The organism is Dysosmobacter segnis (assembly GCF_014297285.1).
Lineage (GTDB): Bacteria > Bacillota > Clostridia > Oscillospirales > Oscillospiraceae > Oscillibacter > Oscillibacter segnis.
Map to the genome: position 1 here is coordinate 1 of NZ_JACOQI010000007.1, position 57052 is coordinate 57052.

The 57052-nt window shown below is 51.2% G+C and carries 59 protein-coding genes, 1 tRNA gene and 3 pseudogenes; 42 read left to right on the plus strand and 21 right to left on the minus strand.

The annotated features are described in order from the left end of the window. Positions 1 to 272: 272 nt before the first annotated feature. The 13 genes and pseudogenes from H8Z83_RS08410 to H8Z83_RS08475 all read right to left on the minus strand — a co-directional run bounded on the left by H8Z83_RS08410 (position 273) and on the right by H8Z83_RS08475 (position 8618). Positions 273 to 647, minus strand: a complete 375-nt coding sequence (locus H8Z83_RS08410) for a hypothetical protein (RefSeq protein ID WP_072851246.1) — start codon at positions 645 to 647, stop codon at positions 273 to 275. 18 nt (positions 648 to 665) lie between these two features. Further along, positions 666 to 1571, minus strand: a complete 906-nt coding sequence (locus H8Z83_RS08415) for a hypothetical protein (RefSeq protein ID WP_178801768.1) — start codon at positions 1569 to 1571, stop codon at positions 666 to 668. Positions 1572 to 1631: 60 nt separating this feature from the next. Next, entirely contained in the window at positions 1632 to 2369 is a 738-nt protein-coding gene (gene erm(B) / locus H8Z83_RS08425) for a 23S rRNA (adenine(2058)-N(6))-methyltransferase Erm(B) (protein ID WP_001038795.1), read from the minus strand. 124 nt (positions 2370 to 2493) lie between these two features. Continuing rightward, positions 2494 to 2577, minus strand: coding sequence for a 23S rRNA methyltransferase attenuator leader peptide ErmL (locus H8Z83_RS08430; protein WP_057486050.1), 84 nt, complete (start codon positions 2575 to 2577; stop codon positions 2494 to 2496). 48 nt (positions 2578 to 2625) lie between these two features. After that, the gene (locus H8Z83_RS08435) at positions 2626 to 2865 is read right to left on the minus strand and encodes a peptide-binding protein (protein WP_000635249.1); all 240 of its coding nucleotides are present in this window, start codon (positions 2863 to 2865) and stop codon (positions 2626 to 2628) included. A gap of 133 nt (positions 2866 to 2998) precedes the next feature. Further along, positions 2999 to 3283, minus strand: a complete 285-nt coding sequence (locus tag H8Z83_RS08440; RefSeq protein ID WP_002326770.1) for a topoisomerase C-terminal repeat-containing protein — start codon at positions 3281 to 3283, stop codon at positions 2999 to 3001. 271 nt (positions 3284 to 3554) lie between these two features. Continuing rightward, positions 3555 to 4166, minus strand: coding sequence for a recombinase family protein (locus tag H8Z83_RS08445; protein WP_071143484.1), 612 nt, complete (start codon positions 4164 to 4166; stop codon positions 3555 to 3557). A gap of 70 nt (positions 4167 to 4236) precedes the next feature. After that, on the minus strand, positions 4237 to 4539 hold the full coding sequence (locus H8Z83_RS08450; RefSeq protein ID WP_071143485.1) for a hypothetical protein: 303 nt from the start codon (positions 4537 to 4539) through the stop codon (positions 4237 to 4239). Positions 4540 to 4693: 154 nt separating this feature from the next. After that, positions 4694 to 4888: a transposon-encoded TnpW family protein gene (locus tag H8Z83_RS08455; RefSeq protein ID WP_071143486.1), complete on the minus strand. Its 195-nt coding sequence runs from the start codon at positions 4886 to 4888 to the stop codon at positions 4694 to 4696. A gap of 79 nt (positions 4889 to 4967) precedes the next feature. After that, positions 4968 to 6815 (minus strand): recombinase family protein, encoded by a 1848-nt coding sequence (locus H8Z83_RS08460; RefSeq protein WP_207732025.1) that lies wholly within the window; start codon positions 6813 to 6815, stop codon positions 4968 to 4970. 49 nt (positions 6816 to 6864) lie between these two features. Next, positions 6865 to 7167 (minus strand): annotated as a pseudogene (locus tag H8Z83_RS08465) (hypothetical protein); the annotation flags it as partial. Then, positions 7164 to 7637 (minus strand): PcfB family protein, encoded by a 474-nt coding sequence (locus H8Z83_RS08470; RefSeq protein ID WP_002604484.1) that lies wholly within the window; start codon positions 7635 to 7637, stop codon positions 7164 to 7166. The pseudogene H8Z83_RS08465 and the gene H8Z83_RS08470, both read right to left, overlap by 4 nt. 36 nt (positions 7638 to 7673) lie before the next feature. Next, positions 7674 to 8618: a DUF6017 domain-containing protein gene (locus H8Z83_RS08475; RefSeq protein WP_002604485.1), complete on the minus strand. Its 945-nt coding sequence runs from the start codon at positions 8616 to 8618 to the stop codon at positions 7674 to 7676. Positions 8619 to 9144: 526 nt separating this feature from the next. Between H8Z83_RS08475 and H8Z83_RS08480 the strand changes: the two are divergent. The 4 genes and pseudogenes from H8Z83_RS08480 to H8Z83_RS08495 all read left to right on the plus strand — a co-directional run. Continuing rightward, positions 9145 to 10578 (plus strand): annotated as a pseudogene (locus H8Z83_RS08480) (recombinase family protein); the annotation flags it as partial. 191 nt (positions 10579 to 10769) lie between these two features. Further along, entirely contained in the window at positions 10770 to 11132 is a 363-nt protein-coding gene (locus H8Z83_RS08485; protein WP_005335920.1) for a helix-turn-helix domain-containing protein, read from the plus strand. Further along, positions 11092 to 11469 carry a TnpV protein gene (locus H8Z83_RS08490; RefSeq protein WP_005335912.1) on the plus strand — a complete coding sequence of 126 codons (378 nt, stop codon included), beginning with the start codon at positions 11092 to 11094 and terminating at the stop codon, positions 11467 to 11469. Before H8Z83_RS08485 ends, H8Z83_RS08490 begins: the two co-directional genes overlap by 41 nt. Before the next feature lie 29 nt (positions 11470 to 11498). After that, a complete protein-coding gene (locus H8Z83_RS08495) occupies positions 11499 to 12461 on the plus strand; it encodes a DUF3658 domain-containing protein (RefSeq protein WP_005335911.1) in 963 nt (320 codons plus the stop codon). A 61-nt stretch (positions 12462 to 12522) separates the two neighbouring features. On the opposite strand, the gene H8Z83_RS08500 is transcribed toward H8Z83_RS08495, so the two are convergent. Then, positions 12523 to 13329, minus strand: coding sequence for a helix-turn-helix domain-containing protein (locus H8Z83_RS08500; RefSeq protein ID WP_008372835.1), 807 nt, complete (start codon positions 13327 to 13329; stop codon positions 12523 to 12525). 482 nt (positions 13330 to 13811) lie between these two features. Between H8Z83_RS08500 and H8Z83_RS08505 the strand changes: the two genes are divergently transcribed. From H8Z83_RS08505 to H8Z83_RS08610, 22 genes and pseudogenes are all read left to right on the plus strand, one after another. Next, entirely contained in the window at positions 13812 to 14000 is a 189-nt protein-coding gene (locus H8Z83_RS08505) for a hypothetical protein (RefSeq protein ID WP_002304353.1), read from the plus strand. Next, on the plus strand, positions 13997 to 14338 hold the full coding sequence (locus H8Z83_RS08510) for a replication initiator protein A (protein ID WP_005335900.1): 342 nt from the start codon (positions 13997 to 13999) through the stop codon (positions 14336 to 14338). Before H8Z83_RS08505 ends, H8Z83_RS08510 begins: the two co-directional genes overlap by 4 nt. Further along, positions 14331 to 14627: a DUF3847 domain-containing protein gene (locus H8Z83_RS08515; protein WP_005335898.1), complete on the plus strand. Its 297-nt coding sequence runs from the start codon at positions 14331 to 14333 to the stop codon at positions 14625 to 14627. Before H8Z83_RS08510 ends, H8Z83_RS08515 begins: the two co-directional genes overlap by 8 nt. A 317-nt stretch (positions 14628 to 14944) precedes the next feature. Continuing rightward, complete coding sequence (locus H8Z83_RS08520) at positions 14945 to 15142, plus strand: helix-turn-helix transcriptional regulator (protein WP_002595107.1); 198 nt, start codon at positions 14945 to 14947, stop codon at positions 15140 to 15142. 2 nt (positions 15143 to 15144) lie between these two features. Continuing rightward, positions 15145 to 15561, plus strand: a complete 417-nt coding sequence (locus H8Z83_RS08525) for a hypothetical protein (protein ID WP_002595106.1) — start codon at positions 15145 to 15147, stop codon at positions 15559 to 15561. Between the two features lie 103 nt (positions 15562 to 15664). Further along, on the plus strand, positions 15665 to 17239 hold the full coding sequence (mobQ, locus tag H8Z83_RS08530; protein ID WP_002595105.1) for a MobQ family relaxase: 1575 nt from the start codon (positions 15665 to 15667) through the stop codon (positions 17237 to 17239). Between the two features lie 66 nt (positions 17240 to 17305). Then, positions 17306 to 17950, plus strand: a complete 645-nt coding sequence (locus H8Z83_RS08535) for a CHC2 zinc finger domain-containing protein (RefSeq protein ID WP_002595104.1) — start codon at positions 17306 to 17308, stop codon at positions 17948 to 17950. After that, positions 17919 to 19256 (plus strand): virulence-associated E family protein, encoded by a 1338-nt coding sequence (locus H8Z83_RS08540; RefSeq protein WP_117831474.1) that lies wholly within the window; start codon positions 17919 to 17921, stop codon positions 19254 to 19256. The genes H8Z83_RS08535 and H8Z83_RS08540 overlap by 32 nt, the downstream gene beginning before the upstream one ends. 241 nt (positions 19257 to 19497) lie before the next feature. Next, positions 19498 to 19695: a hypothetical protein gene (locus H8Z83_RS08545; RefSeq protein WP_002595102.1), complete on the plus strand. Its 198-nt coding sequence runs from the start codon at positions 19498 to 19500 to the stop codon at positions 19693 to 19695. Beyond that, positions 19696 to 21366, plus strand: coding sequence for a recombinase family protein (locus tag H8Z83_RS08550; protein WP_187014625.1), 1671 nt, complete (start codon positions 19696 to 19698; stop codon positions 21364 to 21366). A gap of 89 nt (positions 21367 to 21455) precedes the next feature. Beyond that, positions 21456 to 21545 (plus strand): annotated as a pseudogene (locus tag H8Z83_RS08555) (Maff2 family mobile element protein); the annotation flags it as partial. Between the two features lie 67 nt (positions 21546 to 21612). Next, complete coding sequence (locus tag H8Z83_RS08560) at positions 21613 to 22479, plus strand: VirB6/TrbL-like conjugal transfer protein, CD1112 family (protein WP_243184851.1); 867 nt, start codon at positions 21613 to 21615, stop codon at positions 22477 to 22479. A gap of 57 nt (positions 22480 to 22536) precedes the next feature. Then, entirely contained in the window at positions 22537 to 22950 is a 414-nt protein-coding gene (locus H8Z83_RS08565) for a DUF4160 domain-containing protein (RefSeq protein WP_187014626.1), read from the plus strand. A 46-nt stretch (positions 22951 to 22996) separates the two neighbouring features. Next, positions 22997 to 23383: a PrgI family protein gene (locus tag H8Z83_RS08570; protein WP_187014627.1), complete on the plus strand. Its 387-nt coding sequence runs from the start codon at positions 22997 to 22999 to the stop codon at positions 23381 to 23383. Then, entirely contained in the window at positions 23349 to 25736 is a 2388-nt protein-coding gene (locus H8Z83_RS08575) for a VirB4-like conjugal transfer ATPase, CD1110 family (RefSeq protein WP_187014628.1), read from the plus strand. Before H8Z83_RS08570 ends, H8Z83_RS08575 begins: the two co-directional genes overlap by 35 nt. 81 nt (positions 25737 to 25817) lie before the next feature. Next, a complete protein-coding gene (locus H8Z83_RS08580; RefSeq protein WP_187014629.1) occupies positions 25818 to 26615 on the plus strand; it encodes a hypothetical protein in 798 nt (265 codons plus the stop codon). A gap of 74 nt (positions 26616 to 26689) precedes the next feature. Beyond that, positions 26690 to 27013 (plus strand): hypothetical protein, encoded by a 324-nt coding sequence (locus H8Z83_RS08585; protein ID WP_187014630.1) that lies wholly within the window; start codon positions 26690 to 26692, stop codon positions 27011 to 27013. After that, a complete protein-coding gene (locus H8Z83_RS08590) occupies positions 27006 to 28031 on the plus strand; it encodes a DNA cytosine methyltransferase (protein ID WP_187014631.1) in 1026 nt (341 codons plus the stop codon). Before H8Z83_RS08585 ends, H8Z83_RS08590 begins: the two co-directional genes overlap by 8 nt. Further along, entirely contained in the window at positions 28028 to 29917 is a 1890-nt protein-coding gene (locus tag H8Z83_RS08595) for a C40 family peptidase (protein ID WP_243184853.1), read from the plus strand. Before H8Z83_RS08590 ends, H8Z83_RS08595 begins: the two co-directional genes overlap by 4 nt. A gap of 21 nt (positions 29918 to 29938) precedes the next feature. Then, positions 29939 to 30673, plus strand: a complete 735-nt coding sequence (locus tag H8Z83_RS08600) for an adenine nucleotide alpha hydrolase family protein (protein WP_187014632.1) — start codon at positions 29939 to 29941, stop codon at positions 30671 to 30673. Continuing rightward, entirely contained in the window at positions 30660 to 30950 is a 291-nt protein-coding gene (locus tag H8Z83_RS08605; RefSeq protein WP_187014633.1) for a DUF4315 family protein, read from the plus strand. The genes H8Z83_RS08600 and H8Z83_RS08605 overlap by 14 nt, the downstream gene beginning before the upstream one ends. Next, complete coding sequence (locus H8Z83_RS08610; RefSeq protein ID WP_187014634.1) at positions 30940 to 31653, plus strand: DUF4366 domain-containing protein; 714 nt, start codon at positions 30940 to 30942, stop codon at positions 31651 to 31653. Before H8Z83_RS08605 ends, H8Z83_RS08610 begins: the two co-directional genes overlap by 11 nt. A 69-nt stretch (positions 31654 to 31722) precedes the next feature. Here H8Z83_RS08610 and H8Z83_RS08615 read toward each other — a convergent pair whose 3' ends face one another. After that, positions 31723 to 32781, minus strand: a complete 1059-nt coding sequence (locus tag H8Z83_RS08615; protein ID WP_187014635.1) for an HNH endonuclease — start codon at positions 32779 to 32781, stop codon at positions 31723 to 31725. A 61-nt stretch (positions 32782 to 32842) separates the two neighbouring features. Here H8Z83_RS08615 and H8Z83_RS08620 point away from each other — a divergent pair, with 61 nt between their 5' ends. From H8Z83_RS08620 to H8Z83_RS08640, 5 genes are all read left to right on the plus strand, one after another. Continuing rightward, positions 32843 to 34942 (plus strand): DNA topoisomerase 3, encoded by a 2100-nt coding sequence (locus H8Z83_RS08620; protein WP_187014636.1) that lies wholly within the window; start codon positions 32843 to 32845, stop codon positions 34940 to 34942. Then, positions 34929 to 35465 carry a hypothetical protein gene (locus tag H8Z83_RS08625; protein WP_187014637.1) on the plus strand — a complete coding sequence of 179 codons (537 nt, stop codon included), beginning with the start codon at positions 34929 to 34931 and terminating at the stop codon, positions 35463 to 35465. Before H8Z83_RS08620 ends, H8Z83_RS08625 begins: the two co-directional genes overlap by 14 nt. A 12-nt stretch (positions 35466 to 35477) precedes the next feature. Continuing rightward, positions 35478 to 37337, plus strand: coding sequence for an antirestriction protein ArdA (locus tag H8Z83_RS08630; RefSeq protein ID WP_187014638.1), 1860 nt, complete (start codon positions 35478 to 35480; stop codon positions 37335 to 37337). A gap of 631 nt (positions 37338 to 37968) precedes the next feature. Continuing rightward, complete coding sequence (locus tag H8Z83_RS08635) at positions 37969 to 39054, plus strand: ComEC/Rec2 family competence protein (RefSeq protein ID WP_187014639.1); 1086 nt, start codon at positions 37969 to 37971, stop codon at positions 39052 to 39054. A gap of 77 nt (positions 39055 to 39131) precedes the next feature. Continuing rightward, on the plus strand, positions 39132 to 39812 hold the full coding sequence (locus H8Z83_RS08640) for a hypothetical protein (RefSeq protein WP_187014640.1): 681 nt from the start codon (positions 39132 to 39134) through the stop codon (positions 39810 to 39812). A 107-nt stretch (positions 39813 to 39919) separates the two neighbouring features. Here H8Z83_RS08640 and H8Z83_RS08645 read toward each other — a convergent pair whose 3' ends face one another. From H8Z83_RS08645 to H8Z83_RS08655, 3 genes are all read right to left on the minus strand, one after another. Beyond that, positions 39920 to 41260 carry a relaxase/mobilization nuclease domain-containing protein gene (locus H8Z83_RS08645; protein WP_187014641.1) on the minus strand — a complete coding sequence of 447 codons (1341 nt, stop codon included), beginning with the start codon at positions 41258 to 41260 and terminating at the stop codon, positions 39920 to 39922. Continuing rightward, a complete protein-coding gene (locus H8Z83_RS08650) occupies positions 41221 to 41550 on the minus strand; it encodes a plasmid mobilization protein (RefSeq protein WP_187014642.1) in 330 nt (109 codons plus the stop codon). The genes H8Z83_RS08645 and H8Z83_RS08650 overlap by 40 nt, the downstream gene beginning before the upstream one ends. A 243-nt stretch (positions 41551 to 41793) precedes the next feature. After that, entirely contained in the window at positions 41794 to 42162 is a 369-nt protein-coding gene (locus tag H8Z83_RS08655) for a helix-turn-helix transcriptional regulator (protein ID WP_187014643.1), read from the minus strand. Positions 42163 to 42345: 183 nt separating this feature from the next. Between H8Z83_RS08655 and H8Z83_RS08660 the strand changes: the two genes are divergently transcribed. The 9 genes from H8Z83_RS08660 to H8Z83_RS08700 all read left to right on the plus strand — a co-directional run bounded on the left by H8Z83_RS08660 (position 42346) and on the right by H8Z83_RS08700 (position 49375). After that, complete coding sequence (locus H8Z83_RS08660; RefSeq protein ID WP_187014644.1) at positions 42346 to 42993, plus strand: TetR/AcrR family transcriptional regulator; 648 nt, start codon at positions 42346 to 42348, stop codon at positions 42991 to 42993. A gap of 135 nt (positions 42994 to 43128) precedes the next feature. After that, positions 43129 to 43860 carry an ABC transporter ATP-binding protein gene (locus tag H8Z83_RS08665; RefSeq protein ID WP_187014645.1) on the plus strand — a complete coding sequence of 244 codons (732 nt, stop codon included), beginning with the start codon at positions 43129 to 43131 and terminating at the stop codon, positions 43858 to 43860. Then, positions 43853 to 44560: an ABC transporter permease gene (locus H8Z83_RS08670; protein WP_187014646.1), complete on the plus strand. Its 708-nt coding sequence runs from the start codon at positions 43853 to 43855 to the stop codon at positions 44558 to 44560. Before H8Z83_RS08665 ends, H8Z83_RS08670 begins: the two co-directional genes overlap by 8 nt. A 3-nt stretch (positions 44561 to 44563) precedes the next feature. Further along, positions 44564 to 44863 (plus strand): hypothetical protein, encoded by a 300-nt coding sequence (locus H8Z83_RS08675; RefSeq protein WP_187014647.1) that lies wholly within the window; start codon positions 44564 to 44566, stop codon positions 44861 to 44863. Then, a complete protein-coding gene (locus H8Z83_RS08680; protein WP_187014648.1) occupies positions 44860 to 46095 on the plus strand; it encodes an MFS transporter in 1236 nt (411 codons plus the stop codon). The genes H8Z83_RS08675 and H8Z83_RS08680 overlap by 4 nt, the downstream gene beginning before the upstream one ends. Positions 46096 to 46552: 457 nt before the next feature. Continuing rightward, on the plus strand, positions 46553 to 46984 hold the full coding sequence (locus H8Z83_RS08685; protein WP_187014649.1) for a sigma-70 family RNA polymerase sigma factor: 432 nt from the start codon (positions 46553 to 46555) through the stop codon (positions 46982 to 46984). A 5-nt stretch (positions 46985 to 46989) separates the two neighbouring features. Then, positions 46990 to 47223 (plus strand): helix-turn-helix domain-containing protein, encoded by a 234-nt coding sequence (locus tag H8Z83_RS08690; RefSeq protein WP_119345203.1) that lies wholly within the window; start codon positions 46990 to 46992, stop codon positions 47221 to 47223. Between the two features lie 529 nt (positions 47224 to 47752). Next, positions 47753 to 47959: a helix-turn-helix domain-containing protein gene (locus tag H8Z83_RS08695; RefSeq protein WP_112091840.1), complete on the plus strand. Its 207-nt coding sequence runs from the start codon at positions 47753 to 47755 to the stop codon at positions 47957 to 47959. 21 nt (positions 47960 to 47980) lie between these two features. Next, complete coding sequence (locus tag H8Z83_RS08700) at positions 47981 to 49375, plus strand: site-specific integrase (protein ID WP_187014650.1); 1395 nt, start codon at positions 47981 to 47983, stop codon at positions 49373 to 49375. 189 nt (positions 49376 to 49564) lie between these two features. Here the strand turns inward: H8Z83_RS08700 and H8Z83_RS08705 are convergent. Continuing rightward, positions 49565 to 49641, minus strand: a tRNA-Arg gene (locus H8Z83_RS08705). 237 nt (positions 49642 to 49878) lie between these two features. After that, complete coding sequence (nifJ, locus tag H8Z83_RS08710) at positions 49879 to 53445, minus strand: pyruvate:ferredoxin (flavodoxin) oxidoreductase (RefSeq protein ID WP_187014651.1); 3567 nt, start codon at positions 53443 to 53445, stop codon at positions 49879 to 49881. A gap of 296 nt (positions 53446 to 53741) precedes the next feature. On the opposite strand from nifJ, the gene H8Z83_RS08715 reads away from it, so the two are divergent. Together H8Z83_RS08715 and H8Z83_RS08720 are read left to right on the plus strand one after the other, a co-directional pair. Next, positions 53742 to 55259 (plus strand): YifB family Mg chelatase-like AAA ATPase, encoded by a 1518-nt coding sequence (locus H8Z83_RS08715; protein ID WP_187014652.1) that lies wholly within the window; start codon positions 53742 to 53744, stop codon positions 55257 to 55259. A gap of 375 nt (positions 55260 to 55634) precedes the next feature. Beyond that, positions 55635 to 56246 (plus strand): rubrerythrin family protein, encoded by a 612-nt coding sequence (locus tag H8Z83_RS08720; RefSeq protein WP_187014653.1) that lies wholly within the window; start codon positions 55635 to 55637, stop codon positions 56244 to 56246. A gap of 90 nt (positions 56247 to 56336) precedes the next feature. Here the strand turns inward: H8Z83_RS08720 and H8Z83_RS08725 are convergent, their stop codons facing one another. Further along, entirely contained in the window at positions 56337 to 56975 is a 639-nt protein-coding gene (locus H8Z83_RS08725; RefSeq protein WP_187014654.1) for a thiamine diphosphokinase, read from the minus strand. Positions 56976 to 57052: the final 77 nt, after the last annotated feature.

Here is a 57052-nt window from a genome sequence, read left to right on the forward strand (position 1 = left end):
AACAAGAAATACATGAACATGAAGCACTTGGAGGCGGCTTTGGACGACGCCTCTATTGCCGGCTGACTTCACTCAGCCGGAGCCTGCAAACAATTTTGCGCATAAATCTTGACGGAACCCATTTCGGCGTTACATTCCTCGATGGTGGTCGGTGGTTTTTTCTTCGACATGGTAGCCCTCCTTTTTGATTTTTAGTAAAAGAAAAGGGCGGCTACTTCGGTTTGGAAATAGTCGCCCTGTTGGGGAATTATGTTATTGTTATTTGAATAATATTATTCTGCCGCGTCTGTGTTACTTTTATCTGCTTTCTTCATTTTCAAGGAGCCCAAAATAAAGACAGCTCCGAAAATGAAACAAAGGACAGACCAGATAGCAAGGTCAGAGAAGCTACCGTAATTTACAATTCCCAGCAGTCCGCCCAACAGATAGAATACTCCGGCAACAATTCCGCCGCCTTTGCTCTTTCGGGTTGCTACTCCAACGATGCCTGCAATCAGCATACAGAAAGCAAGCAACATTCCTGATGTTCCGCTTACTTCGCCGTTATCTGCTAAAGCATTTCCTAATCCGGCAGCGCAAGATTGAAAAGCTACTAAAACAAATAAAACCATGCTGATAATTCCGATTACTAATTTTGCCGTTTTCATGTTGCACACCTCATCTCGTTACGGATTTAATGTAATTACCTCATTTGCAAAATCTTCGCCCATAAAATCATCAGCATCGTATGCTCTAAACAGGACTTCGATTTCTTCCACTTCGGTAATTCCGTTTTCCTCTAAAGTTGTATCAGACCATGCCATAGAACTAAATGCACATTTTCCGGCAGAAACAGAAGTTGCATAGAATGGGTCTGCCATAAAGCCGTTTACAGATGCGTCATCAACGCTGAACATTACCGTTTTGTCTGTCTTGTTCAGCAAGAACAGATTGGCAGTATAGCCCCATATCTCATCATCTTCATAGCCTGTTACGATAACAGTAACATAATCATTATCGATAATCACATTATCAGTAGCCTGTGCTTCTCTCACAAATGCAACAGCGTTTTCTTCTCCGTATGGATAGACATGGATTGTTTCCTTTCCAACAGGGTCAGCAGACCAATCATTGCTATCATACACCTTGAAAGTCAATTCAATATCTGTGTATTCAACAATACCATTTTCCTCAAGAGTATCGGTGCTAAAGTTGATTTCTTCGTTAGCCTTTTTGCCAGCAGCTACCTCGCTTGCAAACATTGGATCGCACTGAACACCATTGATGGAAGCACTCTCGACAGAGAACATATAGGTTTTCTCTGTGGACTTGTTTTCAAGCTGTGCTTTCAGAGTGTAGCCCCACATATTATCGGGGTCGATTTCGGTAATTTTTACCGCACACTCTGCGTTGTCAATGGCAACAACTTCCTCAAATACGATTTGATTTTCGGTGTTGTCGTTTTCGGTGCTTTCTTCATTTTGAGAAGAAGCGGGGGCATCGTCAGATGCGTCAGGTGTCGCTTCTCCGCCACAAGCTGCAAGAGATAGCACTAAAGCAAGCGAAAGAAGCAAGGTTACAAGTTTTTTCATTCCATTCCCTCCGTTATTAAAAAGTGTAACTTTCCAAATTTAAAAAAGCGACTCATAGAATTATTTCCTCCCGTTAAATAATAGATAACTATTAAAAATAGACAATACTTGCTCATAAGTAATGGTACTTAAATTGTTTACTTTGGCGTGTTTCATTGCTTGATGAAACTGATTTTTAGTAAACAGTTGACGATATTCTCGATTGACCCATTTTGAAACAAAGTACGTATATAGCTTCCAATATTTATCTGGAACATCTGTGGTATGGCGGGTAAGTTTTATTAAGACACTGTTTACTTTTGGTTTAGGATGAAAGCATTCCGCTGGCAGCTTAAGCAATTGCTGAATCGAGACTTGAGTGTGCAAGAGCAACCCTAGTGTTCGGTGAATATCCAAGGTACGCTTGTAGAATCCTTCTTCAACAATCAGATAGATGTCAGACGCACGGCTTTCAAAAACCACTTTTTTAATAATTTGTGTGCTTAAATGGTAAGGAATATTCCCAACAATTTTATACCTCTGTTTGTTAGGGAATTGAAACTGTAGAATATCTTGGTGAATTAAAGTGACACGAGTATTCAGTTTTAATTTTTCTGACGATAAGTTGAATAGATGACTGTCTAATTCAATAGACGTTACCTGTTTACTTATTTTAGCCAGTTTCGTCGTTAAATGCCCTTTACCTGTTCCAATTTCGTAAACGGTATCGGTTTCTTTTAAATTCAATTGTTTTATTATTTGGTTGAGTACTTTTTCACTCGTTAAAAAGTTTTGAGAATATTTTATATTTTTGTTCATGTAATCTCTCCTGAAGTGATTACATCTATAAACAAATACAGAAGTTAAACGATTTGTTTGTAATTTTAGTTATCTGTTTAAAAAGTCATAAGATTAGTCACTGGTAGGAATTAATCTAACGTATTTATTTATCTGCGTAATCACTGTTTTTAGTCTGTTTCAAAACAGTAGATGTTTTATCTACATTACTCATTTGGAATACCAACATGACGAATCCCTCCTTCTTAATTACAAATTTTTAGCATCTAATTTAACTTCAATTCCTATTATACAAAATTTTAAGATAATGCACTATCAACACACTCTTAAGTTTGCTTCTAAGTCTTATTTCCATAACTTCTTTTACGTTTCCGCCATTCTTTGCTGTTTCGATTTTTATGATATGGTGCAAGTCAGCACGAACACGAACCGTCTTATCTCCCATTATATCTTTTTTTGCACTGATTGGTGTATCATTTCGTTTTTCTTTTTGTGCGCCTAAATTTCCCACAATCACTCACTTCTTTCTATTTCTTCTTATTCTTATTTTATCATCAACAATCACAAATCACTTGTGATTTGTGATAAGTGATTTGTGATAAGTGATTTGTGATTAATATATAAAAGCCCTCTTTAAAGGGCTTTTATGTTTATTTTGAGAAAGATATAAAATCAATATATCCCTTTTCCCCAATTTTTACAACGGCATTGTAGGGCTTTTTCTCTTTGTTTTTGATTCCTTTTACCAGGGTTTCTTTTCCCTCCAGTAATTCTTTTACATTCGTTTTGGTTAGTTTTTTCTTTCTAAAATGTTCAGCTAAAGTAAACTTACATTCAGGATAATTTGAACAACCATAAAACGATTTTTTTAATACAATATTGTTGCCACACTTAGGACATTTTCCTACAAGGGGTCCCGAGCGCTTAGTGGGAATTTGTACCCCTTATCGATACAAATTCCCCGTAGGCGCTAGGGACCTCTTTAGCTTCTTGGAAGCTGTCAGTAGTATATCTAATAATTTATCTCCATTCCCTTTAGTAACGTGTACTTTCCTGTAAACGCATTTTATCGACAAATTAGCCGGGATATAAACGAATATTTACATTTCAAGACTTGAAAAACGCCGTCTGAAGAAGTATAATATTAAATACCTATAAGCAATAGGCGGTTTACAGGAAAGTACACCTTTCTGTAAAACCGCCTATTTACAATAATTTGGCTTTTTCGTAGATTTCTGCCCGGTAGCGAAAGGTCGCAAGGGGCATACCACACTCTTTTGCGGCTGCTGTGCCGGTAATTTTCCCGGCACGCCACCTCTGATAAACAGCATGAAAGTTATCCGGCAAGGGGCGTGGTGGTCGCCCAAAGCGCACACCCCGCGCCTTTGCTGCCGCGATACCCTCTGTTTGCCGCTGTCTGATATTGGTGCGCTCGTTTTCTGCCACAAAGGACAGCACTTGAAGCACAATATCCGAGAGAAATGTTCCCATAAGGTCTTTTCCCCGGCGCGTATCAAGCAGGGGCATATCCAAAACCACAATGTCAACGCCCTTGTCCTTTGTGATGATACGCCATTGCTGTAAGATTTCTTCATAGTTGCGTCCCAGACGATCTATGCTCTTGATATAGAGCAGGTCGTCTTTTTTCATTTTTCTAAGCAGCTTTTTGTACTGTGGACGCTCAAAATCTTTGCCGGATTGCTTATCCATAAAGATATTCTTATCTGAAACGCCTACCTCGCGTAAGGCGATAAGCTGCCTGTCCTCGTTTTGTTCTCTTGTGCTGACACGCACATAGCCGTAAATGCTTCCAGTCAATTTTTATCCTCCTGTTCGTTTTACATAGACATCAACCGTCCTTACCTAATAATTTTACTGTATCTTTGTGTCATGGCTTGCTTTTCCCGGCTGAAATACCATGCTTCTTTGCATAGTCGCTTGCCGCCTGTCTGCGTTCCTCGCTGTATGGTGCGGTCAGACGGAAAGAGAAGCGTCCCTTTGCAATCTCAAACTCCATACAGCCCGTTTCCGGGTCGCTGTCGGTCAGCTTACAGACAGAGGGGAAGCGGCGGCTGTACGCGGTCAGCCTGTTCTTCAAGTCGGTGTTGTGGGTGCGGATATGGATAAGGGGGTCTTTCTCGTCAAACCAAATATCGGTGGTCTTTTCCTGCTTTTTCAGTCCTGTTTTCATAAACTCTCCTTTCTGCGCCCCTGTTACGCAGTAGGGGCATTTTTCGGGTGTTTTCTTCGGCTCTTGACTTGGGAAAAACGGCGTTTTTTCAATAGAAAATGCTCTGGCGATACATTCCTCGTCCAGAGTGTTCCAATCGTCAAATATTCCGTTTTTACGGCTCTTGACCGTCAGACGCAGAAAAATGCGAATAGTCGGCAAGTATCGCTTTCAGCAGCTTGTCGCGGAATGTTTCTGCGCTTCTGTGATTGAAAAACAACTCCGCAACGATGGTCTGTCCGTTCCGCTGTGTTGTGATGATACCATCCGGCTGCTTCTGCGCGGTGGTTGTGGTTTTCTTTTCTGTCATTGGGTCACTCCTTCCTTTGGGTGCAAAAAAAGGATTTCCCATAGTTGGAAAATCCCTTTCTGCTGTCGGTTATTCTGTTTTACGATACGGGCAGCGCAGCGGCTTGCGCCTTTCGCTTTGCCCGATATTCCCGCGCCTTGATGCGTTCATACTCCCGGCGTTTTTCAAGGTTTTTCGCCCGGTATTCCTTTGAGTAGTTCCGATGATAAGCGCGGCTCTTTTCCTTTTGGGCTTCTTCGATTTTCTCCCGCATTTGCCGGATTTCTTCCTCTGTCGGCTCTGCAAGCTGTGTCAGTTCGTTTTCAAACTTGCCGATATAGCTGAAATATATCCCGATATGCTGAACAGCTTGTTTTGCCCTTTTCTTATCGCGCTCATGCACTTCAATTCTGCTGATAAATTCATTGAGAATGGCGGGGGTAAGGTCGGTAAAGGCGGCGTAGCGTTCTATCAGCTTCAAAAACTTATGCGCCCATCCTCCTGCGTCCTCAAACGCGGATAACTGTTCTTTGAGTTCTGCAAGTTCCGCTTTCAGCGTATAGTATTCCTCCGAATATTTCTGTGACATTTGCTCGTATCGGTCTTGTGGGATAGCACCGAGGGCGTTATCCTCGTAGAGTTTATTCAGCACCTTGTCAATCTGTTCAAGGCGTGTTGTAATTTGCGGAATACGCTTCTGCTGTTTTTTGCTCTTGTCCGTCTGCTGCATATCAAGGTTTTTTCGGACTAATGCTTCAAATTCCTCCCGGTTGCTTATGGAGTATTCTGCAACTTTTTTCAGAACATCCGCGATAGTCTGCATGACTAAATCAGCGTCTATGATGTGCGGGGAATTGCATTTGGGATTTTTGGCTTTGCCCTTGTGGTACTCGCTGCAAAAGGCAACATGACGCTTGCCGCCGTTCCTGTAATCTATGCGAATGTGCATTTTTGCGCCGCAGTCTTTACAGAACATCAAGCCCGACAAAGGGTGGATTTCTCCGTCCCCGTTAGGGCGTCTGACAGGCGCGTTTTCCAAAATCCGCTGTACGGTTTCAAAGTCGGCGCGGTCGATAATCGGCTCATGCACATTCTCGGTTATCTGCCATTCGCTTTTATCTACATAGTGGTTGCGCTTGTCCCGAAAATGCTTTGTGGTCTTGAAATTGACAACATCACCACAATACTCCTGCCTTGTGAGTATCTTGGTTAAGGTTGCTTTGTTCCATTTATAGCGATTTTCCTCGTTCAGCGGTCTGCTTTTCGCTGTCCCTCTGTCGTGCTGTTTGAGGTAGAACGTAGGCGTGAGGATTTGCTCGTTTTTGAGATATACGGCAATTTGGTTTCTGTTCTTCCCGCCGATAAACAGACGGAAAATCAAGCGTACCACTTCGGCGGCTTCCTCGTCGATTATCCAAAAATCCTTGTTGTTCGGGTCTTTCATATATCCGTATGGGGCTTCGGTGGCGATGGGTTTGCCGCTTGCACCCTTGGTCCTGATACCCGTTTTTACTTTCTTGCTGATGTCCTTTGCGTACCACTCCGACATGATATTGATAAAGGGCGCAAACTCCAATGTATCGGGATTGTCGCTGTCTATGCCGTTATTGACCGCGATAAAGCGGACATTGTTCCGTCTGAATACCTCCATTGCATTGCCGACTTGGAGATAATCACGCCCCCAGCGCGTCAGGTCTTTCATAATGCAGACGCCTATTTTTCCGTTTTCCACATCCTCCATCATGCGGGAATAGGCAGAGCGGTCAAAGAACCTGCCGCTTTCGTCATCGTCAATGTAGTGCCGGATATTGGTTAATCTCTGCTGTTGGGCGTACCGTTCCAGAAATGCCTTTTGGTTTACAATGCTGTTGCTCTCGCCGCCATCTCTGTCCTCGTCCCCGACGGAAAGGCGGGAGTAAAGGGCTGTAATTTTATTATATTCGTTCATGTGCATACCTCCTGCGTCCACATAGTTTTCCTTACAGTTAAGATTATGCACCACATCGGGCAGAGCCGTACTCCGCGCCCTTGCGGTATTTCTTCGCGTTTTTCCCTTTGACATAGACTATCAAGCGGATAATCACCGCACCGACAATGCCGACAAGCAAATCCAACGGGTAAACGCTCGGCAAGGCGTTTTCAAAGGCTGCGGAAAATCCTTGTGTGATATTCAGTATCTTTGCAGAAATATCCGCGCCGGGGGCAAGCCGCACCGCCTGTCCGACTTTATCAAAGAGATAGACAAAGAACACATAGGGGATATTCGGAAGTATCAGCTTTTTGTAGTTGATCTGCTTCATATCTCGCGCCCCCTGTCCATTTTCTTTACCTTGTCGCGGGCGGCGTTAAGCTGCTTCGCCTTGTCCTTTGCAGCGGCAAGGGCTTTGCGGATAGAGGGCTTTTTCTCCCGGTTCAGCTTCTTTGCGGAAAACTCTTGAAACGCTGCGGTCATAACGTCCGCGTCCCGGCCTTTGAAAAACACAAGGTAACGGGTCTGCTCGCCCTTAACCTTTTTTAGCGAAAAATCTATGTTGTATTTCTTCGCCGTACTCTCAAAGGCTTTAATATTGCTGTCGGTGATCTCGATGTTGGAAACACCCGCGTTCTGCTTCATAAGCTGCCGCATGGTCTGTTTCCCATGCGCGGGTTTGCTTTTCTGCTCCAAAAACTTTTGGATTGCTTTCTGTAACGCCTGTTCGGTAAGCCGCGCCGCGCCTTTTCCCACTTTGACGTATAGGGCAATCGTTTTTTGGGTTACTTCCTCCTGCAAGGTATCAACTCCTTTCCCGGTAAAGTGCGGCTATGCTCATTCGCCGCCGTATAAGTCGTGATTGACAAGGGCGGTATAGTAGCTGTCAATGGTACTCGGCGCGTTGAACAGCACCGCTTTTAGATACTGCTTGATGTTGCGCACTTTGGTTGTGTTCTCCCTCATGCAATCCAAAACAAACTCAATATGGCTGCTGTTCAGCTTCAAAAACTTGGATTTCACCAATTCGGCGGGGTAGTCGTCCCCGGCAATACGGATTGTCTTTCGGGCTGTGCAGACGGTTTCCAGCATAAGGTCAACAATCTCGTCCAAACGGTCTTTGTCAATTTTGCAGTTTTGAATGAGATGGTCGTATTCGATATTGTCCTTGATAATCTCCCTGTAAATCTCTACTGCGCTATTGCTTTTCGCTTCCGTTCTTTTCCTTTCCGGCGGCGTAGCCGCTTCGCCATGCGCAAAGGGCAAGGGGTTTAGGGAATGGAAAGGAATGGAATCGGTACTTGATAAATCAGTAATTGATTGTTCTTTACTTAATATATCTTTATTTAATTGCGTTGGATTTTCCAACGTAGGTTTTTCCTGCGTAGGTTTTTCCAACGTTGGATTATCCAATGTTGGATTTTCCAATGTAGGTAAATCCAATATAGGCGGCTGTCCGCCGCTGGTAGCTGCTTCCGGCTCTCGCGGCTGCGGCTGCTCGTATATGACGTAATCTGCGCCCCGCAAGCGTCCCTTTTCGTCGCGCTCCCGGCTGCGCACGATATATCCGGCTTTTTCGAGTTCCTTTACCGCTTCGCGGATTGCGTCGATCTTCTCCCGGTTGATATGGGATAAGCCCGCAAGGGTATAATCCCAATCTTCGGGCAGCGAAAGCATTTGCGACAACAAGCCCTTTGCCTTTAAGGACAATTCCTTGTTTCGCAAGTGGTGGTTGCTCATAACGGTATATCCCGTATTTCGCTCCACTCTGAAAACTGCCATATTTCCTCACTTCCTCTCTTGGTATGCGTGGACAATTAGAAAGCCGTTTTCGGCTGTTTTGGTATTGCAATATGCCCTTTGCCGTTTTCGCGTCTGCAAAGCCGCATGGCACAAGGGCTTTTGCCCGTCTATTTGTCCATGCTGGCGTGCGTTTTCCGCGTCCTTTTGCCGGGGCAATAGGGACACTCTTTGAAAACGCAAAACTCATATTTCCACCCGGGGCGGTAGAAACGGCAAGTGCCGCAATCTTCATCATCTCCGGCACAACCGGATTGATAGCGGTCAAATCCCGGCTTCTGCTGCATGAGCAATTCAAACGCCCGCTGCTTGCCCTTTGTGAAATACATTCCGGCTGCACCTCCTTTCCTGCGGGCATAAAAAAACGGCGTTACTTTCTCCCCCAAAGGGGTTAAGGTAACGCCGTTTGTGTGCGTATTCAGTTTTTAACACATTCCCTGTCTATCCGCTGTCCGCAAAACCATTGATTTTATTAGCTTTTTGCCGCTATCGCTATCACACCTCATTATTCCAGCGGCCCGGATTTCAAGCCATGCTTGCGGACATTGAAGCCGGGAAAGTGGGTACGGTCATCGTCAAGGACATGAGCCGGTTAGGGCGAAACTACTTGCAGGTAGGGTTTTACACGGAAATGCTGTTCCCTCAAAAGGGTGTGCGTTTTATCGCTGTCAACGATAATGTGGACAGTGCCAGCGAGGGCATGGACAACGATTTTACCCCGCTGCGAAATCTGTTCAATGAATGGCTGGTGAGAGATACGAGCAAGAAAATCAAGGCAGTGAAAAAGTCAAAAGGCATGAGCGGCAAGCCTGTTACCAGCAAGCCGGTTTACGGCTATGTGATGGACGAGGACGAGAATTTTATTATAGACGAGGAAGCCGCCCCGGTGGTGCAGCAGATTTACCAGCTTTGCCTTGCCGGGAACGGCCCGACCAAGATTGCCCGTATGCTGACGGAGCAGCAAATCCCCACGCCGGGGACGCTGGAATATCAGCGGACAGGCAGCACCCGCCGTTATCACCCAGGCTATGAGTGCAAATGGGCGACCAACACCGTCGTTCATATCCTCGAAAACCGAGAGTACACCGGATGTCTGGTGAACTTCAAAACGGAAAAGCCTTCTTATAAGGTCAAGCACAGCATAGAGAACCCCGTCGAGAAGCAGGCCATTTTCGAGAACCACCATGAGCCGATCATCGACAAGGAAACATGGGAACGGGTGCAGGAGTTACGCAAACAGCGCAAACGCCCGAACCGCTACGATGAAGTGGGGCTGTTCTCCGGGATTTTGTTCTGCGCCGACTGCGGCCATGTGCTGTATCAGCAGCGGTATCAGAACAAAGACCGCAAACAGGACTGCTACATCTGCGGCAGCTACAAGAAGCGCACCCGCAACTGTACGGCGCACTTTATCCGCACCGATCTGTTGACCGCTGGTGTCCTGGCAAATCTCCGGCAAGTGACCGAATACGCAGCCAAGCATGAGAGCCGGTTTGTGAAACTACTTGTCCAGCAGAACGAGATCGGCGGCAAGCGAAAGACCGCCGCAGCCATCAAGCAGCTTGAACAGGCGCAGGAACGCATTTCTGAAATCAGCCGCATTATCAAGCGGCTGTATGAGGACAATGTAAACGGCAAAATCAGCGATGAGCGTTTCATGGAACTGTCGGCTGACTACGAAGCCGAGCAAGCGGAGCTGAAAAAGAGAGCCGCCGCCCTGCAAGCCGAACTGGACAAGTCACAGGCAGCTACCGTCAACGCCGAGAAATTTATGGGCATTGTCCGCAAGCACCTTGCCTTTGAAGAACTGACCCCCACTCTCTTGCGGGAAATGATCGAGAAAATTGTGGTGCATGAGTGCAGCTATGATGAGAACGGCACCCGCAGGCAGGACATTGAGATTTATTACAGCTTTGTCGGCAAGATTGACTTGCCCGAATAACCGCCCGACCTATCCGACACAATGGCCAAGTGTCGGATAGGAACGGCAAAATTTTTTGCACTTCTATTGCTTCTTTATCACACATAAGCAAAAAGCCAGGGCATCAAGCAGTTCATGGCTAATTAAAGGGAACAAAAAGAAAGGGAATGCACAATCCAGACGGTATCAGCGGCAGGCTACAAGAATAAATTGTGATTTCACAAGATTGGTGTTATAATAAGAGAAAAGTTCCTGCCGGGGCAACCGCCCCGGTGGTATGGATAGAAAGGCAGGAAAACAATATGCACATCAGCTATAAACCACTCTGGCACACACTGTTAGAGCGTGATATGAGAAAAGAGGATTTAAGGCTTGCTGCTGGTATGACAACAAATATGATTGCCAACATGAGCAAAGAGGGAAAGCACATCAGCATGGATACATTAGCCCGTATCTGTGAAACTCTGAATTGTGAGATTACTGATGTGATTGAGTTAGTACCAGACGAGCCTGCTTCCACAGGAGGTAAGGAACATGAGCGAATTGAAACCAAGAATAACGGAAAACGGAATTGATTATATCCTTGTCGGAGATTACTACATTCCAGGCTTGAAACTGCCGGAGGAACACCGCCCTATCGGAAAGTACGGACGAATGCACCGGGAATATTTAAGAGAAGTCCACCCAGCCAGATTGAATACATTGATACTGACCGGAGAATTGTTGACATATCTTGCAGACCTGAATGAACAGGCACAAAAACGGTTAGACACTATCATGGAGCAGATGAAAGCTACCGAGGGCGTGACAGAGGAATTGAAGTGTACCCGACAAATGGAATGGGTGCAGCGTTGCAATAACATTCACAACAGGGCAGAAGAAATTGTTTTGTATGAGATGATTTATTCATAACGGGAGCAATTAAATCGGAGGTATATAAGATGATTGAAATTGTATTTGGTGAAAGTGCCTGTGGAAGTTTGAAAATTGCCCAAACTTACGGCAAGGGAAAGTATAGAGGAAGTGCTGTTTCAATATTTATGAGGCACGAAGACGGGAGTGTTCCATCTTCAGATGAAATGAAAAAGGCACAGCTTCAAGCACAGGAACAAGAACGCATTGCTTGGGAGAATGCTATTCCATTGGGAGGCAAGAGCAGTGATGTTTATTGTTTTGATATGGCTCTTAGTGTGGGAGATATTTCTGATAATGGAATTGGCGAACAGCGGAAAAATATTTTCAAGAAAATGCTGTCTGTCTGCTTTGTAGAGGATTTAGATTATCAGGTTGAAGAAAAAATACAGAAAATTAAAACTACATTGACCTCAGTGATTGAACGATATGTAGCTGGGGAAGAAATTCGCATTTGGTATAGCTATAATCCAGATGAGCTTTGTGGTATGTATTGGCTTATGAAACAACTTCAACCATTAAACTGCCAGACAACAATTTATTTGGTTAAGTTACCTACATGGGAATATGGAAAAGAAAATACTATGACATCCAAAATAGCATGGGGCGAGGTCTCTCCTGGCGAATGGGGAAACTATATAACTCTACAAGAGAAAGCTAATCCTGTATTTCTTTCAGCTTGTACTATGAAATGGAATCAACTTCAAAATGAAAATGCACCTTTGCGTGCAATGTTAAATGGTAAATTGCAAAGCGTTTCAGAAGATATATATGATAGTTTCATTCTTCGTGAAATTGCGGAACAGCCAGAGCAATTCAAAATGGCTATTGTCATAGGTAATGTTTTAGGAAAATATCAACTTGGAATTAGTGATGTATGGATTTCCAATCGCATTGATAAAATGCTTGAAGATGGTGTGTTGGAAATTATACAGGACGCACCAAAGGGAGAAACAAATTATCGCCGAATATTAAGAAAACGAATGAAATAATAACCACAGCACAAACCGCTGCTACATGGAATCCAACAAACCATGCAACAGCGGTTTTCCTTTACCGTTTTTTCCTCTGGCTGATAGGTGTTCCCATTTTCTTTGATTTTTTGAGAATACGAATGAACCAGCGAAATTCTTCTTCTGACAGGTTTTTATAGTTGATACCAAGCTGCTTGCAGTAAAGGATAACCAGTTTTTCATCTCGACTGCCCTTGAAATTTTCGACCGCTTCCAGATTTTCTTTCAGTTCATCGGCAACGGTAGTTTGGGGCGCACTCTCGCTGTCCTTTTTGTGGAATTCCCGAATATCCCGGATAATCAGGTTGAGGTCATCCAGAACCATGTGACTGAAATACTCATCATCACTGATATGTGCGGCTTGCAGCACCTTCAAATGCGGGTCATCTTCGCCGGGGCGATACCGTTCAATAATTTCATGCCGGACGGTATCAACAAGGGAGTTGAGATTTTGGATTTGCATGGTGGCAATCCCGTCCACATAAATCTCAATGTCCGCAAGAAACTTGATAAAGTCCTTATGGGTGGCAAGTTCGCAGAGCAGACGGTTGTTAATCCGACCGCTTTTCAGCAGTGCCACCATCTCATCGTTCAAATGCAGCTCCGTCAGTGGCGTGTTGATCTGCTCCCTGTTCTCTGTCCGGCACAGCAGATAATCGACGGAAACCCCATAGAAGTCTGCCAGCGTGATAAGGTTGCCATGATTGATTTCCTTATAATCCTCTTTTTCATAACTGCCAAGGGCTGATTTAGAAATGCCCGTCAGCTTTGATAGTTCTTCCAGATTTAAGCCTTTGTCTTTGCGGAGTTCCCAAAGGCGTTCCTGTATGCTTGTTGCAACTTTCATGGGCGCACGCTCCTTTCCGGTGGTTTTATTTCTGCCGTTTAACTGGATTATATCACACTTTCCGCAATCGTGGAAATTTCTGATTTTCCCCCTGATTCCTACTTTGTGGATATACGGCACAGGGCACAAAAATGTTCTATGATACAGGTAGTTCATCGATGGATTATTCCAATCGAATGACCAGCCTGTGTGGGATATGCTTCCCCGGCGATGTAGCGCCATGACTTTTGGCAGGGATATGGAGGAACCCTGACCGAAACGAGCGTACCAAAGGGAGCGATACGCCGCTGTGAGATTCAGGGGAGGAACGACACCGGGGAGAACTGGCGAACTGACACCGAAATGATACCGAAACACGACAATTTGATAGGGAGATAGTCTACCCTATCGCTGAGACTTCGGGAGATTTTAAGCGGCTCTATGGCTGTAATTTTGCCGAAAATCGCCCCGAAACCATACACGAAAACGGGAGGAAACGTAACATGCCGAGAATGAGCAAAAAGCGGAAGCATGAGCTTTCCTTTTACCTCAATGACCGGGGGCGTGTCACTTACAACGAATTATGCCGGAAATGCCAGCATGGGTGCAAGCAGAGCTTCCGGGCGGTTGTGATTGACTGCCCCCGTTATTTATCCAAACGAGCAAAGAAAAAGGAGGAACACACCGAATGAATTTTGAATTTATGACGATAGACACACCATTGCCGCCCTGTATGCCATTTCCCAGAGCGTTGACAGGATTTCCAGTCAGCAGCACCGCAAAGGTCATGTACTGCCGGATGTTGGACGCTATGCTTTTCAGAGGGCAGGCGGACGAGAACGGGATTCTTTTTGTCTGCTTCCCTATCACAGCCATTGCCGCAGTCCTGTCCCGCAGCCTCATGACGGTCAAGCGTTCTTTGAATGAACTGGAAACCGCCGGACTTATCATGCGGGTGCGTCAGGGCGTGGGAGAACCGAACAGGATTTATGTGCTGATACCGGGAAAGGAGGGCGCTACCCTTGCCTGATACCTCAAAGCTGGGAAAGCTCAACCGGGAGTTGGAGAAAAGCGAAAAGAAACTGCGGAAAGCCATCAATGATGAAAAGGCATTGCAGCACCAGTTGAAGCAGCTTACCCGAAAGGAACGGACGCACCGGCTCTGTACTCGTGGCGGTATGCTGGAAAGTTTTCTGCAAGAGCCGGAACGCCTGACGGACGATGATGTCATGCTGTTGCTGAAACTCATTTTTCACAGGCAGGACACGCAAGATATATTGAAAAAACTGCTGGAACGGGAGAAGCCGGAAACCCCTTAGTTTACTAAGGGCGCAATTATACACCACCCAGAGGTTGGTGCATTGCGTTCTCCGAAGGCTCCTTGCAGGAGGGCTGTGATTTTCCGCAGCCACGGTCTGCTCCAAATCAAACAGGGGACGCTACACTTCCCCTGCGCTGGCTGCCGCCAGCTACCCTTTTGTGGACTTGCCATCTGGGGACACCTTGCGTTGCAAGCTGTTCCCAGCCGATAAGTTTCATAAAATATAATGCAAATGGAAAGCTAACTTGACATAAAAGAACTATGTGATATAATGGAAGCATGGAAAGTTAACTTTCCATAAGAGAGGAGGATGACATGAAAAATCGCCTGGAAGAATTACGAAAGCAACGAGGCATAAAGCAAGAAGATTTAGCAAATGCATTGGAAGTATCACGACAGACCATCGGCTCTTTGGAAAACGGACGCTATAACCCATCTATTCAGTTGGCATTTAAGATTGCCAGATATTTCAACATGAGTATTGAAGAAATTTTTATTTACGAGGAGGATTGATTATGAAAAAAAGGTTGTTGATTTTAATGACAGTTACAGGAATGATTATTCTACTGGGAGGATTGCTAACATACGGTTTGGGAGTACATGAAATAATACCTGTGCCACGTCCCGACTTAATAGTAGTAGGTACATCTCTCATTGGAATTTTGCTGATTGTATCTGGTGTGTGCGACTTGTTCGTTAAGAAAACCAAAGAAATGGAAATAGAGGAAAATGACGAGAGAAATATTTCGCTTAGTAATGCTGCTATGGCAAGTGGCTTCAAGGTAATGAATGTTACGATTGCTGTTTCTATTTTTGCTTTGATTTTCACCGGATATATGACAGTAGTCCCATGTTTCACTATTATTGGGGCTTATGCTATTGGACAAATTGTATTTATTGTGCGACTTTGGTACTTGCACAAAACTATGTAAATGTATTACTAAATACCCGCCGCCCCCAGCGGCACAACAAGCAGGAAATCTGAAAAGGTATCCTGCTTTTTCTATGTCCAAAAACGGAAAGGAGGAACACAAAATGCCCTGTCCACACAACGAAATCTCTATTGTGCAGCGCAGCCACCGCCAGTCTGCGGTTGCCGCCGCTGCTTACCAGAGCGGCGAAAAGCTGTTCTGTGAATATGACCAGGAAGTAAAACACTACCCGGAAAAGCGTGGTATCGTCCACAATGAAATCCTGCTCCCGGCAAACGCTCCCCTGGAGTACACAGACCGCAACACCCTCTGGAACGCTGCCGAAGCTGTTGAGAAGCAATGGAACTCCCAGCTTGCAAGGCGGTGGGTGCTTTCCATTCCCAGAGAGATACCGCCCGACCAGTACGCCGCCCTTGTACGGGATTTCTGCCGCCAGCAGTTTGTTTCCAAAGGAATGTGCGTGGATTTTGCCATCCATGACAAAGGGGACGGAAACCCACACGCCCATGTCATGCTGACCATGCGGGCAATGGATGAGCGTGGGAAATGGCTTCCCAAGAGCCGCAAGGTCTATGAACTTGATAAGAACGGGGAACGAATCAAGCTCCCGTCCGGCAGGTGGAAAAGCCACAAGGAAGATACGGTTGACTGGAACGACCGCAAATATGGCGAAATCTGGCGGCATGAATGGGAGGTCATCCAAAACCGCTATCTGGAAGCCAACAACCGCCCGGAACGAGTAGATCTCCGTTCTTACGAAAGACAGGGGCTTGATATTATCCCTACCGTCCATGAAGGGGCTGCTGTCCGGCAGATGGAAAAGCGTGGGATTCAGACGAACATCGGCAACCTGAACCGAGAAATCAAAGCCGCCAATAGTTTGATGAAGTCCATCCGGCAGCTTATTAAAAATCTCAAAGGCTGGATTGCGGAGCTTAGCGAAAAGCGGAATGAACTGCTTGCCCAAAAAGCTGCGGAGGAAGCGGTCTTTCTTCCCAATCTGCTGATGAAGTATATGGAGATACGAAAGGCAGAACGGAGCAGCTGGACACGGGCGGGACAAAGCCGGGGGACTTCCAAAGACTTAAAGGCAGTCAGCGAAGCCCTGTCCTATCTCCAGAGAAAGGGACTTTCCACCGTGGAGGATTTGGAAAACTTTATAGAAACGTCCGGGAAATCTGCCGCCGACTACCGAAAGCAGATGAAGCCAAAGGAAACCCGCAGCAACGTGATTGACGCTATCCTTGCCGCCCGGACGGACTGTAAGGAATGTAAGCCCGTTTATGAGAAATACCAGAAGATATTTTTCAAGAAAACTAAGGAAAAATTCAAGCTGGAACACCCGGAGGTTGCCCGGTTTGAGAAAGCCAGTGCCTACCTTGCCAAGCACCCGGACGATAAGGACAGCACGAAAAAGGAGCTTTTGCAGGAACAGGCGAAGCTTGTGGACGAAATCGCAGACTTGAAAGTACCGTTGACCGAGGTGCAGGAAGATTTGAAGAAGCTGTGGGACATCCGCTACTGGGTACGGAAAGCCACACCCGGCACAGAGGAAAGCAAAGAGCCGCCCAAGAAGCAGCCCCTCAAAGAAGTCTTGCAGGATAAGGCTGACGAGAAGAGAGCACAGAAAAACGCCCCGGCGCAGACGAAACACAAACAACAGGATATGGAACTTTAACAGGCACTTGCCATTTTCAGATTGAGAATGATAAGTGCCTTTTCTTTTTTACAAGGAGGAATTGATTTGAATGTATTTGAAGCTGTGAAGCAGTCCGTTACGACAAGACAGGCTGCGGAGCATTACGGAATCCGGGTAAACAGAAACGGGATGGCTTGCTGCCCGTTCCACAACGATAAGACCCCCAGCATGAAGCTGGACAAGCGTTTCCACTGCTTCGGATGTGGTGCAGATGGGGATGTGATTGATTTTGTAGCTGCCCTGTACGGGCTGGGGAAAAAGGAAGCCGCCGCACAGTTGGCGAGTGACTTCGGGCTTGCCTATGAGGACTGGAAGCCACCGGGCAGGGCAAGGAAGCCCAAGCCCCGGCAGAAATCCCCGGAAGAACAGTTCCGGGAAGCAAAGGCACATTGCTTCCGTGTCCTTGCCGATTATCTACACCTCTTACGGGTATGGAAAACCGACTATGCCCCGCACTCCCCGGAGGAAGCGTTTCATCCCCGGTTCGTGGAAGCCTTGCAGAAGCAAGCCCATGTGGAATATCTGCTGGATGTGCTGCTGTTTGGGGATACGGAGGAAATCGCTTCACTGATTACGGAACATGGAAAGGATGTGATACAGCTTGAACAGCGAATGGCAGAGCTTGCCGCCGCAGACGCAGCAAGAACTAAAAAACACCATGAACGCCATGCAGCCGCCCCAGAGCGTTGAGGAAGTAAAGGCAACTCTGGAAACCACCGAGAAAGGCGGTGTCCGCCAGAGCATACGGAACTGCCTGACCGTATTCCAGCGTGACCCGGTGCTTGCCGGGGCAATCGCCTATAACATCCTGACCGACCGAAAGGACATCATAAAGCCCATCGGTTTTCACAGAGAAAGCACAGCCCTGACCGATACAGACATGAAGTATCTGCTTCTCTATCTGGAGGAAACCTACGGGCTGACCAGTGAGAAAAAGATTGAAACCGCCATCGGGATTGTGGCGAATGAGAATAAGTACCACCCCATCCGGGATTTTCTGAACAGCCTTGCATGGGACGGGACGGAGCGCATCCGCTTCTGTCTGCGGCACTTTCTGGGGGCGGATGTGGACGATTACACCTATGAAGCCCTAAAGCTGTTTCTTTTGGGGGCGATTACAAGGGCATTTAAGCCCGGAAGCAAGTTTGAAATCATGCTGTGTCTGGTAGGCGGTCAGGGGGCTGGCAAGTCCACCTTCTTCCGTCTGCTGGCAGTCCGGGACGAGTGGTTTTCCGATGATTTGCGGAAGCTGGACGATGATAACGTGTACCGCAAGCTGCAAGGTCACTGGATAATTGAAATGTCGGAAATGATGGCAACCGCCAATGCCAAGAGCATTGAGGAAATCAAGTCTTTTCTAAGCCGACAGAAAGAGGTTTATAAGATACCCTATGAAACCCACCCGGCAGACCGTCCCCGTCAGTGCGTGTTCGGCGGTACTTCCAACGCCCTTGACTTTCTCCCCCTTGACCGTTCCGGCAACCGCCGATTTATCCCGGTCATGGTGTACCCGGAGCAAGCCGAGGTTCACATTTTGGAGGACGAAGCCGCTTCCAGAGCCTATATCAGCCAGATGTGGGCGGAAGCAATGGAGATTTACCGAAGCGGCAGGTACAAGCTGTCATTCAGCCCAGCCATGCAGCGGTATCTCAAAGAACACCAGCGGGATTTTATGCCGGAGGACACCAAAGCCGGGATGATACAGGCTTACCTTGATAAGTACACCGGGGAAACGATCTGTTCCAAGCAGCTCTACAAGGAAGCCTTAAATCACACCTTTGACGAGCCGAAGCAATGGGAAATCCGGGAAATCAACGAGATAATGAACCAGTGCATTACCGGGTGGAACTACTTTTCCAATCCAAGAATGTTTGCGGAATATGGCAGACAAAAGGGCTGGGAGCGTGAAATCCCGGCAACGGACACCGACAACCCGCCCGAAAAATCTATGGACGGTTTTGTGGAGGTCACGGAGCAGATGGAGCTTCCATTCTGAAAATGACAGCCCGTTGCCGACTTCGTTGCTATCCCGTTGCCGAGCCGGTTGCCGGGGAAAAACCCATAACTGCGGGCTTTTCTCCCCTATGACAACCAAAACAACAGAAAAATAAAAGAAAAGTATAAATAGTAACCACCGCCAGATTGAGATTGTTTGCAAGGTCTTTTGAAGCCCGTTGCCGGACTTCGTTGCCGACACCCTCTGTCTGGCTATTTTCATGTATGGAGGATAACTGCCTATGGCAAAAAACAAAACAGAGATTCATGTGACCACTGTATTTGACGGGGAGCTGGACGCCACCGATGTGTTCGTCAGCCTGATTTCCCAGAAATACGGCAAGACAAATACAAAAGAATATCTTGCTAAAAAGAAAGAATTGAAGTATAATGAAGATGAGGTTCAAAAGAGCCGGATACCGTCTGGATTGTGTGGGTAAATGGCTATGATGAACGAAATGGAATACAGAACAATCGGTTCGGCACTTGCCGGGGGCTATCGTGCAGCGGTCTATTGCAGACTGTCAAAGGACGATGACCTGCAAGGCGAAAGTGCCAGTATCGCAAACCAGCGTGATATGCTGGAAAAATACTGCGAAAAGCAGGGATGGGAGGTTGTGGCAGTCTATCAGGACGATGGCTTCACAGGTCTTAATATGGAGCGTCCTGATTTACAGAGAATGTTGAGATCCATTGAGCGCAGGCAAATCAACCTTGTTATCACGAAAGACCTCAGCCGACTGAGGCGTAACTATCTGCAAACCGGGCATTTGATTGAGGACTTTTTCCCAAGAAACGGGGTGCGCTATATCGCCATGAATGACGGTATCGACACCTTACGGGATAACAACGACATTGCCCCGTTCAAGAATATCCTGAACGAGATGTACAGCAAGGATATTTCCAAGAAAGTCCATTCCTCTTATCTTCTGAAAGCGCAGAAAGGACAGTTTACCGGGTGTCTTGCCCCGTTTGGGTATCGGAAAGACCCGGAGGACAAAAACCATCTGCTCATTGACGAGGAAACCGCCCCGATTGTGCGGCTGATTTTCGGATATGCCCTAAACGGTCATGGTCCGAACTATATCCGCAGACGGCTGGAGGAAGAAAAAATCCCCTGCCCCACATGGTGGAACCGGGAACGGGGGCTTCGCAATACCCGCACCAAATGGGAAAAGAAAGACCCGGAAAACGGGCGGTATATGTGGGACTTCTCCGTTATCAAAGACCTTTTGATGAATCCCGTCTACACCGGGGCGATTGCTTCCCAGAAAAAAGACTACCGCTTCAAAATCGGCACGATTGGGGAAAAGAAACCGGAGGACTGGGTTGTGGTTGAGGGACAGCACGAACCGCTGATTGACCGCATGAGCTTTGATATTGTGCAGAACAAGCTGAAATCCCGCCAGCGTCCGGGGCAGACCAATGAAATCAGCCTGTTTGCCGGACTGATAAAATGCGGCGAGTGTGGGAAGTCGCTGACGATACGCTACACAAACGCAAAACATCCCCAGCGGATTTACTCCTGCAAGACCTACAATGCCTTTGGAAAGAACCACTGCACCCAGCACCGGATTGATTATGACACCCTTTACAGTCATGTGCTGCGGAAAATCCGGGAATGTGCCAGAGCTGCCCTGATGGACGGAGAAGCGGTTGCCGACCGCCTGACCAATACCTGTGAAGCCGAGCAGCGGGAACAGCGGGAAGCAATGGAACGCTCCCTTACAAGGGACGAGGAACGGATTGAGGTTCTGGACAAAATGGTAATGCGGCTTTATGAGGATATGATTGCAGGGCGTATCAGTGAGCAGAACTTCAACACCATGCTGGAAAAGACGCAGACCGAGCAGACGGAGCTTAAAACAAAAGTGTCCGAGGGCAGAAAGCGGCTGTCCGATGAAGTCCAGCTTGCCAATGATGCAAAACAATGGGTGGAAGCCATTCAGGAATACGCCAACATCACAGAGCTGGATGCAGCCACCCTTAACCGCTTAATCAAAGAAATCGTCGTGCATGAGCGCATTGACGAAGATAAAACAAGACACATTTCTATCGAAATTCATTTTAATCTCAAACCCATCCCGGAGGTGGAACAGGTCACTGCCTGACCTGTCCCGCCTGGATGGTTCTCTTAAAAACACCATATAGATTTTTGTACGCCGCCGCCCGCCATCGAGCAGAATTTTACACCTAATTGGGGATAAAACAGCTTATGGCGGGCGGCGGCGTTGCCCTCATCGGCATCACCCTGATCCCCCTGCTGTCCGGTCTGCTGTCCACCACCTGATGTTTCTCCAAACCCGGCGGGGGCTTTTGCTTCACAGCGGGAGCCCCCGCAAAGGAGGTAATCTCCCTTGATATTGGATATGATCCAGGAGTGGTTCAAGGAACTGCTCATTGACGGTATCATTTCAAACCTGACCGGGATGTTTGATACCCTGAACACAAAGGTGGGCGAGATCGCCGGGGAGGTCGGCATGACGCCCGCCGTCTGGAACAGCAGCATCTTCAACATGATCCGCAACCTCTCGGAGACGGTGATCGTCCCCATTGCAGGCATCATCCTCACCTTTGTCATGTGCTACGAGCTGATCCAGCTTATTATCGAGAAGAACAACCTCCACGACTTCGACACCTGGATTTTCTTCAAGTGGATTTTCAAAACCTTCTGCGCGGTGCTGATCGTCACGAACACCTGGAACATCGTCATGGCGGTGTTCGATGTGGCGCAGAATGTGGTCAGCCAGTCGGCGGGGGTTATCATCTCGGATGCGGGCATCGACATCTCCAGCGTGGTGGGCGATCTGAAGACCCAGCTTGCCGACTGGAGCGTGGGTGCCCTGTTGGGGCTGTGGTTCCAAAGCGTGTTCGTGGGGCTGTGTACGAAGATACTTTCCATCTGCATCTTCCTGGTGATCTACGGCAGAATGATTGAGGTATATTTGGTGACTTCCATTGGACCGATTCCCTTTGCCACAATGGTCAACCGGGAGTGGGGCTCCACGGGGCAGAACTATCTTCGCTCCCTGCTGGCCCTGGGCTTCCAAGCCTTCCTCATTATGATCTGTGTGGGCATCTATGCCGTGCTGGTGGAGGGCATTTCCACATCCGGCGACAACATATCTGCGGCCATTTGGGGCTGCATGGGCTATACGGTCCTGCTGTGCTACACCCTGTTCAAGACCGGCAGCCTTGCAAAATCCCTGTTCGGCGCGCATTAATAGGTGAAATATCAACACGCCCATGCTACAATATAACTACCAATGCGAGGTGATTTTGTGAAAAGGAAAATAATTAGGGTAAAAGTACGCAAGGAGCAAATGACCTTGTTAAAACTAAGGGCTGCCGTAGTTACTCTAAGTAATGATTTAGGCGGTAGAAATAAAAAGCCCTACAAAGTTTCCGTTCGCAAAATCCTTCCTGTTGAAACAGAACTTGTTACAGTTGGAACAATTAATAATAATATTAAGTTTGAGGTGAGAGAAAAGGAATCTCCTCACAATGAGGCGCATTTTCATATTACTATTAGGGGGGAAGGCAGTGGAAGCTACAGAATTAGTGATCTCTCCGTAATAGAGTCGAACATTTCCAGGAGAACAGAAAGAAAACTGTTGGAATGGGCACAAGAAAATCGCCAAATTTTAGTTGATACTTGGAATGAGTTTCATGGATTCAGAGTAACAGTTGCGTGATTTGAGGATGCTTTAGCATCCTCTTTTCTTTTGGAGGTGTAAAACATTGGCTTATGTAACGATCCCGAAGGACCTGAGCCGGATACAGAGCAAGGTCCTGTTCGGGCTGACCAAACGACAAGTGATCTGTTTCGGAGCGGCGGCGCTGGTAGGCGTGCCGCTTTTCTTTTTGGCAAAGGAGAGTCTGGGGACCACCACGGCGGCGCTGTGCATGATCCTGGTGATGCTGCCCTTTTTCCTGTTCGCCATGTACGAGAAGAACGGGCAGCCGCTGGAAGTGTTCCTGGGCCATCTGATCCAGAACAAATTTATTCGCCCGAAGGTGCGCATCTACCAGACCAACAATCTCTATTCCGCCCTGGTGCGGCAATCCCAACTGGAACAGGAGGTGAAACGGATTGCGAGAAAAGGCAGAAAGATCGGCAAAGCGTAAGCTCACCCGTAACCAGCGCAAGCAGATCGAGGCGGTGATCCGGCAGGCAAAGGGCGACGGGAAAGCCCATACGGTGCAGGACAGCATCCCATTTCAGAATATGTTCCCCGACGGCCTGTGCAGGCTGGAGGGCGGGACTTTCTCCAAGACCATCGCCTTTCAGGATGTGAATTACCGCCTGGCGAGGCCGGAGGACCAGCGGAGCATCTTTGAAAGCCTCTGCGACTTCTATAACGGCTACGACCCCTCCATCGGCGTCCAGGTTACTTTGGACAGCCGCAGCGGAGGCAGCGCCGCCGATGAAATGTTCGGTATTACCAGGCAGGGCAATGACCTGGACCCCATCCGGGACGAGGCGGTGGACATCCTGCGGATGCAGTACCGTCGGGGCAACAACGGCTATGTAAAAACCAAGTATGTTACCCTGACCATCGAGGCGGAGAACCTTCCCGCGGCTCGGGCGCGGTTTGCCCGCATCGAGACCGATACCCTCAACCGCTTTAAGGTCATGGGGGCAGCGGCTCATGTGCTGGACGGAAAGGAGCGGCTGGAGCTGCTTTACAACATCCTCCACCCGGAGGGTGGGCAGTTTGCCTTTGAATGGGACTGGCTCCCGGCCAGCGGCCTTTCGGTGAAGGACTTCATCGCTCCGTCCTCCTTCCACTTCGGGGAGACCCGCACCTTCCGCATCGGAAAGCGGTATGGGGCGGTGTCCTTCCTGCAAATCCTGGCGCCGGAGATGCACGACCGTATCCTCACCGACTTCATGGAGGCAGACGGGAATATCATGGTGACCATGCACATCCGGGGCATCAACCAAAACGAGGCCATCAAAATGGTCAAGCGGAAGATCACCGACCTGGACGCCATGAAGATACAGGAGCAAAAACGGGCTGTGCGCAGCGGCTACGATATGGACATACTCCCCAGCGATTTGTCTACTTATGGCGGCGCGGCGAAAGACCTGCTCACCGACCTGCAATCCCGCAACGAGAGAATGTTCAACATGACCTTTCTGATGCTGCACACGGCGGAGACCCGGCAAAAGCTGGAGATCGCCGTATCCCAGGCGGCCAGCGTCGCCCAGACCTACAACTGCCTTCTGACCCGACTGGACTTCCAGCAGGAGGACGGGCTTATGAGCAGCCTTCCCCTGGGGCTCAACCGCATCAAGATCGAACGGAGTCTGACCACTTCGGCCCTGGCGGTGTTCGTCCCCTTCGTCACCCAGGAGGTGTTCATGGGCGGCGACGCCATGTACTACGGTCTCAATGCACTCTCCAACAATATGATCCTGCTGGACCGCAAGCAATCCCGCTGTCCCAACGGTCTTGTGTTCGGCACCCCCGGCAGCGGCAAATCCATGAGCTGCAAGCGGGAGATTACCTTCATCATCCTGATGACCCAGGACAATGTCATCATCTGCGACCCGGAGGACGAGTATTCGCCCCTGGTGAAGCGGCTGGGTGGTCAGGTGATCCGGCTGTCCCCGTCCAGCACCGACTATGTGAACCCGCTGGACATCAACCTCAACTATTCCGAGGAAGAAAACCCGTTGGCTCTGAAATCCGACTTCGTGCTGTCCTTCTGCGAGCTCATCATGGGCAGCAAGACGGGCCTGGAGGCTATTGAGAAAACGGTCATCGACCGGGCGGTACAGATGATCTACCAGCCCTACTTTGCCGACCCACGACCTGAGAATATGCCGATTTTGGGCGACCTGATGAACGCCCTTCTGTCCCAGCACATCCCGGAGGCCGACCGGGTGGCCCAGGCATTGGACCTGTATGTGAACGGTTCGCTGAACTTCTTCAACCACCGCACCACAGTGGACATCTCCAATCGCCTTGTCTGCTTTGACATCAAGGGCCTGGGCAAGAACCTGAAAAAGCCCGGGATGCTCATTGTCCAGGACGCGGTGTGGAACACAGTTACCATCAACCGGGCGATTGGCCGGTCTACCTGGTACTTCGTGGACGAGTTCCACCTTCTGCTGAAGGAGGAACAGACTGCGGCGTACAGCGCCGAGATTTGGAAGCGGTTCAGAAAATGGGGCGGCATCCCCACCGGCGCGACCCAGAACCCCAAGGACCTGCTTTCCTCCCCGGAGATCGAAAACATCCTGGAAAACAGCGACTTCATCTATATGCTCAACCAGGCGGCGGGCGACCGGAAGATACTGGCGGAGCGGCTGAACATTTCATCTGAACAGCTTGCCTATGTGACCAATTCCGAGCCGGGTCACGGGCTGCTGTTCTTCAACAATGTCATCCTGCCCTTTGCGGATGACTTCCCGAAGGATACCGAGCTCTACAAATTGCTTACCACCAAGCCCAGCGAGGTGGAACATTAAACGGCACAATTAGCAAGATTAGCTAATAATAAACTTTTGTTGAAAGGAGATGTGTGATACAATTTTCTTGAGGTGAGCTTTATGGGGTTCGATGTAGAAACGGTAAAAAACGATTTAAATAGATTATTGAAACAAGGAAATCAGCTGTATATTGCTCTTGCATATAAATCAGAATCAGGAGCTAAAAAAGAAGAAGCCAGAAAATATTTAGAGAAAAATGGAATAGACGTCAAAAAACTTCCTGATTTTAAAACACGATATGAAGTTTGGTATTCTGAGGCGTTACAGTATATAAAAACTTTCCTTCCTGACAGGACAAATGACTTTGTTGCGTTATATAAGAATGAAAAACGCAAAGAAATTACTTTTGCCTCATACACTATTTCCGATGCAATCATAGGTCTATGTATGACTAGGGCTGGTAGAGTTGAAGTCGATGAGAGTGCAGCAGTACCTAAAATGCAGCAACAAGTTTCCATCTTAGAAAGTGCTTTAAAGCTCGTTGATAGTGTCATCTATTCTATTCAGTTCTCTGTCCGGGCGGAGCTGTTTGATTCTGAGCTGGGTGCAGCTAATGAATTGCTCAAAGCAGGCTTTTTGCGGGCATCAGGTGCAATGTGTGGTGTAATATTGGAAAAACATTTATCTGAAGTTTGCGCGAGACACAAGATTTCCTTGAGAAAAAAATCTCCGACTATTAACGATTACAATGAGGAACTGAAAAATGCTGGCGTAACTGATTTGCCCACCTGGAGGTATATTCAGCTTCTCGGTGATTTGCGAAATCTGTGCTGTCATGACAAGAAAAGCGAACCCACTAAAGATCAAGCAAAAGATCTGCTTGATGGAACAACCAAAATCTGTAAAACTGTATATTAACGGTTAGTACTCTACAAGCGTCACTGGAAACAGTGGCGCTTTTCTTATGCCCGATATTCAGAAAGGAGCATGAAATGGAACAGGAAAAGCTGTATGTCATTGAGGAAAAGACCTACGAGGCCCACATCGACGAGGAAGTCCATCTCTACGGGCTGCTGCACCAGCTGGCCTTTCTTGCCGGGAAGATCAAGGACCGCCGGGACATGGAGAACCTGATCGACACCGCCCGGCGGTACGGCGAAATCGCCGACCAGATGTTTGACCGCTGGAGCATCCCCGGCCGCTACCTGGTGTTCGGCGACAAGGCCGACCTTGCCCGGCTGAAGGCCCTGGAGCTGTGCGAACTGGACGCCTTCTATGTGGACTGCGAGGACGACGAGGATCAGCCCCATGCCTGACCGCCTCACCCATGTCAGCCTCTTTTCCGGCATCGGCGGGCTGGACCTTGCGGCAGAGGCGGCGGGCTTTGAAACGGTCTGCCAATGCGAGTGGGCGGATTATCCCTATTCCATCCTGCAAAAGCATTGGCCGGATGTGCCGAAGTTCCGGGACATCACCACATTCACGAAGGAGGCGTTTTTTGAGAAAACAGGACTTGAAACCATCACCATCCTTTCCGGCGGCTTCCCGTGTCAGCCCTTCTCCACCGCCGGAAAACGGAAGGGCTTTGCGGATGAACGCTACCTGTGGCCGGAAATGTGCCGCGTTATTACCGAGCTGCGGCCCCGTTGGGTGCTTGGGGAAAATGTTGCTGGCTTCATCAATATGGGGCTCGACAAAACGATCTTTGACCTGGCAAAAGCGGGATACGCTGTTCTCCCATTCGTATTTCCGGCTTGCGGCGTCGGCGCATGGCATGAGCGCCAGCGAACTTTTATCGTCGCGGCTGATGTTTCCCACGCCCCTTGCCTCCGACAAATCCACGGGGCAGGACGCTGCCAACCTGGATGTGTACCTGTCGGACAATGGGATATTCCGCAAGCGGAACAAGGACGGGACGATCTGGAGCCTGAGCCTGTCGGCGGCGGTGTTCTATCTGACCCCGGCAGCGTCGGAGGGCTACCGCTCCACGCTGAAACCAGCGGCGTTTCGCAACAGCGCCCCGTCTGCCAACCTGTCCTCCCAGGTGATCCAGCGGGAGCAGCCGCTATCCGAGACGGCAGCGCTGAACCCGGATTGGGTGGAATGGCTCATGGGCTTCCCCCGGAAATGGACGGACGTATCCTCTGGGCTGCCGAGCCGGAAGGAATCCCCCGTATCACCGAAAACACTGCGGACCGCGCCCTACGGCTGAAAACCCTGGGCAATGCGGTCTGCCCGCCCCAGGCCTATCCCATTTTCCAGTACATCGCCATGATCGAAACCGGGGCCTGTGTCAACATCTGCCCCTATGGAACAGGAGGTGACGCACCTTGAAAGAATGGAAAGCCCCCGAAAAGGAGGCGCAGAAGATGACCCGTGACGGGGCGGTATCCGTCAATCTGGTCACGGGCGAGACTACCTATCCCTCTGACCGCACGCCGGAGCAAGACCATTCTGCATCCGGCGAAACGGTGGGCGCCGCTGGAAAAGCGGTGGACCGTGCGGAACTGCACCGGGAACAGGCGGCAGCCAAAAAGAAGCGCCGGAAACAGCGCCGGGCCTATCGGGAGGGTGAGGCGGCGGCAAGCCGCCCATCCTCCCGATTGCAGTTTTCCGAAGCTGACCGGGCCAAGCCGGAGTTGCAAGGGACCATCCGCAAGTCGGATAAGGCGGCGGACCGGCTGGATGCCGCCAGGGACGCGATCCCCAATAAGAGTCCGGGAAAGCCCCATGCCAATCCGCTGTCCCGCCCCATCCAGGAGGCAGGCGCAGCGATCCACGGCAAGGTCCGGGAGGTGGAGCAGGAAAATTCCGGCGTCCAGTCGGGCCACCTGGGGGAACGCAGCTTTGAGAAGGCTGTGGGCTACGGAAACCGCCGTGTCCAGAACTGGCGGGCGGAACGCAAGCTGAAACCCTGGCGGGACGCAGCGAAAGCGGAACAGGCGGCGGTCAAGGCCAATGCGGATTTCTACTATCGGAAAGCCGTGGCGGAGAACCCCCAGCTTGCATCCAATCCCATCTCCCGCCTGTGGCAGAAACGGAAGCTGCAAAAGCAATATGCGGCGGCATACCGGGCGGCGGGCAAGACTGCCCAAGCCGGAAAAACAGCGGAGGCCACGGCAAAGGCGGCCAAGAAAACCGCCCAGGAGTCCAAGCGTACCGCCCTTTTCCTGAAACGGCATTGGAAGGGTGCGTTGATCGTGGGCGGCATCGGCCTTCTGCTGGTGATGCTGCTGGGCTCCCTGCAATCCTGTTCCTCCATGTTCGGCGGCGGGGTGTCCAATATCATGGCATCTTCCTATCTGTCCGAGGATGCCGACATGCTGGCGGCGGAAGAAGCCTACTGCGCCAAAGAGGATGAATTGCGGGAATACCTGGATACCTACGAGGCCACCCACAACTATGACGAGTATCACTTCGACCTGGACGAAATCGAGCATGACCCCTATGTGCTGGTTTCCATTTTGTCGGCACTCCATGAAGGGGTGTTCACCATCGACCAGGTACAGGGTGACCTTCAAACCCTCTTTGACAAGCAATATATCCTCACCGAAACCGTGACCACGGAGACCCGCTATCGGACGGAAACACGGACGGACAGCGAGGGCAACGAGTACGAGGTTGAGGTGCCGTACACTTGGTATATCTGCACCGTGACATTGGAGAACTTCGACCTCTCCCATGTGCCTGTCTACATGATGGGCGAGGAACAGCTTTCCTTGTATGCCACCTATATGTCCACCCTGGGTAACCGCCCCGACCTGTTCCCATCCTCCGGGTATGTGAACAAGTACATCGAGAACCCGCCCACCGCCTGGGAGATTCCCGCTGAATACCTGACGGACGAGCGGTTCAACACCCTCATTACCGAGGCGGAAAAATACCTGGGTTATCCCTATGTGTGGGGCGGCAGCAGTCCCAGCACCTCTTTTGATTGCAGCGGCTTTGTCAGTTATGTGCTGACCAACAGCGGCCTGTGCAATACCGGGCGGCTGGGTGCCCAGGGGCTCTACAACATTTCCACCCCGGTATCCGACCCCCAGCCTGGCGATCTGGTGTTCTTTGTGGGCACCTACGACACCAGCGGCGTGTCCCATGTGGGTATCTATGTGGGCGACGGGATGATGCTGCACTGCGGCGACCCCATCCAGTATTCCAACCTGAACACAAGTTACTGGCAGTCCCATTTCTACGCATACGGCAGACCGCCGTACAGCTGATGGAGGTGATGAAGTGTCAACATGGTTTCCTACGGGGGCGGCGCTAACAGCACCGCCCTTTTGATTGGGCTGCACCAGCACCGTATCCCGGTGGACCTGATCCTCTTTGCGGATACGGGGGCAGAGCATCCCCACACCTACGCCTATCTGGAGGTGATGGATGACTGGCTGAAGGACCACGGGATGCCGCCCATTACCAGAGTGTATAAGACCACCCGTGACGGGAAACGGCTGACGTTGGAGGATGAATGTCTGCAAAGTTGCAGCCTACCGTCCATCGCCTACGGCTTCAAACGGTGTTCCCTGAAACACAAGATCGGGCCGCAGGAAAAGTTCTGCAACCATTATCCGCCGTGTCAGAAGGTGTGGGCGGCGGGCAAACGGGTGGTCAAGTTCATCGGCTACGACGCAGGCGAGGGCTACCGCAGCGACAAGGTGCTGCTGGGAGACCTGGCCGACCGAAAATACAGCAAGTGGTATCCCCTGATGGAATGGGGATGGACACGGGACGATTGCATCCGGCAAATCGAGGCGGCGGGGCTGCCCCAGCCGGGAAAATCGTCCTGTTTTTTCTGCCCCAGCATGAAACCCGACGAGATAACCGCCCTGCGGGAGCAGCATCCCGATTTGTTCCGCCGCGCCCTGGCGCTGGAGGACAACGCCCGGCAAAACCTGAAAACGGTCAAGGGCCTGGGGCGGAACTATTCCTGGAGAGAACGATTTGGAAAGGAGTTTTGCACACATGGCAACGGTTGAGAAAATCCGCCGAGACATCGAAAAGACGAAGGAGAAGATCTCCGCCCAGCAGAAGCGCCTTCGGGAGCTGGAGGCGCAGCTCACCGAGGAAGAAAACCTGGAGATCGTCCGCATGGTCAAGGCGGTGCGCATGGACAACAAGGAGCTGACCGCCTTCCTGAAGGCCTACGCCAGCGGCCTCATCACCCTGCCCGACGGGATGATGGAGGCGGAGGCGGCGCCGGACCCCGACGACGAGGATATGGAAGGAATGAAGGACGGCGAAGATGAAGCGTAACAGAGTTTTCCGCCTTTTGGCGTCCCTGACGGTGGTGGTCCTGTGCATGACCGTCTTCTCCGTCACCGCCTTTGCGGGCGGTGGGGATGGCGACTACTACACGGGGGAGCCCGCCGAGACGACGCCGGAACCCACCGAGGAACCCGCCACCGGGGGCATGGAGCCGGAGGGCCAGCCCCTTACCCCGGAGGGCAACGCCACGCTGGTGGACGATTATTACGGCGATAAGCAGCTTATCACCGTGACCACAAAAGCGGGCAACTATTTTTACATCCTGATCGACCGGGCCAACGAGGACAAGGAGACCGCCGTTCACTTCTTGAACCAGGTGGATGAAGCCGACCTGATGGCGCTGCTGGAGGACGGGCAGGCGGAGGAAAAGCCCGCTGCTTGTACCTGCGCCGAGAAATGCCAGGCCGGTGCGGTGAATACCGCCTGTCCGGTCTGCGCGGTGAATATGAGCGAGTGTGCCGGTAAAGCGCCGGAGGTGGAGCCGGAGCCTGAACCGGAGCCGGAGAAGGAGTCCGGCAGCAGCGGCGCCCTGGTTCTGATCCTGCTGCTGGCGGCCCTGGGCGGCGGCGGAGCCTTCGCCTACATCAAGTTCATCAAGCCCAAGCAGGGCGCAAAGGTCAGCGCCGACCCGGACGACTATGAGTTCGAGGACGAGGAATACGAAAACGAGGATGTTCCTGAACAGGATTGAAATGACAGTAAATAAGTACATCAAAAAGGCCCGCCGCCCATGATGGGCGGCGGGAGTGCATTGAAAGAACTATTTTTTAAAATGATATTGGTCATCAGGCCTTCCACCATAAACGAAAACAGCAGATTCCTCTGATATGTTTTTTGTGTCATTATCAAAGTATGCCATCTTGGTAGGCGGCAAAACATTAAATCTCGTAATCGGAATATCGGTAACACCTAATTTGAAAATATATGTTAATTGGCCAAACCACGTTAGACAACCACACATATTCCAACATCCATTTTGGGGAAAGAACATATATCCGACACAATGGGAAGTGGGGGTAGGTAATTGAGCAGTCGAAACTGGCTCTTGAGAATATCTAAACCAAAGATTATTTGACCAAATACCATATCGGATATATTTTCTTAGCTCATCAAATTTTGACTGTAGGACATAGTCTGACCCTTCAGAAAAGCAAAGATAGTTAAAGACGGTTTTTGCACATACTCGCCTCATTATGGAGTCAATGGAAATCCTTATAGCTGTACTAAAATCCGTCTTTCCATACATTGAGGCGATCTCTGGTTCGCTATAGGTATAACTGTCACTCAAATACCCTTTATCTTTCAAAGCCTGTTCGACATCTTCTCGTTTGAGGTCTACTGAAATAATGCCGTGCGGTTTCTCCTTTAGGTGAGAAAGAGTCTCTTCTGTTGCTTGAGGTAGATTGTCTAAAGAATAATAATCATATTCATCTTGACTGCCAACTTTTGATATTCCAATACATGGTGAAATATCAAAATGGACGCGTTCTTGCTTACTACTATCTGAAACTACAGTAAATTTTAGTCCTTTAAAAATCCCCCCATTCCCCGTAAGAGCAATTCGCTTATTTTGCAAAATGCGTCCATCGCTCATGCGTTTGTTGCCGTATTGCATACGCAGGAAAGCTTCATGCGAATCAAGACCAATTTTATTTTCTAATTCCTTAGAAAAATAAGAATTACATTCTTCGCAGACTTGGTGATTGCCTAGTACAAACCCATTATTATAAGTTCCCATCATACGGGGAACGACGTGTTCTCGGTTAAACGCAGATTCGTCTTTCTCGGTTAAGCAGTATATGCATTTATATTTAGCCAATTTATCCCCCCCCTTTTTTCAAATTATATATTACTTTCAAATCAATTCCAAGGAGAAAATTATGATACTAATAATTACTGAAAAACCGAGTGTAGCAAAGAGTATCGCATCGGCCCTGGGTGTCACATCCAGGGCCGATGGCCATTTTGAAGGCGGCGGCTGGCTCATTTCCTGGTGCATCGGGCATCTGGTTGGGCTGGCGGATGCAGCCGCCTACGATGACCGCTATAAGAAGTGGCGGTATGAGGATCTTCCCATCCTGCCCGACCCCTTCCGCTATGTCGTGTCCGAGGAAAAGGCCGCCCAATTCCACATTCTCCGTTCCCTGATGGAACGCTCCGATGTGACGGAGCTGGTCAACGCCTGCGACGCGGGACGCGAGGGTGAGCTGATCTTCCGGCTGGTCTATGAGGCCGCCGGATGTTCCAAGCCTTTCTCCCGTCTCTGGATTTCTTCGATGGAGGACGCGGCGATCCGGGAGGGTTTTACCGATCTGCGCCCCGGCGCGGACTATGACCCGCTGTATCAGTCGGCGCTTTGCCGCCAAAAGGCGGACTGGCTCATCGGTATCAATGCAAGCCGCCTGTTCTCCGTCCTCTACCATCGCACCTTGAATGTGGGGCGGGTGCAGACGCCCACCCTGGCGATGCTGGCCAACCGGGACAGTAAGATCGTCCTGTTCCGCAAGGAGAAATACCATCATGTGCGGCTGGCGCTGGAGGGAGCCGAGGCGGTCAGCGACCGTATTGTTTCCACGGAGGACGCCCAGACCATCCGGGACGCCTGCGATGGGCAGCGGGCCGTGTGTGTATCCGTGGCACGGGACAAAAAGACGGAAAAGCCGCCCAAACTGTACGACCTGACCACCTTGCAGCGGGAGGCAAACCGGGTGTTCGGTTACACGGCCAAGCAAACCCTGGACTACGCTCAGTCGCTCTATGAAAAGAAGCTACTGACATATCCCCGCACGGACAGCCGGTATCTGACCTGCGACATGGCGGAGACCGCCTCCGTAGTCTTGCATCTGGCGGCGCGGGTGCCGCCCTTCGATGCCTGCCCGGAGTTTTTCCCCGATGTTGCGGCGCTGGTGAACGACAAAGAGGTATCCGATCACCATGCCCTGATTCCCACCCTAGAGTTGGAAAAGGCAGATGTGCCAGGACTGCCTGTGGGCGAGCGAAATATCCTTCTGCTGGTCTGCTACAAGCTGCTGTGTGCGGTGGCGGAGCCTTTCGTGTATGAGGCGGTCACGGCCACCTTTGACTGCGGCGGGCATACCTTCACGGCAAAAGGAAGGCAGGTGCTTTCCCAGGGCTGGCGGGCCATCCAGGAGGTGTTTCATTCCTCCCTGAAGGAGAAGCCGGAGGATGAAGATGCCGAGGGTGTCCTTCCCGCCTTGACCGAGGGGCAGGCCTTTGAGTCGGTCGTCGCCTCCGTCACCGAGCACTTTACTTCGCCCCCCAAGCCCTACACAGAGGACACCCTTCTGTCGGCCATGGAGAATGCGGGCAAAGAAGATATGCCGGACGAGGTAGAGCGCAGAGGTCTGGGCACCCCGGCGACCAGGGCGGCCATCATTGAAAAGCTGGTGTCCGGCGGATTTGTGGAGCGCAAGGGCAAGAACCTGATCCCCACAAAGGCGGGCGTCAACCTGGTCACGGTACTGCCGGAGCTGCTGACCTCTCCCAAGCTCACAGCGGATTGGGAGCAGCGGTTGAACGAGGTGGCAAAGGACCAGGTATCGCCGGAGGACTTCATGGACGGGATCGAGGCAATGGCGGCAGAGCTGGTGCGGAAATACTCCCACATTTCCGAGGATGGGCAAAAGCTGTTCCAGCCGGAGAAGGAGACGGTGGGCCTCTGCCCCCGCTGCGGCAAGCCGGTCTATGAGGGCAAGAAGAACTTCGCCTGTTCGGACCGGGCCTGCCAGTTCGTCATGTGGAAGAATGACCGTTTCTGGACCAGCCGCCGCAAGGAAATGACCCGGAAGATGGTGGCCGACCTTCTGAAAAAAGGCCGTACTTCCGTAAAGGGGATGTGGTCGGAGAAGAAAGGTTCCACCTATGACGCCGTGGTGATCCTGGACGATACCGGCGGCAAGTATGTCAATTTCAAGCTGGAGTTTCCCAAACGAAAGGATGGTGTGTATGGCAAAAAGTAAAGCCGAGGTCAACTTCATGGAGCATTTGAAGCCGCTGCTTCCCGCAGGCGGTGACGCAAGCGAGCTGGAGGCAGCGGCCCAGGCGATTGCCGGACTTTCCCCGGAGAACTGTGATCTTCTGGCCGCTGTCCAGGAGTCTCCCTTCCGGTTGACCACCCTGGAACAGTTCCGGGAGTTCCCCGCCAACACCGAGTATTTTGTCCTGGAGCCCAACATCCGCAAAGTGGAGGATGTGGGCTGGCGCTATCTGGCGCAGCATTTGGACGTCCTTCTGCCCCCGGAGCTGCTGGACGCCATTGATCCCGTTCCTTTTGGCAACCACGCCATGCAGGAGGAACAGGGGTGTTTTACGAGCCGAGGCTATCTCACCCTCTCCGGCGACGAGTGGGAACATGAGCACTCCAGGGAGAGACAGACAGAGAAAAAGTCCTCCATCAAGGAGCGGCTAGAGCAGAGCCGGAAGGAATGTGCCAACCAGAGCAAGGCGCAGCCCCATCGGGAAAAGCCTGCGCCGGAGCGATAAGGAGGTGTCGCTATGCCCCATTATGACTATGACAAAGATTATCCCTTTGCCGCTTTCATCACCAACCTGGGCAAGTACAACGAGGGCGCCCTTGTGGGCGAATGGGTGAAGTTTCCCACCACGGCGGAGGAACTGAAAAAGGTCTTTGAGCGCATCGGGATCGGTGCGAAAGACGACTTCGGGCAGACCTATGAGGAATGGTTCATCACGGACTACGACTGCTATGTGGACGGCCTCTATGACCTGCTGGGCGAGTATGCCAACCTGGATGAACTGAACTACCTGGCCTCCAAACTGGATGATATGAGCCAGGATGAATATGAGCGGTTCCAGGCTGCTATGGAAATCGGCGACCACACGGGCAGCATCCAGGAGCTTATCAATCTAACGGAGAACCTGGACTGTTACGACATCTACCCTGACATCCACGACAACGACGATCTGGGCCGGTATTACATCGAGGAACTGGACGCCATGCAGGTGCCGGAGCATCTGCGCAACTACATCGACTATGAGGCCTACGGACGGGATATCGCCCTGGAGGAAAGCGGCCAGTTCACCGACCTGGGCTATGTGCGGGACACCGGGGACAGCTTCCATGAGTATTACGATGGCGAGCGCGGCAGCATCCCGGAGGAATACCGGGTGATGACCTTCCAGGATGACATCCCCGAAGAAGAAATTTCGGAATGGGCCATGGACCTTGCCTACGATATGGACGAGTTTTTCCGGCAGAACGATCCGCAGTATGCCGCTGAGCACCCGGAGGAACACGCGGCGAAGGAAGAAATCTACGAAAATCTGATGGCCGGGCGTATCTCCGCCCTGGACGAGAAGCTGGCCGCCCTGGAGCAGACCCAGGAGGACTATCTTCCTTCGGAGATTGAGAAATTCAAGGACGCCACCGGCTATGAGGAATTTCTGGATGTAGACCCCCAGGCGATCCGGGAGGCCATTGAAAACCCGGACCAATCCCATGTGGACGAGATGCTGGCCTTTGCGGAGCAGGCAAACGGGGAGTATGAGGCAGAGTTATACGGCCAGCCAGCGGCACCCAGCCCGGATGATCGTGAGACCGGCGAGAGGGTGCGGACCCCCAGGGGAACCTTCCATGTGACGGATATGAGCCGGGAACAGATGGAGGCGGCCGGATACGGTTTCCACCACGAGTCCGAGGACGGAAAGTATCTCATCATGGCCAACGGCAGCCGCGCCTTTTCCATCCCCAACGGAGACGCCCCTGAACATACCGCGCCGGAGAAATTGACCGTCCTGGTGGTGGAGCCCATGAAGGAGCCCTATGTGAAGGAGATCGACCCCGGCCTCCATGCGCTGCAAGCGGAGGTGGGTGGCGATATTGCCACCTCCTATCCCTTTGACGATCCGATAGGGCTGGTGCTGAACGACGAAGGCAAGCTCATCGGTCTGGACCTGAACCGTTCCCTCCGGGACGAGCATGGGGAGATTTACGACATCGTGACTGGCACCTTCCTGGTGGTGGGCCTGGGGCCGGAGAGTTTTGCGTCCCTGCCTCCGGACATGATCCAGAAGTACACTGAGCAATTCAAGCGACCGGAGTTGTTCGCCAGCATCAATGGGCAGATCGTGTCCGTTCCCGTGGAGCCGGAAAACCCGCTGCGCACGGCGGAAATGACCCTGGAGGATGACTATGGGATGATCGATGGAATCATCAACAACGGCCGCCGTGGGGAGGAATTGGAGAAAGCCCAGGCCGAAGCGCGCAGGACCACGCCGGAGAAAAAGCCCTCCATCCGGGAGCGGCTGGAGGACGCAAAACGGGAATGTGGGTCGCGGAAAGCCCCGGACAAGCCTGCCCCCCAGAAGAAGCCCCCGGAGTTGGGCGACTTATGAGCCGGAACAAGAAATGGCGTTTGGAATGGTCGTTCTTCCTGAGCGAAAACGGCAGACGCCAGTACAACAAGCTCTGTAAGGGATGCGTTCACCCCTGCAAGCAGAGTTTCCGGACGGTGGTGTTGTCCTGTCCGCACTATCGTTCCCGCCGCTCCAAAAAGTGCAGGAATTAGGGCTCAAAATGGGCGAAGAATCCGCCTGTGGCGGCTTTTCCGTGTAAGGGCAGTATGATTTCCTATGTGGGGCAGCAGGGCGTTTTTACATAGGAAAAACGCCGGATTTTTACCGTTGCTAAATAAAAGAAGTGCCATCATCGGATGTTATTTTGTCCGAGGATGGCACTTCTTTTTTGCTAAGTGTGAGATAGAAACAGATTCAATCTTATGCTTGCCATAGTATTTCTAAGACCGGCAACTCTTTCATTGTGTATGGAAGTGAAAAGTGATATAATATGGAAAATAATGTAGAATATACACCTCACAAAAATAATTTTGCTTGTATGATTTTACATTGCAAACATCTAGGTAGTATTTAGTTAAATAGAAAAACAATGTAAGAATTGAACTTATAAGTATTGCGGCTTGTCTAGCTTATATTAATCCTTAATGAGATGCGAAAGGGAGAATTGAGCATGAACTATGAACTAGAGTTTATTAGTATAAATGAAGATTCTTGCGATGCGGATGCTATTTGTATGCGTTTTTTTGATAAAGAAAGAGGTAGATATATAATTGGAGTTTATGATGGCGGAACGCAAAAATATGGTAACGCACTTGTTAGTCATTTGACCAAATATTATTTCCAAAATACGAAAAACCCCACAATAGATTTTATTGTTTGCTCGCATACAGATCAAGATCATGCTTCAGGACTTTGTGAATTATTTGACCACTTTCATGTAGGGGCCCTAATAGTCAATAGGCCATGGTTATACATTGATGATATTTTTGATAAGGTGACAGATGGTCGAATTACTAAATCAAGTCTCGAAAACAGACTTAAACAAGCATATCCATATGTAAGTGCACTGGAAGAAAAGGCACTTAAAAATAACACTCCAATATATGAAGGATTTCAAGGGACAACAATTTATAAGCAATTAAAAATATTGTCTCCAACAAAAGAGTTTTATAAGAGTCTTCTAGTAGAATCGAACAAGACCCCACTGTCCGAAAATTCTGTAGCCCAAGATAGCTTTTTTACCCGTATTTTAAATGAAGCAAAGACCACATTGGAATCTTGGACTAATGAATTGCTCAGAGAGAAAGTTTCTACATCTCCAGAAAATGAGGCGTCAATTGTTTTGCTGGGCGATATGGTGGAGGAGCAGTTTTTACTAACCGGCGATGCTGGCATCCGTGCCCTTCGCCAATCCATAGACTATGCAAGCAAAACTGGTATTGACATAAGGAGAATAAAGGTTCATCAGATTCCACATCACGGGGGACGCCACAATGTTAGCCCGTCAATATTAGACGCATTGCTAGGTAAAAAAATTGTAAAGGGAACTACTCCTACCAAATATGCGTTTGTTTCTGTGGGTAAAGGGACTAATCATCCTCAAAAAATGGTTACTAATGCTTATATGCGTAGGGGAGCAAAAGTTTACGAAGCGAGAACACATACGGTTCGACATCAAAACGGGATGACTAGCCGTTCTGGATGGACGACTACTACCCCAATCGCTTTTAGTGAGAAAGTAGAAGATTGGGACTAATTTAAAAACATAGCACTCATTAAGGCATTATCTCTACTATCTCAAATTTGCAAACTTTAGTAACAGGAGAGGTAGAAATGAAGGATTACCGCAATCAAGAAATGAAGAATCTATCATTGATGCTTTGCTTTTTGTTTTTGATTTGGTGCACTCCTGCACTAAGTTTTTCCATGGCAACCGAAGAACAAAGCCGATATGAAGCCATTTCTTTTTTATTGGAATCGGTACTAATATCCGCTGTCCTATCCAGTGCCACACTACTGTGGGATTGTCTGATTGGCAGCAAATTAAAGGACAAACTGGTTGGATTAGGATTTATTCCGAGGCCTGGAGAAACCATTTTTACTCGGATTAAAGAAAATAAGTTATCAGATGACCGCTTCCAATTATATGATGCCGCGTCTTTATATTCTGACATAATTTGTAACCTTCCGAATAACAAGAAGGATCGCCAAAAGTTTGAGAATAAGATGTGGTATAAAATTTACCTTAAATACCAGGAGAAAGGTCAAGTTCAGCAAACGCAAAGAGATTATCTAATGTGCCGGGATTTGTATATTGAAACTCTGGGATTTACTTTCTTTTATTTAATATCTCCAGTAGTATTTTCATCTATTGTTGTGTTTTCGAATAAGTTTTTGATGGTGTTGTTTGTTCTAGCAGTGGTTTTAAATATTTGTACTCATTTAAAAATGAACCGATTTGCGAATACCGTTTTGGCCGTTGATATTGGTAATCATAAGAAATCTGAAAACTGAATGTGAAAATGAGAATGGACTACTACTGTCTATTTTGAATCAGGGAATTCCAAAACAGTATTAAATAAGTCTAATACCCAAAGGAATATACGTAATTCATATAATTATTATAGTTCTAATCCTCTTGAAATCTCGCTTTTAGGCTTTGAGGTTAGGAGCATAACTACATTCTTTCGCAAGGTATGATATTTCTTTTCCTCCCGCTGTATCTTCCGAAGTTCCGCTTGCAGGGCAGTCTTGTGGGCGGAGAGTCCGTCCAGCTCTACTTTCAGCTTCTCGGCGGAAGGAAGTTTGGTAAGTCCAACCTTCTTGATTTCCCTGGCCGCCGCCTCGAACAAGAAGATCTCGCTCTCAAAGCCACGCAGGAATTTTTCCTTGTCCTTTGATGCCTTGTAGCGGTCATAGACGGGTTTCAACTTGCGGTAGGTGTCGATCTGCTTTCCCAGGATGGAAAGGTCGGTAATCTGCTGTTCTGTATCCCGCAGGCTCTCCCTAGTACGGATGGAGGCGGCGGCAATAGCGTCGCACCGTTCCACCAATTCCTCATAACTGTCGATGCCGTGTTCGGTGAGAAAATTCATAGTGGCGGCCGCCCGTTTCAGATTCTCAATGGTCGCCCACCGCTGGTATCCGGCGCTTTGCTGAGCCTTGATATTGTTCTGAATGTCAATGAGCAGGCTGACCTTCCCGCTGCGCTGTTGGGGCTGTCTGGAGGGCCTGGGGCCTCCGGCAATGCGGGAGGAAACGGCTTCTTCCGTGTAATCGGCGCCCAGGGTTTTGAGCCGGGTGAACCGCTCCTGATCCGGTGCCCTGGCGGAGATATACTTTCCCCGCTTGATCTCGTATCCTTCCCGCTGCAACCGGGCAAGTAAATCTTCCAGGTTGGAGGACACGGGGATCAGCCGGTCGATGGCGGCTTTCAGCTTTGCCTTGTAGCTGGTGCCGTTCTGTGCGGCCTGATGCTCAATGTAGCTCTTGCCTTTGTCCCGGCCGGGGACGATGACAGACAGGCCGTGTTCTCGGCACAGTCGATCACTGACCCGGCGTATCTCGTGATAGCTGCGCTTGTTGGAATGGTAGTGCTTGTGGTCGGTGAAACTGACCGCATTGAAAATCAGATGGTTGTGAATATGTCCCTTGTCAATATGGGTGGTAAGTACAAACTCGTACTTGCCACCCAATATTTCTTTAGCCAGCTGCATCCCAATCTCATGGGCTTCCTCGGCGGAGACCTCCCCAGGCTCAAAGGCTTGGATCAGGTGGCGGCCCAGGTGTGTGCCCTTGTCGATGGAATGGCGGCGTGTCCATTCAAATTCAATGTCTGCGGTCTCGGCAACGCAGCCGAAGGAAGATACCAGCAGCTTCCCGTCCGTCTTATCGGGATTGCAGATATAGTCAATGGCTGCTTTCAGCGTTGACTTAATAGGATGCGTCTTTGTAACTGCCATATCTGATCCAGCCTTTCCCGGATTTCTTCCATGTCGGCCTGATAGGTGGAGCCTCCGGCGTTGACTCGCTTAGCGATCTGATTGATGTTCCGGCCAATGGCGGACAGGAGCTTGTTCATCTCCTTAATGTCCCTAGTGTCCACATAGATGATATACCCGTCTATCGCCATCTTCCGCAGGTAGGCGCCGATCCGCTTGGTCTTGAGTTGGGCCATCTTCTGTTCCATCAGCTCCTTTTCCTCGGCGGTGACATAGAACTTCACCTGGATGTTCCGTTTCCTGTTTGCCATGGTGGTATCTCGCCTCTTTTCGTATTAGGGTTTGGGATGTTCCCAACAAGCATTTTGGGGGTTTAGGGAGAGGGTTCCCTAAAGTCAAAAATCGCAAGTGGGTACTCACTTGCTGTGCTTGCTCTACGCTCCTTCCCCTGTAAATACAATGTCGGAAACACCTTTATCTACCCGCAAAATCTCGACTTTTCCAAAAAGAAAAGGGCGGCAGAGCCGCCCTGGAGAAACGAAAACAGAGGATGCTCACACACCCTCCGTTTTATCTGCTGGTTTTTCAGTTTTCAGCGCCCCGTCAAGCGCACCTTCGATGACGGTTAAATACTGCTCCGGACAGAGTTTCAGTTTGTGGCTGATACGCTGTCTCTGTGCGCTTTCCTCCCGCATGACCTCTGGATTGAAGTACCGTTCTACGGGAAGTCCGCACACTTTGATAAGCTGTATGATAACCGGCAAGCTGGGGATCGTGCCTTTGTTTTCGATATTGGCAAGATAGCGCCATTCAATTCCGACCATTTCAGCCAGCGTCTTACGCGTCAAATGCTTTGCTTTACGGGCAGCCTTCACATCTGCACCAAAAGTTTCAAAGCCGGGGCAGTCCTCGACTTTAGCCATATTACATCACCCACTTGCATTGTATTATTCATACTCTGCCCCTGGAATGTTCTGATATGCCTTTATATTAAACTTTATAATTCATATTTTTAAAAAATACCGGCGGTATCTTTCTTGACAATGCTAATTCAAGTCCGTATAATAGATACATACTTAGAGAATGTTTAGGGGGGAGCGTGGCGGATGGCACGGAACAAATACCCAGAAGTCACGGAGGAGCGGATTTTAGATGTAGCTCAGCGCCTCTTTTTAGAAAAGGGCTACGAGAACACCACCATCCAGGACATTGTGAACGAGCTGGGCGGCCTTACGAAAGGTGCGGTGTACCACCACTTTAAGTCCAAAGAGGAAATCATGGATGCGGTGAGTGACCGTATGTTTTTTGAAAATAACCCCTTCGAGGCAGTGAAAGATCGTGCCGATCTGAACGGGCTCCAAAAGCTGCGTGAAGTAGTCCGACTGAATCAGGCAGACACAGCCCGTACCAATATGACAGCACAGTCCATTCCAATGAATCACAATCCCAGAGTATTGGTCGGAATGATCGATGCCAACCGCCGGATTCTCACCCCGTATTTTCTGGAACTCATCGAGGAGGGGAACCGGGACGGTTCCATCCACACAGAGTATGCCAAGGAGATTGCTGAACTGCTGCCGCTGCTCACCAGCCTGTGGCTGCTGCCATCTGTGTTTCCGGCCACCAAAGAGGAGATGCGGCGGAAATTCTCCTTTATCGGGGAGATGATGGAGAAGATGGGCGTGCCTCTGTTTGACGATACCATTCAGCGACTGGTGGACGAGTTCTTTGAGCAAATCCCCGACCTGAAATAAAATTGCCTCGCGGCAATTTTATTTTGGACATATACATTCATTCAGAAGGTATTATATTGTAAATACCGCAGTCAATCACTGCGGCAAATTTTTTACTAGGATACATACCGCTCGAAGGTATGAAAGGAGTATAACATGGGCCAAATTGTAATCTCTGCAAACAACCTGACAAAAACCTTTTCGGGAAAAGAAGTAATCCGGAACTGTACCTTTTCCGTAGAGCGGGGCAGCATTTACGGTTTCCTGGGGCGCAACGGAGCAGGAAAAACAACTGTGCTCAAACTGTTGCTGGGGTTGTTAAAACCATCTGCCGGAACCGCCAGTGTGCTGGGACTGGACAGTGTGCGGGATAACGAGGCAATCCTTCGACGCACCGGAAGTCTGATTGAAACGCCAATATTTTATGAGCATCTGTCGGCTGCGGATAATCTACGCCTCCATTTGGCTTACATGGGAATCGAGGATACCGATGTGGAACCAACGCTCTGCCGTGTGGGGCTGCCCGGTACAAGGAGTCAGCCGGTGTCTACCTTCTCCCTGGGTATGCGGCAGCGTTTGGCCATTGCGCGAGCCATCATCCATCGGCCCGAAGTGTTGATCCTGGATGAACCGGTCAACGGTCTGGACCCTGTGGGAATGAAGGAGATGCGTATTTTGTTTCGCCGCTTGGTTCAGGAGGAAGGAATGACCATTCTGATGTCCAGTCACATTCTGTCTGAGATCGAGCAGATTGCGGATCATGTTGGTGTTATTGCAAGCGGAATAATCGCACGAGAAGCGGAGATGGCAGGTCTCTGTAAGCAGCATCCTTCCGATCTGGAGGACTATTTGATTTCGCTGATCCAGGGAGGTGGCGACCATGCATAAACTGATCGCATTGGAATTAAAACGGAATCGCCTGCGCTCTTACCATATCGCAGTCCTGATTTGCGGAATAGCGATGCTGGGCTTCCAGTACCTGATGGCCGCCATCCCCTATATGGACCCCACCGAGCCGGATGCGGAATTGTTCTCCCAGTATCCCTTCCTGATGGGGATAACCTGTTTGGTCTGTATGGCGATTTTTTTGATTCTGTCGGCAGTCATGGCCTCCCGGTTTGTGGTGGAGGAATACAGTGGGAAACGCGCAATTCTGCTGTTGAGCTATCCAATCAGCCGGAAAAAGGTGCTGTGCGCAAAGCTGATGCTGGTGTTTGCCTATACCGCTGGCGGGATGCTCCTGTGCGGAGCGGTGGTCCAGGCTGTGTTCTTTCTAACAGAATCACTGTTTCCCATCTGTTCTGACCATCTGACAATCAAAGTGGTTCTGCAATCACTGGGCTTCCTGTTCTGCTGTTCCGTTCTGGCGGGGCTGATGGGGGTGATTGCTCTGTGGTTTGGATTCCGCAAAAAGTCGGTTCCAGTGACCATTGTGGCATCGGTCGTTCTGGCAACCATTGTGTGTCAGATTATCAGCTCAGCACTGGCATTCTTGCCAATGATGGGAGCCGTTCTTGGTGTGACGGGCATCCTTGCAACTTTGGCAATCAAAAATCTACTGAGACAAGTAAATAACATGGAGGTATGAGACATGACAGAACGAGAATTTGACCAGAAGGTTGAAAGGGCAACTGCAAACTTTGAACGACGGTTGGAGACCGCAGCAGATCATCTGGACAAAACCGTAAATCGTGTGTGGAATCGCAGCCGCTTATTTCGCTGTGTATCCAGAGGGACATCCCTGGCTGCTGAAGTCGGATTACTACTGATTGCTGGGCGTCTGGCGGATCGTGGAAACCGAACTGCCGCGGCGTGGTGTGCGGGGCTAAGTGTCGTTGGTCTGGCAGCCGATATGTTGATTGCAATCTGTTTCCGGAGGACAGAAAAATGAGAGACAAACTATTCACCCGCAATTTTACTTTTCTGATTCTGGGGCAGGTCAGTTCCCTGATTGGCAACTATACTCTAAAGTTTGCACTTTCTATGTATGTGCTGGAGCAGACCGGCTCGGCGTCCATTTTTGCGACATTGCTGGCAGTAGCCATGCTTCCTACCATCCTGTTGTCCCCCTTTGGCGGTATTCTGGCGGATCGAGCCAACCGGCGTAACATCATGGTAGGGCTGGACACTCTCTCTGGATGCACCGTGCTGGTTGCCGGATTGGTGCTGCCCTTTGGACATGATATCTGGGTCATCGGCGCATTGTTGGTGATCCTGTCTGTCCTGGCTGCTTTTGAGTCTCCCACAGTACAGGCCTGCATCCCCCAGATGCTCTCTGGAGATAATTTGATGAAAGGAAATGCGGCGGTAAATCAAGTACAGGCCATCGCCGGTCTTATCACCCCATTTCTGGGCAGCCTAGTTTACGCTGCTTTTGGACTTACTCCGGTCCTCTGGGGAACGGTGGCCTGCTTTTTCCTCACCGCTATTCTGGAGTGCTTCATTCGCCTGGACTATCGGAAGGCGGAAGTCACTATGAGCGTCCGGGAGATCATTAGAGAGGACTTCTCCGTCAGCATTCACTTCCTGCGCCGGGAGCAGCCGGGTATCCTCAAATTGCTCCTGCTTGCAGCCCTGGCCAGCTTGTTTGTAGCCGGTACGGTGGTGGTCGGCTTTCCTTACTTGGTGCGAACTGTTCTTGGACTCTCGGCAGAGCATTACGGAGCAGCGGAAAGTGTTATGGGTGTAGCCGCCGTGCTGGGCAGCCTCTTTGTGGGAATTACAGCGCAGAAATTCCGTTTGCGCTGGCTGGCCTTTGTCTTTATGGGACTTGGCCTTAGCCTCATTCCAACGGGAATTGCTTTTTTCTTACCTGTAGGGCCTCTCGGTATTTACATCATTCTCCTTGTCATGTTCAGCCTTGGGCAATTTGGGTGCAGTCTGTTTTCTACCTATGCAATCTCCGTCATTCAGGCTCGAACTCCCGAACATTTGATGGGGAAGATCATGTCTTATGTATTCACTCTTGCCATGTGTGCCCAGCCTGCAGGACAGATCATCTATGGGGCGCTGTTTGATTGGTTTTCAGATAGTCCCTATTGGGTGTTGATCCCCAGTGGATTACTGGTATGTGTGATTGGTCTGGCATCCTCAAGGTTTTTTGTAAACTTCGAAAAGAATTGATTCCTGGCGGCGCAAACCGCTGACGGAATGCGGCGGTTTTGAAAACAAGAAATCAAGACCGCTGTATTCTGTTTGAAAAAATGAGAATGCAGGGGGTGTATTAAAGTCGCCCTTTTTTAAGGATACGGCGGTATCGAGGAGGTATCGCTGTGTCCTTTTTCATTTTTCACCCACCTAATAGCTCAAAAAAAGCCCGTTCCAGTCGGCGGAGAGGTTCGGCCACGAATATGAACTATACCATGTAAATAAACTTCATATTACTCGCTATTGCGTCCGGTGGGTCTGTGACCTGCCGGGCGCTTTTTGTCGTTTCCTGCGGTCGGGCTGGCTGGCCGTTGATTTTCTCAAATTTTCTTCCAAAAGGAGGCGTTTAGCGGGCAGAACACGCTCTTGCAGGATTGGTAGTAGCGGAAAGGGAGAGAACCACCTGATCCCCCATGGAAAGGGGGTGAAACTGATGGAATCTAACCCCCGCGACTATGGCGAGCAATGCCGGTTCGATGCTTTTTGCAAGAAGGTATTGCGAAACGAGGCCAGAGCCTACCTGCGGAACATGAAACGCCAAAGAGAGCGTGAAGCCTTCTTTAGCGACTTGTCCCAGACGGAACTGGACAAGCTCTGCGTCGTAGATTGTTACCCCAGCGACAGCATTGTGTTCTCGTCGCACGGCTACGATCTACATATCGACAACGAGCTTGTGGCCGAGGCTTTCTCCGCTTTGCCGCAGACGGAGCAGAGCATTTTGATTTTGCACTGCACTCTGGACCTGGCAGACGGTGAGATCGGCAATCTCGTTGGGATGTCCCGGAGCGCCGTTCAGCGGCACCGGACGAGGGCGCTGCAGGAACTGCGCGAAGCATTGTCGGCGCTGATGCCGAAAGGAGGCTGAGGAAGATGACAGAGCCCATCCACAAGGGAAAGGACCTGCCGCCCGTTTGGGTGATCCACGCGGCCTCCAGTGGTGACAGCGAGGCCATGGAGCAAGTGCTACGGTACTACGACGACTATATGAGCCGCCTGTGTACCCGTACCCTCTATGACAAGGACGGAACGCCTCATGTGTGCGTGGATACCCACATGAAGCGCTGTCTGGAAATCCGACTGATCCGGGCCGTGATGCGCGCCTAATCCTTTCAGTCCTGGCAGAATGCAATCGGCTTACCCTTTCCTCTTTTGCCAATGCCGGGGACTGAACCCACCTTGACAAAGAAAGCCTTCGGGCAGCATAAGGCAGACGGATACGATCTGCCTGTGTGGAGCCGGTCGGCCGGTGCGCCAAGACCCTGTTGCAAGTCCGCAGGACGGGACCCCTACCAAACAGGTGAGCGACAAAACCAGGCCGCGAAACAGGTGTGGCAGCCTGTGGGCGAGGATGCACAGACAGGATAATGAGACTCCCGCGTTGAACGCCCTCAAAGCATTGCGCGGCGCACCCATCAGCATGGGCCGGGGTGAGATTCCCGTGGAGCTGCTTGCCGGCAGCCATCCGTTTTTTGCCTCTTTTATTTTCAGATAAATCTTCTGCTTTTCTGTTTACGGATAATTCGTAAACTTTCTATTAGCAGCAGACAAACCCGAAACGGCGCGGTACAATGAGGGTGGAAGTTATGAATGAACACCCTTTTGCGTGCCGTTTCTGACTGGAAAGGAGGCTGCTGTGTCAGAAATTCAGAACGGTACGGAGAAAAGGCCTTTCGAGTGCCGCACCTATACGGTCAACGATGTTGCCCGTATATTAGGTGTCAGCCGGACACAGGCATACCGTCTTGTGCAGGAGGGCCTTTTCAAAAGCGTACGAATTGGTAACGCCATACGAATTCCCAAGCGGTCGTTTGACAAGTGGCTGGAGCCGCTTGATCTGTGACACAAGAAAGGAAGGTTCGTTATGGCATCCATCATCAAGAGAAAGAAAAACTATTCTATTGTTTATACCTATGTGGACGAGAATGGCGAGACCAAGCAGAAATGGGAAACCCGCACTTCCTATCAGGAGGCATTGAAGCGCAAGGCGGAGATCGAGAGTCAGAAAAGCTCCAACTCCTTCCTTCCGCCCACCAATCAGAATATTGCGGAGTTCCTGTCCGACTTCGTTTCCCTCTACGGCGAAAAGCGGTGGGGGGTGTCCATGTATGACAGCCAAAACTCGCTGATAGCCAACTACATCAACCCCATCATCGGGGATATGAAAGTGCAGGACATCACCACGCGGGTGGTGGACAAGTACATCCAGACTTTGCAGAAAACCCCTGCGGTGAACACCGGGACACACCACGCCAAAACGGAGTTTGTCACCAACGCTACCATCGAGAAGATCATCAAACTTCTCCGCTGTGCCTTCAAGCAGGCGGTTCGGTGGGAGCTGGTTGCCAAGAACCCCTTTGACAATGTGGTGCTGCCCAAAGTGGAATACAAGAAGCGGGACATCTGGACCGCCGATATGATCCGCACCGCCCTGGATCAGTGTACGGACAGCAAGCTCTATGTAGCAATGAACCTGGCCTTTGCCTGTTCGCTGCGCATGGGTGAGATTCTGGGGCTGACCTGGAGCAATGTCCACATCTCCGATGAAGATATTGCCGATGACAACGCCTATGTCTACATCGACAAGGAGCTGGCGCGGGCCTCCAAGCGGGCCATTGAGATGCTGGGGCAAAAGGACATCTACCATGTGTTCACGCCTCTGTTTCCCAACACCAGCACCAGAATCATTTTAAAGAAGCCCAAGACCGATTCCAGTATCCGCAAGGTGTGGCTGCCCAAGACTCTGGCTTATATCCTGCGGGAATGGAAATCCGCGCAGGACGAGCTGCGAGCACTGCTCCGTGACGAGTATCAGGACTACGACCTGGTGGTGGCGCTGGCCAATGGCCGCCCCTGTGAGGACCGTATCATCCTGAAGTCGTTTGAGAAGCTGCGGGAGAAAGCAGGGCTTCCCAAAGTGGTCTTTCACTCCCTGCGCCATTCCAGTACCACCTATAAGCTGAAGCTCAACCACGGCGACCTGAAGGCCACCCAGGGCGATACCGGACACGCCCAGATCGACATGATCACCAGCGTGTATGCGCACATTCTGGACGAGGACCGCAAGATCAACGCCCAGAAGTTTGAGAGCGCCTTCTATGCCAATCCTGACCTGCGTTCGGTTCGTGCCCCGGAGGAACCAAAGGAACCGGCGCCCGCCACATTGGATTTGGAGGCCCTGGTAGAACAGCTTCGCAAGTCGCCGGAACTGGCCAACACACTGGCTGCATTGCTGGCGTCGGCCCCATCTGAAAAATAGGGCTGAAAAATCGTATTAGCAAATCGGCGTTTTTTATTAGCAAGGCCGGAAAAATAGTTCGAAGCCAATTAGCAGGCATACAGCGGAAAATGTATAAAATCGTTCCGGTAGAGTAGCAAGAATGCTCTGAAAAAAAGATAACAAAAAACCGCTGCAAACCATCGAAAAACGGCTTACAGCGGTCATTTTTGGCACCCCCGGCTGGGTTCGAACCAGTGGCCTGTCGCTTAGGAGGCGACCGCTCTATCCAACTGAGCTACGGGGGCTTATACAGAAAATATTCAATTTTGCAGGGCTCCAGGATTCGAACGATTCGATTTTTAGGAGGCGTTCGCTCTATCCAGCTGAGCTACCGGGGCATAGATCTCATACTTTTCGCGGCACAGCAAGGGCTTTCAGCCTCGTCATAGCCGCAGTTTATTGTATCCCATTTTGTCGAAGGTGTCAACGCAAAAAAGGAGCACGACTCATGCCGTGCTCCTTTTCGATCTGTCGGATGAGAATTACTTCTCGTCGTACATGGCCTTCAGCTTCAGCAGGTGCTGATAGCGATCCATGGCGACCTCCTCGTTGCGCTTGAACAGAGTCTCGGCGCGGTCGGGGAACTCGCGGGTCAGGCGGCTGTAACGGGCCTCGTTCATCAGGAAGGCGCGGTAGCCCTCTTCCTTGGGCTCCTTGGAATCCACAATGAACTTGTCGGTCTCAGCAGCGGGGTTGAAGCGGAACAGGTTCCAGTAGCCGCACTCGACGGCCTTCTTCATCTCAGCCTGGCAGTTGGTCATGCCGCCCTTGATGCTGTGCATCTCGCAGGGAGCATAGCCGATGATGAGGGAGGGACCATGATAGGCCTCAGCCTCCTGAATGGCCTTGAGGGTCTGAGCGGGGTTAGCACCCATAGCCACCTGAGCCACATACACATAGCCGTAGCTCATGGCAATCTCAGCCAGAGACTTCTTCTTGGTCTCCTTACCGGCAGCGGCGAACTGCGCCACCTGACCGATGTTGGAGGACTTGGAAGCCTGACCGCCGGTGTTGGAGTAGACCTCGGTATCGAAGACGAAGACGTTGACGTCCTTGCCGGAAGCCAGAACGTGATCCACGCCGCCGAAGCCGATGTCGTAGGCCCAGCCGTCACCGCCGAAGATCCAGACGGACTTCTTCTCCAGATATTCCTTGTCCTTCAGGATCTCGCGAGCCAGCTTGCAGGCGTCGCAGTCACAATCGCCGCGGGCGGAGACAATGTTCTCCATGGCAGCGATGAACTCGGCGGAAGCGCTCTTGTTAGCGGCGCCGTCCTCCATGGTATCCAGCCACTTCTGGCCGGCAGCCTTAATGGCCTCGTCGGCATACTCCACAGCGATCAGCTGACGGGTCAGGTCAGCCAGACGGTTGCGGGTGGCCTCCTGGCCCAGATACATGCCAAGGCCGTGCTCAGCGTTATCCTCGAACAGGGAGTTGGCCCATGCGGGACCGTGGCCGTTCTTATCGGTGCAGTAGGGAGAAGTTGCGGCAGGACCGCCCCAGATGGAGGAGCAGCCGGTGGCGTTGGAGATGTACATCCGGTCACCGAAGAGCTGGGTAACGAGACGGGCATAGCTGGTCTCGGCGCAGCCGGCGCAGGAGCCGGAGAACTCCAGATAGGGCTGCTTGAACTGGCTGCCCTTGACGGTGTTGTCCTGCATGTCGGCCTTGGGAGCGACCTCGGCCACGCAGTAGTCGAACACATCCTGCTGTGCGGCTTCCTCTTCCTGGCCAACCATGGTCAGGGCACCCACGGGGCAGACGCCCACGCACACGCCGCAGCCCATGCAGTCCAGAGGAGACACGGCCATGGTGTACTTGTAAACACCCTTGCCCTTGCCAGCCTTCACGTCCACGATCTTGGCAGCGGCGGGAGCCTTGGCGGCCTCCTCCTCAGTCAGAGCGAAGGGACGGATGGTAGCATGGGGGCAGACATATGCGCAGTTGTTGCACTGGATGCACTTGGAAGCGTCCCAAGTAGGAACGGAGACGGACACGCCGCGCTTCTCATAAGCGGCAGCGCCCTGCTCGAACTGACCGTCCACATGAGGCAGGAAGGCGGAAACAGGCAGGCTGTCGCCGTCCATACGGCCCACGGGGAACATGATGTCCTCCACCTGCTTCACAACGCCCTCGCGGCCGGTGAGCTTGGTGGTCACAGTCTCGTCCTTGGCGTCAGCCCAATCGGCGGGCACGTCGAACTTCTTGTAAGCGGTAGCGCCCAGATCGATGGCCTTGTGGTTCATGTCCACAACGTCCTGGCCCTTCTTCAGGTAGGAGTGGGTGGCGGCGTCCTTCATGTACTGCAGGGCCTCGGTCTCAGGCAGAACCTTTGCCAGAGAGAAGAAGGCGGACTGCAGAATGGTGTTGGTACGCTTGCCCATGCCGATCTGCTTGGCCAGGTCGATGGCGTTGATGGTGTAGACCTGGATGTTGTTCTTGGCGATGTAGCGCTTGGAAGCGGCATCCAGATGGTGGCTGAGCTCCGCGTCATCCCACTGGCAGTTGATCAGGAACACACCGCCGGGCTTCACATCGCGGACGATGGGGAAATGCTTGGTGATGTAGGCAGGCACGTGGCAGGCCACGAAGTCAGCCTTGTTGATATAGTAAGAAGACTTGATGGGCTGATCGCCGAAGCGCAGATGGCTGACGGTGACGCCGCCGGTCTTCTTGGAGTCATACTGGAAGTAGGCCTGGATGTACTTGTCGGTATGGTCGCCGATGATCTTGGTGGAGTTCTTGTTGGCGCCAACGGTACCGTCGCCGCCCAGACCCCAGAACTTGCACTCGATGGTGCCGGCAGGAGCAACGCCGGGAACGGCCTTCTCCTCCAGAGACAGGTGGGTGACGTCATCCACGATGCCCAGAGTGAACTCGTGCTTGGGAGCGTCCTTCTTCAGCTCGTCATACACGGCGAAGACGGAGGCAGGAGGCGTATCCTTGCTGCCCAGACCGTAACGGCCGCCGATGACCTTCATGTCATTGAAGCGGTTGGCGTTGGCCAGAGCGGTGACAACATCCTTATAGAGAGGCTCGCCCTCGGAGCCGGGCTCCTTGGTGCGGTCCAGAACGGCCAGAGCCTTGCAGGTGGCGGGGATGGCGGCCAGCAGCTTATCGGCCCGGAAGGGACGATACAGGTGGACCTTCACCATGCCGACCTTCTCGCCGTGAGCGTTCATGTAGTCGATGACTTCCTCTGCCACGTTGCAGATGGAACCCATAGCGATGATGACGCGGTCAGCGTCGGGAGCGCCATAGTAGTTGAAGAGCTGATAGTTGGTGCCCAGCTTCTCGTTGATCTTGCCCATGTACTTCTCGACGACCTCGGGGAGATCCTCGTAGTACTTGTTGCAGGCTTCACGGTGCTGGAAGAAAATATCGCCGTTCTCATGAGAACCGCGCATCATGGGACGCTCGGGGTTCAGGGAGTGCTTGCGGAACGCGTCAACAGCGTCCATATCGCACATTTCCTTCAGGTCCTCGTAATCCCACACGGCGACCTTCTGGATCTCGTGAGAGGTACGGAAGCCGTCGAAGAAGTTGATGAAGGGAACGCGGCCCTCGATGGCGGCCAGATGGGCCACGGGAGCCAGATCCATGATCTCCTGAACGTCATTCTCGCACAGCATGGCGAAGCCGGTCTGACGGCAGGCCATCACGTCGGAATGATCGCCGAAGATGTTCAGAGCGTGGCTGGCCACGGTACGGGCGGACACGTGGAACACGCAGGGCAGCAGCTCGCCGGCGATCTTGTACATATTGGGGATCATCAGCAGCAGGCCCTGAGAGGCCGTGTAGGTGGTGGTCAGCGCGCCGGCTGCCAGAGAACCGTGGACGGTACCGGAAGCGCCGGCCTCAGACTGCATCTCGCACACCTTGACGGTGGTGCCGAAGATGTTCTTCTGACCGTTGGCTGCCCACTGGTCCACATAGTCTGCCATGGGAGAAGACGGGGTGATGGGGTAGATACCCGCCACTTCGGTAAAGGCGTAGCTGACATACGCAGCCGCGTTGTTACCGTCCATGGACTTGAATTTTCTTACCATAAACTCTTACCTCCTGTCGGTGGATACCGTCTGCAGAACGGCTCTCACCGGTTTTTGGCATTTGGGCTCTCTCTTCTCAAACGCCATTCGCCGTAATTGTAGCACTTCCTCTACAATTTGTAAACAGAAAAGCTCAAATTTTGAAACTTAATCGGTTTTCTTGTTCTTTTTTGGAAAAATATGTTTATTTTTTAACTTTGCCGCCCTTTGGGTTCCCAAAAATCACGTAGTGTGGTACAATTTCTTTAATCAGAAAAATGTAAACAAAATTTTAACTTTTTTCAGGAGGTGCCGCTATGGTCACCACTGTGCGTTCTCTGGGCCTCAACGGTATTGCCGGCTATGAGGTCACAGCCGAGTGTTTTCTCTCCGGCGGTCTGCCCGCCTTCGACATCGTGGGACTTCCGGACGCCGCCGTCCGGGAGGCCCGGGAGCGGGTCCGGGCGGCGGTGAAAAACTGCGGAGCAAAATTTCCCGTCAGCCGCATCACCGTCAATCTGGCCCCCGCCGGTACGAAAAAGGCGGGTACTGTCTACGACCTGCCCATCTTCGTAGGGCTGCTGGCGGCGGACGGAGATTTACCTACCCCGCCCAAGGACGCCGCCTTTATCGGTGAACTAAGTCTCACCGGTGCTCTGCGGGGCGTCAGCGGTGTATTGCCCATGGCGCTGGCCGCCCGGGAGGCAGGTATCCGGACGCTGTACGTCCCGGCGGACAACGCTGCCGAAGCAACGCTGGCGGAGGGCTTGACCGTCTACGGTGTTCCGGACGTGGGCGCACTGGTGTCCCATTTAAAAAATGAAACCCTCCTCTCCCCTACCCCGGTCTGGGTACCGGAGCCGGAGGAAACCGGCCTGCCGGACTTGCAGGACGTGATGGGACAGGAGCATGTAAAGCGGGCACTGGAGATCGCCGCGGCAGGTGGACATAATCTTTTGCTGATTGGCTCCCCCGGAGCGGGCAAATCCATGCTGGCCAAGCGGCTGCCCTCTATCCTGCCGGAGCTGAGCCGTCCCGAAGCGCTGGAGACCTCCGGCATCTGGTCCGTGGCGGGGCTGACGGACCCCCGCCACCCTCTGCTGACCCAGCGGCCCTTCCGCTCCCCTCACCACACCACCTCCGCCGCCGCTCTGGCCGGCGGTGGGCCGTTGATGCGGCCCGGCGAGATCTCTCTGGCCCACAACGGCGTGCTGTTTTTGGACGAGCTGCCGGAATTTCACCGGGACGTGCTGGAGGCTCTCCGTCAACCCTTGGAGGACGGCATCGTCACCGTGGCACGGGCAGGCGGCACCCTGCGGCTCCCCGCCCAATTCCAGCTGGTGTGCGCCATGAATCCCTGCAAGTGCGGCTGGCGGGGCCACCCCTCCGGGAAGTGCATCTGCTCGGACAAAGAGGTGGAGAAGTACGTCCAGAAGATCTCCGGTCCTCTGCTGGACCGGATCGACCTCCATGTAAATGTCCCCTCTGTGGAATACGAGGCCATGCGGCGAAAGTCCAAGCCGGAATCCTCCGCTCAGGTCAAGGAGCGGGTGGACGCCGCCCGGGCCATCCAGTCCAGGCGGTTTGAGGGCACCGGTATCCCCTGCAACGCCCAGATGACGCCCCCTATGGTGGGCCGGTTCTGCGAGCTGGATTCCCGGTGCGACGCGCTGATGAAGTCCGCCTTTGAGCGCATGGGTCTCACTGCCCGGAGCCATGACCGGGTACTGCGGGTGGCCCGGACCATTGCGGATCTGGACGGTGCGGAGCATATCGGCGTGGAGCATTTGTCAGAGGCCATTCAGTACCGGAATACCGACATTCTGAAGGGGTAAAGCCGAACAGGAGATGTGTCTAAAACGCATCTCCTGTTTTTATTTGTTTTGACGAAACATTTGTGCAATTTGACTATAAAAACTTTAAAAAATTTGTTGACAAAAACGATTACCTGGCGTATAGTAGCGTGGAAATCAGAAAGAAGGAGGTACACACCATGGCAATTCTGTTTACGGTCTCTATGCTGGCTGTGGCGGGCGGTATGATCTGCTCTCACGCGGAATAAACCGTCTCCAAAGATAGACCAATTAAAAGAAATATGATCGAAGAAAGACCCGTCCTGCCAAATGGCAGGTCTTTTTTTATATATTTGTATTCTTCGCTCCGTTTTGGGACATACTGCGGACATCCGTTTTTATAAAGGAGGAACCGCCATGTCCATCCCCTTTCAGGACAGTGAGACCGCCAAAAATCTTCTCCGCGCCTTTGCCGGAGAAAGTCAGGCCCGGAACCGCTATGACTTTGCCGCCAACCTCTGCCAAAAGCAGGAATTACAGGCGATGGCCTTTATCTTCCAAGCCACAGCCAAGCAGGAACAGGCCCACGCCAAGGTTTTCTGGGACCATCTGCAAGCCCTGAACGGTCAAAATCTGCCTATCTACGGCGCTTACCCCATTGAGGGCACCAACCGTGTTTTGGAGCTGCTGCGCGCCGCCCAGCACAACGAGCACGAGGAGCATGGTTCCGTATACCCCTCCTTCGCCGCCATCGCGACCCAGGAGGGCTTCCCGGAGGCCGCCGCCTCCTTCCGGCAGATTGCCGCCATTGAACAACTCCACGGCGAGCGTTTCGGCCTGCTGGCAGACCAGCTGGAAAGTGGGGCTCTGTTCGTCTCGCAGATAGAGACCGGCTGGATGTGTCTGAACTGCGGCCACACCCAAAACAGTCTGGAGGCCCCGAAGCAGTGCCCCGTCTGTAATCACGGTCAGGGCTGGTTTATCCGGTTGGAGTTGGCCCCTTGGTCTCCAGTGGTAAAGCAAACATGAATTAAGAACTATGCCGCATCGGGAGCGGCAAGCAAAACAGGCTGAAAGCGACGCTTTCAGCCTGTTTTCTTACATATGGTGTGAATACGATCAGCCGCGCTGCACCTCCGGGAAATCCTTGATGAGCAACAGCAGTCCCTCCTTCACGGAGACCACAGCGGTCTGTCCCGGCAGCACCTCATTGCTGGTACCGTACTGGTAGCCGCAATGAATTTCCCCGTTGTCCAGCGGGAACTTGCAGCCGGTCTCCGTGATGCCCCGGGCGGTGCCGGTGATATTCACCAGAGAGTAGAAGGGAAACCGCTCCGGAATCTCCACCGGCTCCGCCCCCACCAGCTCCATCTCCGAATAGTCATCCACCAGCAGAGCCCGTTTTCCCCGTTCCCGCAGCATCACCAACAGGTAGACATTTACCAGCGTATGATCCAGACGCCCGCCGGAAACGCCTACCAGTAAAAATTCGTCGAACCCCCGGCGCATGGCCTCCTTGGCCGCAAACACCGTGTCCGTATCATCCTTCTTCACCGGCAGAACGATAGTCTCCCGGTCAGTCTCCGGCTTTTCATGGGAATCGAAGTCCCCCACGATCAGATCCGGCTCCGCTCCCAGCGCCTTCTGATGTCGCAGGCCGCAGTCACAATAAATGAAAAAATCGTCAGGCCGGAAATATTGCCGCACCCGGTCATAGGTCCGGATCTCCGCACCGCCGATGATCACGCAGCGTCTCACATCTATCACATCCTTTTTCGCTATCATACCCCGTTTTTTGCCGGGCCGCAATCTTTTTGCGGATAAAATCGCAAAAA

What these genes read in the sequence shown, in the direction of transcription:
- H8Z83_RS08410 (WP_072851246.1), bottom strand. Translation starts at nt 647, where the DNA reads ATGAAAACGGCAAAATTAGTAATCGGAATTATCAGCATGGTTTTATTT.
- H8Z83_RS08415 (WP_178801768.1), bottom strand. Translation starts at nt 1,571, where the DNA reads ATGAAAAAACTTGTAACCTTGCTTCTTTCGCTTGCTTTAGTGCTATCT.
- H8Z83_RS08430 (WP_057486050.1), bottom strand. Translation starts at nt 2,577, where the DNA reads ATGTTGGTATTCCAAATGAGTAATGTAGATAAAACATCTACTGTTTTG.
- H8Z83_RS08450 (WP_071143485.1), bottom strand. Translation starts at nt 4,539, where the DNA reads ATGAAAACAGGACTGAAAAAGCAGGAAAAGACCACCGATATTTGGTTT.
- H8Z83_RS08455 (WP_071143486.1), bottom strand. Translation starts at nt 4,888, where the DNA reads ATGACAGAAAAGAAAACCACAACCACCGCGCAGAAGCAGCCGGATGGT.
- H8Z83_RS08460 (WP_207732025.1), bottom strand. Translation starts at nt 6,815, where the DNA reads ATGAACGAATATAATAAAATTACAGCCCTTTACTCCCGCCTTTCCGTC.
- H8Z83_RS08475 (WP_002604485.1), bottom strand. Translation starts at nt 8,618, where the DNA reads ATGGCAGTTTTCAGAGTGGAGCGAAATACGGGATATACCGTTATGAGC.
- H8Z83_RS08490 (WP_005335912.1), top strand. Translation starts at nt 11,092, where the DNA reads ATGAGCGAATTGAAACCAAGAATAACGGAAAACGGAATTGATTATATC.
- H8Z83_RS08495 (WP_005335911.1), top strand. Translation starts at nt 11,499, where the DNA reads ATGATTGAAATTGTATTTGGTGAAAGTGCCTGTGGAAGTTTGAAAATT.
- H8Z83_RS08500 (WP_008372835.1), bottom strand. Translation starts at nt 13,329, where the DNA reads ATGAAAGTTGCAACAAGCATACAGGAACGCCTTTGGGAACTCCGCAAA.
- H8Z83_RS08505 (WP_002304353.1), top strand. Translation starts at nt 13,812, where the DNA reads ATGCCGAGAATGAGCAAAAAGCGGAAGCATGAGCTTTCCTTTTACCTC.
- H8Z83_RS08510 (WP_005335900.1), top strand. Translation starts at nt 13,997, where the DNA reads ATGAATTTTGAATTTATGACGATAGACACACCATTGCCGCCCTGTATG.
- H8Z83_RS08520 (WP_002595107.1), top strand. Translation starts at nt 14,945, where the DNA reads ATGAAAAATCGCCTGGAAGAATTACGAAAGCAACGAGGCATAAAGCAA.
- H8Z83_RS08525 (WP_002595106.1), top strand. Translation starts at nt 15,145, where the DNA reads ATGAAAAAAAGGTTGTTGATTTTAATGACAGTTACAGGAATGATTATT.
- mobQ (WP_002595105.1), top strand. Translation starts at nt 15,665, where the DNA reads ATGCCCTGTCCACACAACGAAATCTCTATTGTGCAGCGCAGCCACCGC.
- H8Z83_RS08540 (WP_117831474.1), top strand. Translation starts at nt 17,919, where the DNA reads ATGAACGCCATGCAGCCGCCCCAGAGCGTTGAGGAAGTAAAGGCAACT.
- H8Z83_RS08545 (WP_002595102.1), top strand. Translation starts at nt 19,498, where the DNA reads ATGGCAAAAAACAAAACAGAGATTCATGTGACCACTGTATTTGACGGG.
- H8Z83_RS08550 (WP_187014625.1), top strand. Translation starts at nt 19,696, where the DNA reads ATGGCTATGATGAACGAAATGGAATACAGAACAATCGGTTCGGCACTT.
- H8Z83_RS08580 (WP_187014629.1), top strand. Translation starts at nt 25,818, where the DNA reads ATGGGGTTCGATGTAGAAACGGTAAAAAACGATTTAAATAGATTATTG.
- H8Z83_RS08585 (WP_187014630.1), top strand. Translation starts at nt 26,690, where the DNA reads ATGGAACAGGAAAAGCTGTATGTCATTGAGGAAAAGACCTACGAGGCC.
- H8Z83_RS08590 (WP_187014631.1), top strand. Translation starts at nt 27,006, where the DNA reads ATGCCTGACCGCCTCACCCATGTCAGCCTCTTTTCCGGCATCGGCGGG.
- H8Z83_RS08600 (WP_187014632.1), top strand. Translation starts at nt 29,939, where the DNA reads ATGGTTTCCTACGGGGGCGGCGCTAACAGCACCGCCCTTTTGATTGGG.
- H8Z83_RS08605 (WP_187014633.1), top strand. Translation starts at nt 30,660, where the DNA reads ATGGCAACGGTTGAGAAAATCCGCCGAGACATCGAAAAGACGAAGGAG.
- H8Z83_RS08610 (WP_187014634.1), top strand. Translation starts at nt 30,940, where the DNA reads ATGAAGCGTAACAGAGTTTTCCGCCTTTTGGCGTCCCTGACGGTGGTG.
- H8Z83_RS08620 (WP_187014636.1), top strand. Translation starts at nt 32,843, where the DNA reads ATGATACTAATAATTACTGAAAAACCGAGTGTAGCAAAGAGTATCGCA.
- H8Z83_RS08625 (WP_187014637.1), top strand. Translation starts at nt 34,929, where the DNA reads ATGGCAAAAAGTAAAGCCGAGGTCAACTTCATGGAGCATTTGAAGCCG.
- H8Z83_RS08630 (WP_187014638.1), top strand. Translation starts at nt 35,478, where the DNA reads ATGCCCCATTATGACTATGACAAAGATTATCCCTTTGCCGCTTTCATC.
- H8Z83_RS08635 (WP_187014639.1), top strand. Translation starts at nt 37,969, where the DNA reads ATGAACTATGAACTAGAGTTTATTAGTATAAATGAAGATTCTTGCGAT.
- H8Z83_RS08640 (WP_187014640.1), top strand. Translation starts at nt 39,132, where the DNA reads ATGAAGGATTACCGCAATCAAGAAATGAAGAATCTATCATTGATGCTT.
- H8Z83_RS08645 (WP_187014641.1), bottom strand. Translation starts at nt 41,260, where the DNA reads ATGGCAGTTACAAAGACGCATCCTATTAAGTCAACGCTGAAAGCAGCC.
- H8Z83_RS08650 (WP_187014642.1), bottom strand. Translation starts at nt 41,550, where the DNA reads ATGGCAAACAGGAAACGGAACATCCAGGTGAAGTTCTATGTCACCGCC.
- H8Z83_RS08655 (WP_187014643.1), bottom strand. Translation starts at nt 42,162, where the DNA reads ATGGCTAAAGTCGAGGACTGCCCCGGCTTTGAAACTTTTGGTGCAGAT.
- H8Z83_RS08660 (WP_187014644.1), top strand. Translation starts at nt 42,346, where the DNA reads ATGGCACGGAACAAATACCCAGAAGTCACGGAGGAGCGGATTTTAGAT.
- H8Z83_RS08665 (WP_187014645.1), top strand. Translation starts at nt 43,129, where the DNA reads ATGGGCCAAATTGTAATCTCTGCAAACAACCTGACAAAAACCTTTTCG.
- H8Z83_RS08670 (WP_187014646.1), top strand. Translation starts at nt 43,853, where the DNA reads ATGCATAAACTGATCGCATTGGAATTAAAACGGAATCGCCTGCGCTCT.
- H8Z83_RS08675 (WP_187014647.1), top strand. Translation starts at nt 44,564, where the DNA reads ATGACAGAACGAGAATTTGACCAGAAGGTTGAAAGGGCAACTGCAAAC.
- H8Z83_RS08680 (WP_187014648.1), top strand. Translation starts at nt 44,860, where the DNA reads ATGAGAGACAAACTATTCACCCGCAATTTTACTTTTCTGATTCTGGGG.
- H8Z83_RS08685 (WP_187014649.1), top strand. Translation starts at nt 46,553, where the DNA reads ATGGAATCTAACCCCCGCGACTATGGCGAGCAATGCCGGTTCGATGCT.
- H8Z83_RS08690 (WP_119345203.1), top strand. Translation starts at nt 46,990, where the DNA reads ATGACAGAGCCCATCCACAAGGGAAAGGACCTGCCGCCCGTTTGGGTG.
- H8Z83_RS08700 (WP_187014650.1), top strand. Translation starts at nt 47,981, where the DNA reads ATGGCATCCATCATCAAGAGAAAGAAAAACTATTCTATTGTTTATACC.
- nifJ (WP_187014651.1), bottom strand. Translation starts at nt 53,445, where the DNA reads ATGGTAAGAAAATTCAAGTCCATGGACGGTAACAACGCGGCTGCGTAT.
- H8Z83_RS08715 (WP_187014652.1), top strand. Translation starts at nt 53,742, where the DNA reads ATGGTCACCACTGTGCGTTCTCTGGGCCTCAACGGTATTGCCGGCTAT.
- H8Z83_RS08720 (WP_187014653.1), top strand. Translation starts at nt 55,635, where the DNA reads ATGTCCATCCCCTTTCAGGACAGTGAGACCGCCAAAAATCTTCTCCGC.